52 protein-coding genes (1 of these 52 cut by a window edge) are annotated in these 53,378 nt (G+C 63.2%); 30 read left to right on the top strand and 22 right to left on the bottom strand.

Annotated features, from left to right (window positions below):
• Positions 1-66: 66 nt before the first annotated feature.
• The 8 genes from NKI72_RS01230 to NKI72_RS01195 all read left to right on the top strand — a co-directional run bounded on the left by NKI72_RS01230 (position 67) and on the right by NKI72_RS01195 (position 7,029).
• Positions 67-840: an SDR family NAD(P)-dependent oxidoreductase gene (locus NKI72_RS01230; protein ID WP_352849809.1), complete on the top strand. Its 774-nt coding sequence runs from the start codon at positions 67-69 to the stop codon at positions 838-840.
• The gene (locus tag NKI72_RS01225; protein ID WP_023676834.1) at positions 834-1,304 is read left to right on the top strand and encodes a MarR family winged helix-turn-helix transcriptional regulator; all 471 of its coding nucleotides are present in this window, start codon (positions 834-836) and stop codon (positions 1,302-1,304) included. Before NKI72_RS01230 ends, NKI72_RS01225 begins: the two co-directional genes overlap by 7 nt.
• Positions 1,301-2,113, top strand: coding sequence for an enoyl-CoA hydratase family protein (locus tag NKI72_RS01220; protein WP_352830392.1), 813 nt, complete (start codon positions 1,301-1,303; stop codon positions 2,111-2,113). Before NKI72_RS01225 ends, NKI72_RS01220 begins: the two co-directional genes overlap by 4 nt.
• 224 nt (positions 2,114-2,337) lie before the next feature.
• On the top strand, positions 2,338-3,486 hold the full coding sequence (locus NKI72_RS01215; protein ID WP_352813741.1) for an acyl-CoA dehydrogenase family protein: 1,149 nt from the start codon (positions 2,338-2,340) through the stop codon (positions 3,484-3,486).
• 71 nt (positions 3,487-3,557) lie between these two features.
• A complete protein-coding gene (locus tag NKI72_RS01210) occupies positions 3,558-3,953 on the top strand; it encodes a RidA family protein (protein WP_352813742.1) in 396 nt (131 codons plus the stop codon).
• A 178-nt stretch (positions 3,954-4,131) separates the two neighbouring features.
• Positions 4,132-4,923 (top strand): ABC transporter substrate-binding protein, encoded by a 792-nt coding sequence (locus NKI72_RS01205; protein ID WP_352813744.1) that lies wholly within the window; start codon positions 4,132-4,134, stop codon positions 4,921-4,923.
• Between the two features lie 109 nt (positions 4,924-5,032).
• Complete coding sequence (locus tag NKI72_RS01200) at positions 5,033-5,707, top strand: amino acid ABC transporter permease (RefSeq protein WP_352540469.1); 675 nt, start codon at positions 5,033-5,035, stop codon at positions 5,705-5,707.
• Positions 5,708-5,736: 29 nt separating this feature from the next.
• Positions 5,737-7,029: a cysteine desulfurase-like protein gene (locus NKI72_RS01195; protein WP_352813746.1), complete on the top strand. Its 1,293-nt coding sequence runs from the start codon at positions 5,737-5,739 to the stop codon at positions 7,027-7,029.
• On the opposite strand, the gene NKI72_RS01190 is transcribed toward NKI72_RS01195, so the two are convergent.
• Positions 6,960-7,832, bottom strand: coding sequence for an NAD(P)H-dependent oxidoreductase (locus tag NKI72_RS01190; RefSeq protein ID WP_352540503.1), 873 nt, complete (start codon positions 7,830-7,832; stop codon positions 6,960-6,962). The two genes, NKI72_RS01195 and NKI72_RS01190, sit on opposite strands and share 70 nt — an antisense overlap.
• Before the next feature lie 93 nt (positions 7,833-7,925).
• Between NKI72_RS01190 and NKI72_RS01185 the strand changes: the two genes are divergently transcribed.
• Complete coding sequence (locus NKI72_RS01185) at positions 7,926-8,846, top strand: LysR family transcriptional regulator (protein WP_352849808.1); 921 nt, start codon at positions 7,926-7,928, stop codon at positions 8,844-8,846.
• Positions 8,847-8,868: 22 nt separating this feature from the next.
• On the opposite strand, the gene NKI72_RS01180 is transcribed toward NKI72_RS01185, so the two are convergent.
• The 5 genes from NKI72_RS01180 to NKI72_RS01160 are packed head-to-tail and all read right to left on the bottom strand — an operon-like array spanning position 8,869 to position 14,153.
• Positions 8,869-9,699 carry a dipeptide ABC transporter ATP-binding protein gene (locus NKI72_RS01180; protein ID WP_352448539.1) on the bottom strand — a complete coding sequence of 277 codons (831 nt, stop codon included), beginning with the start codon at positions 9,697-9,699 and terminating at the stop codon, positions 8,869-8,871.
• Complete coding sequence (locus tag NKI72_RS01175; protein ID WP_023676824.1) at positions 9,696-10,571, bottom strand: ABC transporter ATP-binding protein; 876 nt, start codon at positions 10,569-10,571, stop codon at positions 9,696-9,698. The genes NKI72_RS01180 and NKI72_RS01175 overlap by 4 nt, the downstream gene beginning before the upstream one ends.
• 4 nt (positions 10,572-10,575) lie before the next feature.
• On the bottom strand, positions 10,576-11,493 hold the full coding sequence (locus tag NKI72_RS01170; protein WP_352849807.1) for an ABC transporter permease subunit: 918 nt from the start codon (positions 11,491-11,493) through the stop codon (positions 10,576-10,578).
• Between the two features lies 1 nt (position 11,494).
• Positions 11,495-12,502: an ABC transporter permease subunit gene (locus NKI72_RS01165; RefSeq protein ID WP_023676822.1), complete on the bottom strand. Its 1,008-nt coding sequence runs from the start codon at positions 12,500-12,502 to the stop codon at positions 11,495-11,497.
• A gap of 58 nt (positions 12,503-12,560) precedes the next feature.
• Entirely contained in the window at positions 12,561-14,153 is a 1,593-nt protein-coding gene (locus tag NKI72_RS01160) for an ABC transporter substrate-binding protein (protein WP_352448537.1), read from the bottom strand.
• 352 nt (positions 14,154-14,505) lie between these two features.
• Between NKI72_RS01160 and NKI72_RS01155 the strand changes: the two genes are divergently transcribed.
• From NKI72_RS01155 to NKI72_RS01145, 3 genes are all read left to right on the top strand, one after another.
• Positions 14,506-14,784, top strand: coding sequence for a hypothetical protein (locus tag NKI72_RS01155; protein WP_352830383.1), 279 nt, complete (start codon positions 14,506-14,508; stop codon positions 14,782-14,784).
• Positions 14,785-14,845: 61 nt separating this feature from the next.
• Positions 14,846-16,591 (top strand): long-chain fatty acid--CoA ligase, encoded by a 1,746-nt coding sequence (locus NKI72_RS01150; protein ID WP_352813755.1) that lies wholly within the window; start codon positions 14,846-14,848, stop codon positions 16,589-16,591.
• 7 nt (positions 16,592-16,598) lie between these two features.
• A complete protein-coding gene (locus tag NKI72_RS01145; protein WP_352830379.1) occupies positions 16,599-17,333 on the top strand; it encodes a class I SAM-dependent methyltransferase in 735 nt (244 codons plus the stop codon).
• Here NKI72_RS01145 and NKI72_RS01140 read toward each other — a convergent pair.
• Both NKI72_RS01140 and pgi read right to left on the bottom strand, forming a co-directional pair.
• Complete coding sequence (locus NKI72_RS01140) at positions 17,317-18,039, bottom strand: HAD family hydrolase (protein WP_352849805.1); 723 nt, start codon at positions 18,037-18,039, stop codon at positions 17,317-17,319. The two genes, NKI72_RS01145 and NKI72_RS01140, sit on opposite strands and share 17 nt — an antisense overlap.
• Before the next feature lie 5 nt (positions 18,040-18,044).
• Positions 18,045-19,688 carry a glucose-6-phosphate isomerase gene (gene pgi, locus NKI72_RS01135; RefSeq protein WP_352591237.1) on the bottom strand — a complete coding sequence of 548 codons (1,644 nt, stop codon included), beginning with the start codon at positions 19,686-19,688 and terminating at the stop codon, positions 18,045-18,047.
• A gap of 255 nt (positions 19,689-19,943) precedes the next feature.
• Between pgi and pdxR the strand changes: the two genes are divergently transcribed.
• The 3 genes from pdxR to NKI72_RS01120 all read left to right on the top strand — a co-directional run bounded on the left by pdxR (position 19,944) and on the right by NKI72_RS01120 (position 24,563).
• Entirely contained in the window at positions 19,944-21,437 is a 1,494-nt protein-coding gene (gene pdxR / locus NKI72_RS01130) for a MocR-like pyridoxine biosynthesis transcription factor PdxR (protein WP_023676815.1), read from the top strand.
• Between the two features lie 192 nt (positions 21,438-21,629).
• The gene (locus NKI72_RS01125) at positions 21,630-23,219 is read left to right on the top strand and encodes a trimethylamine methyltransferase family protein (RefSeq protein ID WP_352813759.1); all 1,590 of its coding nucleotides are present in this window, start codon (positions 21,630-21,632) and stop codon (positions 23,217-23,219) included.
• Between the two features lie 114 nt (positions 23,220-23,333).
• Positions 23,334-24,563: an aromatic ring-hydroxylating oxygenase subunit alpha gene (locus NKI72_RS01120; RefSeq protein WP_352540459.1), complete on the top strand. Its 1,230-nt coding sequence runs from the start codon at positions 23,334-23,336 to the stop codon at positions 24,561-24,563.
• Positions 24,564-24,609: 46 nt separating this feature from the next.
• Here NKI72_RS01120 and NKI72_RS01115 read toward each other — a convergent pair whose 3' ends face one another.
• The 5 genes from NKI72_RS01115 to NKI72_RS01095 all read right to left on the bottom strand — a co-directional run bounded on the left by NKI72_RS01115 (position 24,610) and on the right by NKI72_RS01095 (position 30,889).
• A complete protein-coding gene (locus NKI72_RS01115) occupies positions 24,610-25,008 on the bottom strand; it encodes a hypothetical protein (protein WP_352469996.1) in 399 nt (132 codons plus the stop codon).
• Positions 25,009-25,124: 116 nt separating this feature from the next.
• Positions 25,125-26,513, bottom strand: a complete 1,389-nt coding sequence (gene chrA, locus NKI72_RS01110; protein ID WP_352813763.1) for a chromate efflux transporter — start codon at positions 26,511-26,513, stop codon at positions 25,125-25,127.
• Positions 26,510-27,343: a chromate resistance protein ChrB domain-containing protein gene (locus NKI72_RS01105; protein ID WP_352849804.1), complete on the bottom strand. Its 834-nt coding sequence runs from the start codon at positions 27,341-27,343 to the stop codon at positions 26,510-26,512. The genes chrA and NKI72_RS01105 overlap by 4 nt, the downstream gene beginning before the upstream one ends.
• Before the next feature lie 318 nt (positions 27,344-27,661).
• Positions 27,662-29,467, bottom strand: a complete 1,806-nt coding sequence (locus tag NKI72_RS01100; RefSeq protein ID WP_352613838.1) for an IlvD/Edd family dehydratase — start codon at positions 29,465-29,467, stop codon at positions 27,662-27,664.
• 237 nt (positions 29,468-29,704) lie between these two features.
• The gene (locus tag NKI72_RS01095; protein ID WP_352469992.1) at positions 29,705-30,889 is read right to left on the bottom strand and encodes an Mrp/NBP35 family ATP-binding protein; all 1,185 of its coding nucleotides are present in this window, start codon (positions 30,887-30,889) and stop codon (positions 29,705-29,707) included.
• A 194-nt stretch (positions 30,890-31,083) separates the two neighbouring features.
• Here NKI72_RS01095 and NKI72_RS01090 point away from each other — a divergent pair, with 194 nt between their 5' ends.
• Positions 31,084-31,461, top strand: coding sequence for a VOC family protein (locus tag NKI72_RS01090; protein WP_352469991.1), 378 nt, complete (start codon positions 31,084-31,086; stop codon positions 31,459-31,461).
• 41 nt (positions 31,462-31,502) lie between these two features.
• On the opposite strand, the gene NKI72_RS01085 is transcribed toward NKI72_RS01090, so the two are convergent.
• Both NKI72_RS01085 and NKI72_RS01080 read right to left on the bottom strand, forming a co-directional pair.
• Complete coding sequence (locus tag NKI72_RS01085) at positions 31,503-32,510, bottom strand: inorganic phosphate transporter (RefSeq protein WP_352849803.1); 1,008 nt, start codon at positions 32,508-32,510, stop codon at positions 31,503-31,505.
• The gene (locus NKI72_RS01080) at positions 32,510-33,151 is read right to left on the bottom strand and encodes a DUF47 family protein (protein WP_352613837.1); all 642 of its coding nucleotides are present in this window, start codon (positions 33,149-33,151) and stop codon (positions 32,510-32,512) included. The genes NKI72_RS01085 and NKI72_RS01080 overlap by 1 nt, the downstream gene beginning before the upstream one ends.
• Positions 33,152-33,345: 194 nt before the next feature.
• Here NKI72_RS01080 and NKI72_RS01075 point away from each other — a divergent pair, with 194 nt between their 5' ends.
• The 10 genes from NKI72_RS01075 to NKI72_RS01030 all read left to right on the top strand — a co-directional run bounded on the left by NKI72_RS01075 (position 33,346) and on the right by NKI72_RS01030 (position 43,487).
• Complete coding sequence (locus tag NKI72_RS01075; protein WP_352470186.1) at positions 33,346-34,245, top strand: LysR family transcriptional regulator; 900 nt, start codon at positions 33,346-33,348, stop codon at positions 34,243-34,245.
• A gap of 133 nt (positions 34,246-34,378) precedes the next feature.
• Positions 34,379-34,858 (top strand): formate dehydrogenase subunit gamma, encoded by a 480-nt coding sequence (locus tag NKI72_RS01070; protein WP_352813773.1) that lies wholly within the window; start codon positions 34,379-34,381, stop codon positions 34,856-34,858.
• Positions 34,855-36,411, top strand: a complete 1,557-nt coding sequence (locus NKI72_RS01065) for a formate dehydrogenase beta subunit (RefSeq protein WP_352613835.1) — start codon at positions 34,855-34,857, stop codon at positions 36,409-36,411. The genes NKI72_RS01070 and NKI72_RS01065 overlap by 4 nt, the downstream gene beginning before the upstream one ends.
• Positions 36,412-36,423: 12 nt before the next feature.
• The gene (gene fdhF / locus NKI72_RS01060) at positions 36,424-39,336 is read left to right on the top strand and encodes a formate dehydrogenase subunit alpha (protein ID WP_352830365.1); all 2,913 of its coding nucleotides are present in this window, start codon (positions 36,424-36,426) and stop codon (positions 39,334-39,336) included.
• 3 nt (positions 39,337-39,339) lie between these two features.
• On the top strand, positions 39,340-40,170 hold the full coding sequence (gene fdhD / locus NKI72_RS01055; protein WP_352540452.1) for a formate dehydrogenase accessory sulfurtransferase FdhD: 831 nt from the start codon (positions 39,340-39,342) through the stop codon (positions 40,168-40,170).
• Complete coding sequence (locus tag NKI72_RS01050; protein WP_352469984.1) at positions 40,160-40,468, top strand: formate dehydrogenase subunit delta; 309 nt, start codon at positions 40,160-40,162, stop codon at positions 40,466-40,468. Before fdhD ends, NKI72_RS01050 begins: the two co-directional genes overlap by 11 nt.
• Before the next feature lie 105 nt (positions 40,469-40,573).
• A complete protein-coding gene (locus NKI72_RS01045) occupies positions 40,574-42,130 on the top strand; it encodes an alpha/beta fold hydrolase (RefSeq protein WP_352813781.1) in 1,557 nt (518 codons plus the stop codon).
• A 111-nt stretch (positions 42,131-42,241) separates the two neighbouring features.
• On the top strand, positions 42,242-42,715 hold the full coding sequence (locus NKI72_RS01040; RefSeq protein ID WP_352830360.1) for a carboxymuconolactone decarboxylase family protein: 474 nt from the start codon (positions 42,242-42,244) through the stop codon (positions 42,713-42,715).
• Positions 42,716-42,800: 85 nt separating this feature from the next.
• Positions 42,801-43,163, top strand: a complete 363-nt coding sequence (locus NKI72_RS01035; protein WP_352448516.1) for a nuclear transport factor 2 family protein — start codon at positions 42,801-42,803, stop codon at positions 43,161-43,163.
• Between the two features lie 24 nt (positions 43,164-43,187).
• A complete protein-coding gene (locus NKI72_RS01030; protein ID WP_352813783.1) occupies positions 43,188-43,487 on the top strand; it encodes a hypothetical protein in 300 nt (99 codons plus the stop codon).
• Positions 43,488-43,576: 89 nt separating this feature from the next.
• Here the strand turns inward: NKI72_RS01030 and NKI72_RS01025 are convergent, their stop codons facing one another.
• Positions 43,577-44,077, bottom strand: a complete 501-nt coding sequence (locus NKI72_RS01025; protein WP_352830602.1) for an MmcB family DNA repair protein — start codon at positions 44,075-44,077, stop codon at positions 43,577-43,579.
• 1,196 nt (positions 44,078-45,273) lie between these two features.
• The gene (locus NKI72_RS01020) at positions 45,274-45,573 is read right to left on the bottom strand and encodes a DUF1330 domain-containing protein (RefSeq protein WP_023676391.1); all 300 of its coding nucleotides are present in this window, start codon (positions 45,571-45,573) and stop codon (positions 45,274-45,276) included.
• A 151-nt stretch (positions 45,574-45,724) separates the two neighbouring features.
• Here NKI72_RS01020 and NKI72_RS01015 point away from each other — a divergent pair, with 151 nt between their 5' ends.
• From NKI72_RS01015 to NKI72_RS01000, 4 genes are all read left to right on the top strand, one after another.
• Positions 45,725-46,051, top strand: a complete 327-nt coding sequence (locus tag NKI72_RS01015) for a GYD domain-containing protein (RefSeq protein WP_023676390.1) — start codon at positions 45,725-45,727, stop codon at positions 46,049-46,051.
• Positions 46,052-46,211: 160 nt separating this feature from the next.
• Positions 46,212-46,340, top strand: coding sequence for a hypothetical protein (locus NKI72_RS01010; RefSeq protein ID WP_352830357.1), 129 nt, complete (start codon positions 46,212-46,214; stop codon positions 46,338-46,340).
• The gene (locus NKI72_RS01005) at positions 46,341-46,466 is read left to right on the top strand and encodes a hypothetical protein (protein ID WP_352448513.1); all 126 of its coding nucleotides are present in this window, start codon (positions 46,341-46,343) and stop codon (positions 46,464-46,466) included. It begins immediately after the preceding gene.
• Between the two features lie 339 nt (positions 46,467-46,805).
• Positions 46,806-47,423, top strand: a complete 618-nt coding sequence (locus tag NKI72_RS01000) for a L,D-transpeptidase (protein ID WP_352448678.1) — start codon at positions 46,806-46,808, stop codon at positions 47,421-47,423.
• Between the two features lie 110 nt (positions 47,424-47,533).
• Here the strand turns inward: NKI72_RS01000 and NKI72_RS00995 are convergent, their stop codons facing one another.
• The 5 genes from NKI72_RS00995 to NKI72_RS00975 form a co-directional block, all read right to left on the bottom strand.
• Positions 47,534-48,103, bottom strand: a complete 570-nt coding sequence (locus NKI72_RS00995) for a NifU family protein (protein WP_352813787.1) — start codon at positions 48,101-48,103, stop codon at positions 47,534-47,536.
• A gap of 138 nt (positions 48,104-48,241) precedes the next feature.
• Positions 48,242-48,733, bottom strand: a complete 492-nt coding sequence (locus NKI72_RS00990; protein WP_023676385.1) for a universal stress protein — start codon at positions 48,731-48,733, stop codon at positions 48,242-48,244.
• 185 nt (positions 48,734-48,918) lie between these two features.
• Entirely contained in the window at positions 48,919-49,995 is a 1,077-nt protein-coding gene (gene trpS, locus NKI72_RS00985; RefSeq protein ID WP_352613827.1) for a tryptophan--tRNA ligase, read from the bottom strand.
• A gap of 281 nt (positions 49,996-50,276) precedes the next feature.
• Complete coding sequence (murJ, locus tag NKI72_RS00980; RefSeq protein ID WP_352849802.1) at positions 50,277-51,875, bottom strand: murein biosynthesis integral membrane protein MurJ; 1,599 nt, start codon at positions 51,873-51,875, stop codon at positions 50,277-50,279.
• 46 nt (positions 51,876-51,921) lie between these two features.
• On the bottom strand, positions 51,922-53,378 hold the 3' portion of the coding sequence (locus tag NKI72_RS00975) for a [protein-PII] uridylyltransferase (RefSeq protein ID WP_352540446.1). 1,342 nt of this gene lie beyond the right edge of the window; the window shows 1,457 of its 2,799 coding nt (coding positions 1,343-2,799); its start codon lies off the right edge, out of view; its stop codon occupies positions 51,922-51,924.

The following is a 53,378-nucleotide window of genomic DNA, read 5'->3' as shown; positions in this document are numbered from 1 at the left end:
CTATCTGCCCGGCCGCGACCCGCTCTACCGGCTTGCCGAAAGCGGAGCGGCAGCGGGCGTGAAAATTTGAGTGCCGCGGGGAAGATTTCGCGGCGTCATGCGCTGGTCACCGGCGGCGGCTCCGGCGTCGGCCGCGCGATCGCGCTGGCGCTGGCCGGCGCGGGCATTGACGTGACCATCTGCGGCCGGCGCGTGGAGCCGCTTGCCGAGGTTGCCGCGGAGAACAAGTCCATCTTCGCCATTGCCGCCGACGTCACCGACGAGACGTCGATGGCGTCGCTCTACGAGGCCGCGGAAGCGGCACGCGGAGCGTTCGACATCGTCGTTGCCAATGCCGGCATGTCCGGCAGTGCCCCGGCGCAGCGGACCTCGCTGGCAGACTGGCAGCGCACGCTCGACGTCAACTTGACCGGTGCGTTCCTGACGGTGAAGCCGGCGTTGGCCGGCATGGCAGTGCGCAAGACTGGCCGTATCATCTTCGTCGCTTCCACCGCCGGACTGAAAGGCTATCCCTATGTCGCAGCGTACGTTGCCGCCAAGCATGGCGTCGTCGGCCTGATGCGGGCACTCGCCGTCGAGACCGCCAAGTCCGGCATAACAGTGAATGCCGTGTGCCCAGGGTTTGTCGAAACCGAGATGCTGGAGAGCACCGTCCAACGCATCGTCCAAACGACCGGCCGCTCGTCCGAGCAGGCACGGACGAGCCTAGCCGCGACCAACCCGCAAGGCCGCTTCATCCAGCCGGAAGAAATTGCGGCCGCGGTACTTTATCTGTGTGGCGACGCCGCCCGGTCGATTACCGGACAGACGATTTCGATCTCCGGAGGTGAGACATGGTAGCCGGTCCCCTGCCCGCCCCGTCCGGACCCGGCAAGGACCGCCTGCGGCTGTGGATACGCCTGCTGCGCGCCTCGCGCACCATCGAGGCCGAGCTGCGCGAACGACTGCGGCAAGAGTTCAACACAACGCTGCCGCGCTTCGACGTGATGGCCGCGCTCTACCGCGCGCCGGAGGGCATGCTGATGAGCGATCTTTCGCGCTTCCTGCTGGTGTCCAACGGCAATGTCACCGGCATCATCGACCGGCTGGTCTCGGAAGGGTTGGTGATGCGGGCCCGACGCAATGGCGACCGCCGCACCTCGATGGTGCGGCTGACGGAAGAGGGATCGAAGATTTTCGCCGTGATCGCCGCCGCGCATGAGAAATGGGTCGGCGAGTTGCTGGGCAATGTGAGCGAGGATGAGGCGCGCCGGCTGACCGGCATGCTGACCTCCTTCCGCAGCAATTGGGAGGGACGGGAATGACGAAGCTGGCCGGCCGCAAGCCGAAGCATTTCCACTGGCAGGTCGAAGGCAAGATCGCAAAGATCCGGCTCGATCGACCGGAGCGCAAGAACCCGCTGACTTTCGACAGTTATGCCGAATTGCGCGACATATTTCGCGACCTTGTCTACGCCGATGATGTCGATGCTGTGGTGGTCCTGCCCAATGGCGGCAATTTCTGCTCGGGCGGCGATGTCCACGAAATCATCGGCCCACTGGTCAAGATGGACATGAAGGCGCTGCTCGCCTTCACCCGCATGACGGGCGATTTCGTCAAGGCGATGCTGAATTGCGGCAAGCCGATTATTGCGGCGGTCGATGGCGTGGCGGTCGGCGCCGGCGCGATTATCGCCATGGCCTCCGATATCCGCATCGCCACGCCCCAGGCCAAGACAGCATTCCTGTTCACCCGCGTCGGCCTTGCCGGCTGCGACATGGGGGCCTGCGCGATCCTGCCGCGCATCATTGGCCAGGGCCGCGCCGCCGAGCTGCTCTATACCGGCCGCACGATGAGTGCCGAGGAAGGCGAGCGCTGGGGCTTCTACAACCGGCTGGTCGATGCCGCAACGCTTGAGGCCGACGCGCTCGACATGGCCGCGCGCATCGTTTCCGGCCCGACCTTCGCCCATGGCATGACCAAGACGCAGCTGAACCAGGAATGGTCGATGGGTCTCGACCAGGCGATCGAAGCGGAAGCACAGGCGCAGGCGATCTGCATGCAGACCCGCGATTTCGAGCGGGCGTACACGGCTTTCGTGGCTAAGGAGAAGCCGGTGTTCGAGGGAAATTGAGATGATCGCTTCCACGCTGGCGGGACAGCACCCCCCTCTGGCCTGCCGGCCATCTCCCCCTCAAGGGGGGAGATTGGATATCAGGCCCGCTTTCGCCAATCTCCAACATCGCAGGGAGAGCCGTGGCAGCGAAGCCGCGAATCTCCCCCCTAGAGGGGGAGATGTCCAGCAGGACAGAGGGGGGCGCCGTGGAGCGCCAGGGCCGGAGAATTGTGGAGGCAGCAATGCCTGACCGTTCCTTCCTCTCCTGGCCGTTCTTCGAGGATCGCCACCGCGATCTGGCGGAGCGGCTGGAGGCATGGTGCGCCAAGAACCTGCCGGTCGCGCATGACGATGTCGACGCCGCCTGCCGCGAGCTGGTGGCCAAGCTCGGTAAGGACGGCTGGCTGAAGCCGACGGCCCTCGACACCGACAACCCTGCAGCACTCGACGTGCGCACGCTCTGCCTCACGCGCGAGACGCTGGCCCGGCATGATGGGCTGGCCGATTTCGCCTTCGCCATGCAAGGGCTCGGCACTGGCGCGCTCAGCCTGTTCGGCTCGCCCGACCAGCAGAGCTGGCTGGCGAAGACACGGGCCGGCAAGGCGATTTCGGCTTTCGCGCTGTCGGAGCCGCGCTCGGGCTCGGACGTCGCCAATATGGAAATGACCGCCGCGCGTGACGGCGACAGCTATCTCCTATCCGGCGAAAAGACCTGGATCTCCAACGGCGGTATCGCTGACTTTTATGTTGTCTTTGCCCGTACCGGCGAGGCGCCCGGCGCCAAGGGGCTTTCCGCCTTTGTCGTGCCTTCCGAAACCGAGAGGCTGATCGTTGCCGAGCGGCTGGAGGTGATTGCGCCGCACCCGCTCGCCCGGCTGTCCTTCGACAATGCACGCATTCCAGCCTCGGCGCTGATCGGCAGACCCGGGGACGGTTTTCGCATCGCCATGTCCGTGCTCGACGTGTTCCGTTCGACCGTCGGCGCAGCGGCGCTCGGCTTTGCCCGGCGCGCGCTGGACGAAAGCATCACAAGAGTGGCCGAGCGCAGGCTGTTCGGTGCGCCGATGGCCGAGCTGCAGATGGTGCAGGGCCACATCGCCGACATGGCGCTGGATGTCGATGCCGCCGCGTTGCTGGTCTATCGTGCCGCCTGGACCAAGGACATGGGCGCGGCTCGGGTTACCCGCGAAGCCGCCATGGCCAAGCTGTTCGCTACCGACAAAGCGCAGGAGGTGATCGACAGGGCTGTGCAGCTGCATGGCGGCGACGGCGTCCGCAAGGGCCATATCGTCGAAAGCCTGTATCGCGAGATCCGGGCGCTGCGCATCTACGAGGGAGCGTCCGATGTGCAGAAGGTGGTGATTGCACGGCAAGTGATGGGAGCGGCCTGAGACGGGAGTTTGCGTGAAATTATTGTCTTCGAGTTTTGAGCGACCGGATTTGAGCATTGGGAGGTTTTGACATGCACACCATCCTGCAGCCGGAAGGCTGGGCGAAACCCGTCGGCTACGCCAATGGCGTCGCCGCGCGTGGGCAGCTTGTCTTCGTCGGCGGGCAGGTCGGCTGGAACGGACAGGGCCTCTTCGAGACCGATGATCTTGTCGGCCAGGTGCGGCAGACGCTGGCCAATATTGTTGCTGTGCTCGCCGAGGCCGACGCCAAGCCGCAACATATCACCTCGATGACCTGGTACTTTACCGACAAGGCGGAATATTTGGCCAATCTCAAGGGGATCGGCGAGGTCTATCGCGAGGTGATCGGCCGGCATTTTCCGGCGATGGCCGCCATGCAGGTGATGGCGCTGGTCGAGGATCGCGCCAAGGTTGAGATCCAGGCCACAGCGGTTATTCCGGAGTGACGGCAACACGCGGCAATTTTTTAAGCTTAAAACTTTCGCCTTGAAAAGCGCGGTACTTTGGATAGCATTCGATGTCTTGCGACTGCCGTGCCGGGAGGGCTTTCCGGCAGTCCCGTCACTTGACGCATCAAAACCGTGCGGGGCCAAACCCGTCCGATCACAACCAGAGGGAACGAAAATGAACTTCACCCGTCGCAACCTGCTGCTTCTTGCTGCTGCCATCGGCATCGCCGGCGGCCCGGCCTACGCCGAAGGCACGCTGAATGTCGGCGCCTATCCGACCAATCCGCCTTTTGAATACAAGAACGAGAGCGGCACGTTCGAGGGTTTCGAAGTCGACATCATCAATGAGGCGGCAAAGCGTATCGGCATGACCACTGATATCGCCGATCTCGGTTTCCAGGCGCTGTTCGCCGCCACCACCTCGAAGCGCATCGACGTCGCCATCTCGTCGATCACCATCACGCCGGAGCGGCTGAAGTCTCAGTCGTTCACGCAGCCCTACTATGATTCCGACATGGGCATCGCCGCGAAGGCCGACAGCCCGATCAAGGCCGAGGCCGACCTCAAGGGCAAGATCGTCGGCGTGCTGTCCGGCTCGACCGGCGAAGCCTGGGTCAAGGCCCACCAGGAAGCGGACGGGTTCAGTGACGTCAAGGGCTACGACACGCAGCAGAACTTGCTGCTCGATCTCAGCTCCGGCCGCGTCGATGCGGCGGTCAGCGATATTCCGGGCCTGGAATATTCTTTCACCAGGATGAAGGATCTCGCCGTAAAAGAGCGCATCAAGACCGGCGAGCAGTACGGTCTGATGATGACCAAGGACCACCCGCTGCTCGGCAAGCTGAACGACGCGCTGACCGCGATGAAGAAGGACGGCACGCTGGCCGCGATCCACAAGAAGTGGTTCGGCAGCGACGCACCTGCCGATTCCTCGACCGTCAAGGAAACTCCTATGCCGAGGGCCTGAGCGGCAGTTCACGCTTAAATGTCGTGCCGGCTTTCGATGCCGGCACGATTTCGGATTTCGGGCTCGGGCTCGAGCGTCGCGGGACGCCAAACGTTTCGGAAATGCTGCGATGTCGCTGCTGGACACCTTCTTCAACGCCGACGTCATGGTCTCCAGCCTGCCGGCGCTGTTGCGCGGCTTCCTGAACACCCTGCTGCTCGGAATCATGAGCATCGGCATCGGTATTCCCGTCGGCCTCGCGATCAGCCTGGTGCGGCTCTATGCGCCAAAGCCGCTTCGGCTGCTGGCTGTCGGCTACATTGACATTTTCCGGGCGATGCCGGTGCTGGTCGTGCTGATCCTGATCTACTATGCGCTGCCGTTCCTCGGCATTCGCCTGTCATCGTGGACGTCCGCGGTGATGGCCTTCGCCATCATCATGGCGGCCTATTCGGCCGAGGTGTTCCGCTCCGGTATAGAGAGCATTCCGCGCGGCCAGTTCGAGGCGGCGCAGGCGCTCGGCCTGCCGTTCTTGCTGACCTTGCGCAAGGTAGTGCTGCCGCAGGCGATCCGCGTCGTCATTCCGCCAATGACCAGCAATTGCGTTTCGATGTTCAAGGATACTTCGCTCGCTTCCACCGTGGCGCTGCCCGAACTGCTGAAAGAAGCGACCAACGCGCAATCGCTCTATGCCAATCCTTCACCGCTGATCGGCGCGGCGCTGGTCTATCTCATCTTTCTCTGGCCGATGGTCCGTTTCGTCAGCCTCCTTGAACGCCGCTTTCAAACCGAAAAGACCCGCTAATCTGTCAGCGCACTTCGCAGGAGACGACCTTGAACCAGCATCAGATTTCGAAAACCGGCGATGCCGCAGCTTTCCCAGTCGAGACGATCCGCGCCATGTTTCCCGCCTTGCAGCAAGCCGGGGACTTCGTCTTCATGGACAATGCAGCCGGCGCGCAGATCCCGCAAAGCGTGCTCGATGCGGTCACCAACCATTTGGTCGCGCATAATGTGCAGCGCGGCGGCCGCTATGGCCGCAGCGTCACCGTCGACCAAGCCGTCGCCGGCGCTCGCGAAAGCGTGGCCTTGCTGATCAACGCCACCAACCCGGCGGAGATCTGTTTCGGCATGAACGCCACTTCGTTCATCCGCCTGGTCAGCCTCGGCATCGGCCAGATGCTTTCCGAGCGCCCAAACGGGGAGCGTGACGAGATCGTCATCACCGACATGGATCACGACGCCAATATCGCGACGTGGCTGGCGCTGGCGCCCGCCGGGGCCAAGTTCAAATGGTGGCGGATGCGCGACGACGGCAATCTGCATGTCGACGATTTGCGCCCGCTGGTCTCAGAGCGCACCCGGCTCGTCGCCTGCACGGTCACGGCCCATTCGATCGGCTCGATTGTCGACGTTGCCTCCGTGGCTGCGATTGCGCATGCGGCAGGCGCCGAAGTGTTCCTCGACTGCGTGCATTACGGGCCGCACGGGCTGATCGATGTGCAGGCCTGGGATTGCGACTATCTGGTCTGCTCCGGCTACAAGAATTTCTCGCCGCATATGGGCTTCCTGTGGGGCCGCTTCGAAACACTGAAGCGCCTGCCGACCTTCCGCGAGGATTTCATCCCCGACGAGCCGCCCCACAAAATCGAAGCCGGCACGTTCATCTACGAGAACGTCTCCGGCATGGATGCCGCGGTGCGCTACCTCGAATCGGTCGGCCGCAATTTCTTGTCCGAGAATAACCGGTCGCGCCGCGACAACATCGTCGCCGGCATGAATGCCATCCGCGACTACGAACAGGTGCTGGCGCGCGAAATGCTGGCGGTGCTCAAAGATTGCGGCGCGACGATCTACGGCGTGGCCGACGAGGCACGCCTCAGCGAGCGCGTGCCGACCTTCTGCTTCAATGTCGACACGCTGTCGCCGCAGAGGATCGTCGAGGAAATGGCCGAGATGCAGATCGGCATTCGCGACGGCCACATGTATGCGCCGCGCCTGATGAAGCGGCTCAACCTCAGCATGGACAGTGGCGCCGTGCGCGCCTCGCTGGTGCATTACAATACGATCGAGGAAGTCCGGCGCTTCGGCGAGGCGCTGCGCACCATCATCGCCCGGCTGTCCTGATCGGAGTGGGCGGCGGCGCCGGCGCGATCCTCGTGAAGCGCAAAGGCGGTCGCACCCGGGTTCTCCAAGCCGGGGCGCAATTGCATGCTTGGGATCAAGTAATCGCCGCCATTCTGCTGCCGATAACGAATGGGCCGGATTGTCTCGAGCGTTCGCATCCTTTCGCGCAGTCGCTCCGCGACAGGCTCGAAATCCGCCTCCCCGAAACGGTCCACCCTGTAAACCACGAACGGCGGAAGCACGTCGTAGCCCGGATAGTATAGAATCCCGTGATTGATCGGGAACAGCAGGTCGTCGATCGGGCCGTTGACGCCGCGGGCGGAGTAATGCTCTTCCCAGCCGCCTGCGGTCACGATCAGCATTGCGCGTTTGCCGGCGAGCGTTCCCTCACCAAAGCGGTCACCCCACCGCTTGTCGCTGTGCTCGCCAACGCCATAGGCGAAGCCGTAGGCGTACACGCGATCGACCCAGCCCTTGAGGATCGCCGGCATGGCGTACCACCACAGCGGGAACTGGAGGATCAGGGTGTCGGCCCATAGCAGTTTGTCGATCTCGGCTTTGACGTCATCGGTCAGAGTGTTGGTCGCAAAAGCCTTTTTGGAGGCGCCGGCCGGCAGGAAGCGTGCTTCGGGCGGCCACGACGGAAAGTCGGCACGGTCCACCTCGGCTTTCCAGCCGTCGGCATAGAGGTCCGACACCCGCACCTCGTGGCCTTGGGCCTCGAGTTCCCTGATGGCGACGTCACGCAGCGCGCCGTTGAGCGAACGCGGTTCAGGATGAGCAAAAACAAGCAGGACTTTCATGGGTCTACTCCGAAGAAGGACGATAGACACCAAAGGTAGCGAGCCGCGGGATGATCCACTATATGTAGGAAATGTATAAGATAATGCCGAATAATGGATAGATCGGACGTCACTCTCGAGCGCATGCGCACCTTCGTTCGCGTCGCCGAGCGCGGCAGCCTCTCGGCGGTGGCGCGCGAGCTCGGAGTTGGGCAGTCGACGGTCACACGGCATTTGCGAGAACTCGAGGAGGCCGTCGGAGTGCCCTTGCTCAGCAGGACCACCCGGCGTGTGACGATGACCGATGAAGGCAGCCGTTACTATGGCGACAGCGTCCAGGTCCTGCGCCTCGTTGAGCAGGCCGGCGATGAGGCGCGGGGCACGCCCGGCGCGTCGGTCGGCACGATCCGGATATCCTGCACGGCGGCGCTCGGGGTCTTGCACGTCAGCCGGCTGATCTTCGCCTTTCAGGATCGCTATCGCGATATCGGCATCGATCTTAGCCTCACCGACGAGCGCATCGACCTTGTGCGGGAGGGCGTCGACATCGCGCTTCGCCTGGGTCCGCTCACCGACAGCTCAATGAAACTGCGGGCGCTCGGGCAATCCCGGCGTCTGCTGGTGGCGGCGCCGGCCTATCTGGCGGCGCGGGGCAGACCGGCTGTCCCGCAGGATCTGCCTGGCCATGAAGGCATCCGGATGTCGAACATCGCGGGAAGCGACACACTCGCCCTGCAGGGGCCGGTCGGCAAACGCTTTGCGGTGCCCTTTGGCGGTCGATTTCGCGTCGACCATGGGCTTGCCGCGCGCGAAGCCATTGTCGCCGGACGCGGTATCGCACCCGCCCACCATTGGCTTGTCGACGATCTCCTGGCGGCCGGCCGCCTGGAAGTGGTCCTGCCGGGCTATTTTCCGCCTCCCGTCCCGCTGAGCATGCTGATCGTTCCGGAGCGTGCGGGCATTGCCCGGGTGCGGCTGCTGGTCGACTTTCTCGCCGAGCAGATCTCCGACATTCCGGGGATCGAGAAGCGGTAGCCGGCCGGCAAACCTCGCCGGATCAGGCGGCCTTCTTCTTCGCCAAACGTGCCTTGATGCTGGCAACGTCGGCACGTGGCGTCGCCGCGAACAGCGTCCTGGTGTAGCTGTGTTTGGGGTCGGCGAAGACCTCGTCGCGCGAGCCGTATTCGACCGCTTCGCCGAAATACATTACCATCACGTCGTCGGCGATGTACCGCACCACCGACAGGTCGTGGCTGATGAAAACATAGGTTAGCTGAAACTCGTCCTGCAGGTCGGCGAGCAGGTTCAGCACCTGCGCCTGCACCGAAAGATCAAGTGCCGAGACCGGCTCGTCCAGCACCAGAAGGCTGGGGTTGAGCATCAGCGCGCGGGCGATGGCGATCCGCTGGCGCTGGCCGCCCGAAAACATATGCGGGTAGCGATTAAAGTGCTCGGGGCCGAGACCGACCTTCTTTAGCATCTTCATGGCAAGATCGCGCCGCTCGTCGGCCGTGCTGTCGGTGTTGATGAGCAGCGGCTCGGCAAGCACGTCGCCGATCTTCTGGCGTGGATTGAGCGAACCATAAGGGTTTTGGAAGACGATCTGGACCTTGCGGCGCATTTCCTTCGACAGGCCGTTCCTGCCGATGTCTACCTTCTTGCCGTCGATGAAAAGCTCGCCGGAGGTCGCCGGGTCGATCAGGGTGATGATGCGGGCGAGTGTTGACTTGCCGCAGCCGCTCTCGCCGACGATGGCCAGCGTCTTGCCCTTGTCGACGCTGAACGAAACACCCTTGACCGCATGAACCGTACGGGAGGGGCGGAAAAGCCCGCCACCGACATGATAGTCGCGCACGATGTTCTTGCCTTCGACTACCGTCACGCTCATGAGGCGGTTCCTCCTGCGGACCGGGCTGCGACTACAGATGGGGCCGGCTCAAACAGCATGTCGGAAACAGTAGGCAACCGGTCGCCGACGGCATTTTCGGGCAGCGCCGACAGGAGCGCGCGCGTGTAGTTGCTCTTGGGGGACTCGAACAGCGACAGCACGTCGGCCTCTTCCATCTTGCGGCCCTTGTACTGGACGATGACACGGTCGGCGGTCTCGGCAACCACCCCCATATTGTGGGTGATCATGATCAGGCCCATGCCATATTTGGCCTGCAGGCCGACCAGCAGATCGAGGATCTGCTTCTGGATGGTGACATCGAGCGCCGTGGTTGGCTCGTCGGCGATCAAAAGCTTGGGATTGCAGGCGATGGCGATGGCGATCATGACGCGCTGACACTGACCACCCGACATCTGGTGCGGGAAGGAGCCCAGCCGTTCCTCGGGGTCGGCGATGCCGACCAACTTCATCAATTCGATGGCACGCGCCCGGCGCTGGGCGCGGTCCATGCCCATATGGAAGCGCAGCACCTCCTCGATCTGGAAGCCGACGGTGAAGCACGGGTTGAGGCTGGCGACCGGCTCCTGGAAGATCATCGAAATGTCCTTGCCGACGATCTTGCGCCGCTCGGATGGGCCGAGCTTGAGCAGGTCGATGCCGTCGAAGGCCATGCGGTCGGCCCTCACCGTCGCGGTGTTGGGCAAAAGCCCCATCACCGCCAGCATCGCCACCGACTTGCCCGAACCGGATTCGCCGACGATCGCCAGCACCTCGCGCGGTTCGACCGACAGGTCGATGCCTTGTACCGCCATGAATGGTCCAGCGGCGGTGTCGAAGGAAACGGTCAGGTTCTTGATCTCGAGAAGAGGCATTGGATTATGACCTCTTCAGCTTGGGATCGAAGGCATCGCGCAAGCCGTCGCCGATCAGATTGATGGCAAGCACAGTGATCAGGATGGCAAGGCCGGGGAAGGTCACCACCCAAGGCGCGCGCAGGATGAACTCGCGCGCCGAGGCGAGCATCGTGCCCCATTCCGGCGTCGGCGGCTGCGCACCGACACCGAGGAAGCCGAGCGCCGCAGCCTCGAGAATAGCGTTGGAGAAGGACAACGTCGCCTGCACGATCAGCGGTGCCAGGCAGTTCGGCAGGATCGTCCTCACCATCAAGCGAAGATGACCGGCACCAGCCACCTTGGCGGAGATGACATATTCGCGGTTCTTTTCGGCCATCACGGCGGCGCGGGTGAGGCGCGCGAAATGCGGCTGCAGCACCAGCGCGATCGCCAGCATGGCATTGAACAGGCCCGGGCCGAGGATCGCCACCAGCACCAGCGCCAGAAGCAGCGACGGGAAGGCCAGGATGATATCCATGATGCGCATGATCAGAGTGTCGACCCAGCCACGGAAATAGCCGGCGAGCACGCCAAGCACGATGCCGCTGGTGAGCGAGAAGACAACGACCACCAGACCGATGAACAGCGAGAAACGCGCCCCGAAGATCAACCGTGAAAGCATGTCGCGGCCGACCGCGTCGGTGCCGAGCAGGAACATCGATTTGCCGCCTTCCTGCCAGGCAGGGGGTGCCAGCAGCGCATCGCGAAACTGCTCGTCGGGCGAATGTGGGGCGACGAACGGCGCAAAGATCGCCACCAGCACCAGCGCCGAAAACGCGACAAGGCCGATGACCGCGCCGGTGTTCATCGCGAAGTAGTGCCAGAACTCGGCGAAAGCCCGTTGCCTGCCGCCTGTCGGGATGGAGGCGGCGGTAGCTTCGGCGGCGGATTCGTCGGTCATCTCACTGCACCCGGATGCGCGGATTGATGACGGCGTAGAGCACGTCGACGATCAGGTTCACCGCCATGACGATCAGCGCGATGATCAGCAATCCGCTCTGGACGACGACATAGTCGCGCTTGCCGATGGCATCGATCATCCATTTGCCGATGCCCGGCCAGGAAAAAATGGTCTCGGTCAGAATGGCGCCCGCCATCAAGGTGCCGACCTGCAGTCCAATGGTGGTGACTACCGGGATCAGCGCGTTGCGAAAAGCGTGCAGACCGATGACGCGGCGAGGCGCCAGGCCCTTAGCGCGCGCGGTGCGGACATAGTCCTCGCCCAGCACCTCGAGCATCGCCGAGCGCGTCTGGCGCGCTATGACGGCAAGCGGGATCGTCGCCAGCACGATCGACGGCAGGATCAAATGGCTGACGGCAGATTTGAAAGCCCCGCTCCTGCCGGAGATCAGGCTGTCGATGAGCATGAACCCGGTCGTCGGCCTGAAGAAATACTGCAGGCCGATGCGGCCGGAAACCGGCGTCCAGCCGAGATAGCCGGAGAAGAAGATAATGAGCAGCAACCCCCACCAGAAGATCGGCATCGAATATCCGGTCAGCGCGACACCCATCGTAGCCTGGTCGAACCACGAGCCGCGCTTGACCGCGGCGAAGATACCGGCAGGAATGCCGAGCAGGACGGCGATGATCAACGCCACTGTCGCCAGTTCCAGCGTGGCTGGAAACAGCGCCTGGAATTCGCCGAGCACTGGCCGCTTGGTGGCAATAGATATGCCGAAATCGCCGGTCAGGACCCTGCCGATATATTCCAGGTATTGGATGACATAGGGCCGGTTGTAGCCAAACTGCTCGATGAGCTGGGCGTAGCGCTCGGGGCTGACGCCGCGCTCGCCCGCCAGGGCCAGGATAGGATCGCCGGGCAGAAGCCGGACGAAAGCAAACGCCGCCAGCGATATGCCGAACACGGTCGGGATGATCAAAGCGAGCTTGTGGAGGAGATAACGGAGCATCTTGCTTCATAGAACGGCGGCGCGGGAAGTCCAGCGCCGCCGTTCAATTTCTCAGGACTTATTCGGTGACGTCGACGCCGTCAAACCGATGAATGCCGAGCGGGTCCATAACGAAGCCCGACACCTTCTTGTTCATCGGCATGAAGACCTTGGAGTGGGCGATGGTCAGCCACGGAGCCTCACGCTTGAACACCACCTGAGCTTCCTCGTAGATCTTGGTGCGCTCGGCGACGTCCGTCGTCGCCTTGCCTTTTTTCAGCAGGGCTTCGAATTCCTGGTTGCACCAGATCGCATAATTGGACTGGCCGATGGCATCGCAACCGAGCAGGAAAAAGAAGTTGTCCGGATCGCCATTGTCACCGGTCCAGCCCAGTTGGAAGGCGCCGTCGCGATCCTTAGCCTTGCCGCGCTGGCGATACTCGGTCCATTCGTAACTGACGATCTCCGCCTTGACGCCGACGGCGGCATAGTCGGCCTGGATCAACTCGGCGACGCGCTGGGCGTTCGGGTTGTAGGGGCGGCTGACCGGCATAGCCCAGATCTTCATCGACAGATCCTTGACGCCTGCATCGGCCAGCATCTTCTTGGCCGCCTCCGGATCATAGGGATCGTCCTTGATGTCCTTGTTATAGGACCACATGGTCGGCGGGATCGGGTTGATGGCCGGCGCGCCGGCGCCCTGATAGACCGCGTCGATGATCGCCTTCTTGTTTACCGCCATGTTGAGGGCCTTGCGGACCTCGACCTTGTCGAAGGGCGGCTGCGTCGTGTTGTAAGCCATGTAGCCGATGTTCAGGCCTTCCTGCTCGTCGACCTTGAGGTTCGCGTCAGCCTGCAGTCCGGCAATGTCGGCCGGCGCCGGGTATGACATGATATCGCACTCGCCCGCCTTCAGCTTCTGCGCGCGTACGGCCGGATCGGGCGTGATGGCGAAGATCAGATCGTCGATCTTCTGTCGCCCGCCATAGTAGCCGTCCCATGCTGCATAGCGCACGACCGCATCGACCTGATAGTCGACGAACTGGAACGGACCAGTGCCGACCGGCTTCTGGGTGAACTGCTGCCTGGTGCCGGCCTTGTCGAGTTGGTCGGCATATTCCTTGGAGACGATCGAGGCGAAATCCATGCCGAGGTCCGGCAGGAACGCGACTTCAGGCTTGTTCAGCACGAATTTCACCGTCAGGTCGTCGACCTTGACGATTTCCTTCAGGAGATCGGGAAAGCCCATGCCGGTGAAATATTCCCAGCCGGTGCCTTCCAGATAGCTGTACCACGGGCTTTCTTTCTTCCACTGGCGTTCGAAGGAAAAGATCACGTCGTCTGCGTTGAGGTCGCGCGTCGGCGTGAAATAATCGGTCGTCTGGAATTTCACACCCGGGCGAAGCTTGAAGGTGTATTCGAGACCGTCGTCGGAAACCGTCCAGCTCTCGGCCAGGCCGGGCGAGATGGTGGTCTTGCCATGCTCGAACTCGACCAGGCGCGAATAGATGGTGCGCGACGAGGCGTCGAAGTCGTTGCCGCCGCTCCATGGCGACGGGTCGAAGCCGGCCGGCGAAGCCTCCGAGCAATAGACCAGTTGTTTTGCATTGGCCATGCCGCCGAGGACGCTTGCAGCCAGCAACGCGGCTGCAAAAGTCAGTTTCTTTTTCATTGAGCACTCCCTGATGTTCTTCCAAGCCCCTCTATCAGGCTCGCGAAGGCCGCATATAAGCACCGTTTTTCTAGCTTTGGAACTGCTTGTTTGCCTAACCCACGGGAAGCAGAAAAAAATTCCGGCACGCGGCAAATTGTGGAAAAAACGAGCCGAATCCGCAGATCACGACATTATTAGCGACTTCAATTTTTTGTTGATCGGCGATGCCGCCAACTGTGGGAATCGAGCCGTTCGGTTCAAGAGATGCGCATCCGAAAACCGGTCGCGGCCGAGAGGTTTGACGGCAAGTCTTACCGCACTCCAGGTGGCGAGGCTTGCACGGCCGTCGCTTGTGGCAATACATAGATAGGTGGGCAGCGTGCCGGATTTTCCCACGTTCCGGACATTGCGGCAAGCGTGGGATATCGTTGTGATCAGGGCGGTGGTGGCGCGCAAGCATGCCGAAACAATAAGAACGATTGAGGGAGCGACAGGTGGCAAAACCGGCAAAGACAACCAACGCGGCGAAAGCAAAGGCCGAGGCAACATCGAAAGCAGTCAAGTCAAAAGCGGCCGCCGCCAAGCCGACGGCTACCGCGAAGGCAACCGCGAAGCCGGCGGCGAAGACCACGGCTGGAGCGGCTGCTAAACCGGCACCCGGCAAGACGGCGCCTGCTGCAAAGTCTGCCGCCAAGCCGGCGGCGAAGGCAGTGCCGACAGCGCGCCGACCGCCGGCAGGTCCGGCCAAGAGATTACCAAAGGCGATCACGTCGCTGGCCGCCGGCCTGCCGGAAAAACCCTGGCTCCAGAGTTACCCAAAGATCGTGCCGGCCGAGATCGGCGCCCTGCCCTCCAGCTCGATCGGCGACTTTCTCGTCGCCGTGTGCAAGCAGTTTGCAAGCCGGCCGGCCTTCGTCTGCATGGGTAAATCGATCACCTATGCCGATCTCGAGCGACAGTCGGCCGCCTTCGGCGCCTATCTGCAATCAACGGGGCTGCAGAAGGGCGCGCGCGTCGCCCTGATGATGCCGAATGTGCTGCAATATCCGGTGGCGATGATGGCAGTGCTTCGCGCCGGCTATGTCGTGGTAAACATCAATCCGCTCTACACGCCGCGCGAGCTGGAGCACCAGCTCAAGGATTCCGGCGCTCAAGCCATTGTCATCCTCGAAAATTTTGCCTGCACCCTGCAAGCGGTGATCGCCAGGACCGCGGTCAAGCATGTCGTGGTCGCCTCGATGGGCGACATGCTCGGCGGGCTCAAGGGAACGATCGTCAACTTCGTTGTACGCCGCGTCAAGAAGATGGTGCCGGCATGGTCGCTGCCCGGCCATGTCAAGTTCAACGCCGCGCTGAAGGCGGGCACCGGCAAGGCCTTCAGGCCCGCAAGGGTCACGGCCGACGACATCGCCTTCCTGCAATACACGGGCGGCACGACCGGCATCTCCAAGGGCGCGATGCTTTTGCACAGCAACATTTTGGCGAACGTCGCGCAGAACGCGCTGTGGGCCGAAGACGCTTTTACCGTCAAGCCGAAGCCGGCGCATCTGAACTTCCTCTGCGCGCTGCCGCTCTATCACATTTTTGCGCTGACGGCGAACGTGCTGGTAGGCATGCAGCAAGGCGCGCAGAATGTCCTCATCCCCAATCCGCGCGACATTCCCGGCTTCGTCAAGGAGCTGCAGAAATACCCGATCCACATCTTTCCGGGCCTCAACACGCTGTTCAATGCGCTGCTCAATAATGAGGATTTTCGCAAGCTCGATTTCAAGCCGCTGATCCTGACGCTGGGTGGCGGCATGCCGGTGCAGAGGGCCATCGCCGAACGCTGGAAGGTGCTGACCGGCTGCCCGATCAGCGAGGCCTACGGGCTCACCGAGACCTCGCCGGGAGCAACGATCAACAAATTCAGCGACGGCGTTTACACCGGCACGATCGGCCTGCCGCTGCCCTCGACCGAGATCGCGATCCGCGACGACGACGGCAACAATTTGCCGCTCGGCGAAGTCGGCGAAATCTGCATCCGCGGACCGCAGGTGATGGCCGGCTACTGGAACCGGCCGGACGAGACCGCCAAGGTGATGACCGAGGACGGCTTCTTCAAATCGGGCGACATGGGCTTCATGGACGAGCTTGGCTACACCAAGATCGTCGACCGCAAGAAGGACATGATCCTGGTTTCCGGCTTCAACGTCTATCCGAACGAACTCGAGGAAGTGGTGGCGCAGCATCCAGGCGTACTCGAAGTTGCCGCGATCGGCGTGCCGGACGAGCATTCGGGTGAAGTGCCGAAGCTGTTCGTCGTCAAGAAGGACCCGGCACTGACCGCCGACATGCTGACGGCTTATTGCCGTGAGAACCTGACCGGCTACAAGCGTCCCAGGTATATTGAGTTCCGCACCGAGCTGCCGAAGACACCGGTCGGCAAGATCCTGCGCCGGGCGTTGCGGGGCTAGGCGCAGCTTGAGCGATTGCATCGCCGGCGCCAACGCCGTGAGCATAGGTTCGCGCCCGGACCCGGCACAGTTCATCCGGGCGAACATGCGGATCGCCCCCGTGCCCGCGCTTCCCGAAATTCGGCTTTACACCGCCCATCCGGGAAGCGGGCTCAGGCGGCTTCTCGAATGGAACCAACATGCGACCGAAGAAGACGGACCTGAACCGGAGCCACCGTACTGGGCCTATGTCTGGGCCGGCGGCGCGGTGCTCGCCCGCTACATATTCGACCGGCCGGAGACCGTGGCCGGCCGTCGCGTGCTCGACCTCGGCGCCGGTTCGGGTCTCGTCGGCATTGCAGCGGCAAAAGCCGGGGCAAGCGCGGTCGTCGCGGCCGAGATCGATCGCAACGGTGTGGTTGCACTCGGCCTCAACGCGACTGCGAACGGCGTCGCTATCATGATCATTGGCGAAGACATCACCAGCGGTCCGCCGCCACCGGTGGATGTCGTGGTGGTCGGCGACCTGTTCTACGCCCATGATCTCGCCGGCCGGGTCGTCCCCTTCCTCGACCGCTGCCTTGCAGCCGGCATCGCCGTGCTGATCGGCGATCCGGGCCGCGCCTATCTGCCCCGCTCGCGGCTTCGCCTGCTGGCCGAATACGAGGTGCCGGATGTCGGCGAAGGCAGGAATGCGGCGATGAAACCGAGCGGCGTGTTCTCGTTCGGACCAGCTAGCTGCGAGTCTAGACTGTCTCGCTGACCCGCGCCGAAAGAAAATTAGGCAGGTCGGCCACCGAATCCAGAATGACGTCGGCTATCTGGGACAGCGATTCACGTGTGCCGGTGCCGGACAGCACGCCGACCGCCAGACCGCAGCCGCCCGCCCGCGCCATTTCAAGATCGTGACGGTTGTCGCCGACCATGGCGATTGCCGAGGGCCTGAGCCCCGTCAGATCAGAGAAGGCAAGGATCGTATCCGGCGCCGGTTTTGGATTGGCCACCGCGTCGTAACCATAGGCGGCGTCGAAAAGCTGCGCGACGCCCAGCGTGACCAGGGTCTTTTCCGCGCCGCTGGTCGAATCGTTGGTGGCGACACCAAGCCGGTAGGATTTTCTGTGAAGCAGGCCAAGCGTCTCGACCACGCCCGGCAGCGCCACCGCCATTGCCGATCCTTGCGCCGAGGTGATGGCGTTGAAGCGGGCGACGGCAAGCATCTGGTCCTCGTCGGACAGCCGTGGAAACCACAGCTCGACGACGTCCATGTTGGTGCCGGAGGCAAAAATCGAATCCGGCTTGAAGCGCTTGGTGGCGAAGTCGAAGCCCGCCGCCGCAAGCAGCCTGTCTGCTTTCCAGCGATCGCCTTCGGCCGCATCCATCGCCATGAAGTCGGCGATGCCCAGCCATGTCGCGTTGAAATCTACGAGCGTGCCGTCCTTGTCGAACAATATTCCCTTGATGTCCGCCAAGCTTTTCACTCCGGGCCGCGCAAGCGGTGGATGTATTCCACCAGTCCAGCAGTCGAGGCATCCCGCTTTGCGGCGTTCTCCTTGCCTTCAACGACGGGCAGCAGCCCGGTCGCCAGTTCCTTGCCGAGCTCGACGCCCCACTGGTCGAAGGAGTTGATGTTGAACAGCGTGCCTTCGACGAAGACGCGGTGTTCGTAAAGCGCAATCAGCCGTCCGAACGTGTGGGGGTCGAGTTTCCTGTAGAGGATCGTCACTGAGGGGCGGTCGCCGGAGAAGACGCGGTGCGGAGCAATCCTGTCGACATCGGCCGGCTTCATGCCTTTCGCCAGCATCTGCGCTCGGGCTTCCTCAAGCGTGCGGCCCTTCATGAAGGCTTCCGACTGCGCCAGGCAATTGGCAAGCAGAAGGTCGTGGTGATGCTTCAGTTCCGGCTCGTGGCCGACGGCAGCGGCGAGGAATTCGACCGGAATGAAATCGGTGCCCTGATGCAGAAGTTGGAAGAAGGCATGCTGGCCATTGGTGCCGGGCTCGCCCCAGACCAGCGGGCCGGTCGGCGTCGTTACAGCGCCGCCGTCCAGGGTGACGCTCTTGCCGTTCGATTCCATGTCGAGCTGCTGCAGATAGGCCGGCAGCCTGGACAGACGCTGATCGTAGGGGATGACGGCGCGAGCGGGGTATTTGCAGATCACGCGGTGCCACCAGCCAATCAGCCCCATCAGCGCCGGCAGGTTCTTCGCCAGCGGGGCGGTGCGGAAATGCTCGTCCATCTCATGGGCGCCGTCGAGAAAGGCGCGAAAATCCTTCGGGCCGATGGCGATCATCACCGGGAGACCGATCGCACCCCAGACGGAATAGCGCCCGCCGACCCAGTCCCAGAAGCCGAAGACGCGATCGGGCGCGATGCCGAATTTGGCGACCAGGTCGAGCGCCGTCGAGACGGCGGCGAAATGCTTGCCGACCGCTTCCTTGCCGAGCGCCTTCTCGACCCATCTGCGCGCGGTTTCGGCATTGGTCATCGTCTCGACCGTGGTGAAGGTCTTGGAGGCGATGATGAACAGGGTGGTTTCGGCGGAAAGACCCTTCAGCGTGTCGTGGATATGGGCACCGTCGATATTGGATACGTAATGCGCGCGCGGCCCGTCATGATAGGGCGCCAGCGCCAGCGTCGCCATGGCCGGGCCGAGATCGGAGCCGCCGATGCCGATGTTGACGATGTCGGTGATCTTCTTGCCGGTCGCGCCGGCCGCCTTGCCGGAACGCACCGCGTCGGCGAAGGCACCCATCGCGTCGAGTACGGCAAGGACTTCCGCCTTCACGTCCTGGCCGTCGAGCACGATGCCCTTGCCGGTCAGGTTGCGCAGCGCCGTGTGCAGCACGGCGCGGCCTTCAGTGACGTTGATCTTCTTGCCGGCAAACATCGCGTCGCGCCGGCCTTCGAGGTCAGCGGCCTCAGCCAGTTTCTCCAGCAACTCCATAGTCCGCGCATCGACCGCGCATTTCGACCAGTCGAGCAGCAGGTCGCCGTCACTGGCGGAGAATTTCTCGAAGCGCTGCGGATCGGCAGCGAAAGCCTCGCGCATCGAGCCCGATTTGGCCGCACGGTGATCGCGCAATGCGTCGAGCTGCTTTTGAAAGGACGATTGATCCACTGCTTCGCTCCGGTCTCTTGAGATGCATCTTATCAGGCCGGATGTTTCCGGCGCGTGTCGTCGCGGCAAACTATCGGGTCGAATTCCATCTGTTTCAATGCGCAGCGATGCCGCAGCGCAGCGTGGGCCGGCTCAAAGGATCACTGGCATAAATCCCAGCGATCAGAAAAATTGATTGGCGCAACACCTTGTGCCACCGGTACATTCGACTGGTCCAGCCACGTGAAAAAAGCTGGCCATCGAGGAACATCTCCCATGCCACAGCGAAACGACACGGCCATATGGTCCGGCCTGTTCCGGATTTCGGCGGAATCCGGTCAGACCCTGCAGGCGCAGATCCGCCAGGCGATCGTCGCCGCCATCCTCGACCGGCAGATCGCGGCTTCCATGCCGCTTCCGTCCTGCCGGATTCTTGCCGAAAAACTCGGCGTGGCGCGCGGCACCGTGGTGCTGGCCTTCCAGCAGCTGGTCGACCAGGGCTTCCTGGTGGCGCGCGAGCGCCGCGGCCATTTCGTCAATCCCGAAGTGCTGGCGACGCCGGCCAAGCCGCATCAGAAGGCGCCCGACCAGGCCAACGAGATCGACTGGAAGGCGCGTCGGCAGATCGCGGCGAGCGACATGCCGCCGCCGGCCAAGCACGACAACTGGATCAAGTCGTCATACCCCTTCGTCTATGGCCAATTCGACCCGGCGCTGTTCCCGACCGCCGAATGGCGCGAGTGCAACCGCATGGCGTTGGCGGTGCTCGAAATCCGCAACTGGGCATCCGACATGGTCGACCGCGACGATCCGCTCCTGATCGAGCAGATCCAGGCACGGCTGCTGCCGCGACGCGGCATCTTCGCCAATCCGGACGAGATCATCGTGACGTTGGGCGCGCAGAACGCGCTTTACATGCTGGCGACGCTGTTGATGACCAAGGGCTCCAAGGTGGCGATGGAGGACCCGGGCTATCCCGATGCACGTTCGATCTTCCGGCTGGCCGGCGCCGAGATCCAGCCGGTTCCGGTCGACCACTCCGGCATCGTAACCTCGGCCATTCCCAATGATTCCGGCTTCGTCTTCGTCACGCCCAGCCACCATTGCCCGACCATGGTGCCGCTGTCGGCAGAGCGGCGGCAGGAGCTTTTGGCGCGCGCCAACCGGCACAACCAGATCATCATCGAGGACGGATATGACAGCCAGCTCCTGGACGAGGCGCCGCAGCAGGCGCTGAAGAGCCTCGATCGCTCCGGCCGCGTCGTCTATGTCGGCTCGATGTCGAAGACGCTGGCTCCCGGCCTGAGGCTTGGCTACATCGTCGCCTCGGCCGGGCTGATCTCCGAGCTTCGGGCGCTACGCCGCTTCATGCTGCGCCATCCGCCGGCGAACAACCAGCGCGCCGTGGCGCTCTTCCTGTCGCTCGGCCATCACGAGGCGCTGGTGCGGCGGCTGTCGAGCGCCTTCGACGAGAGGCGCAAGCGTCTGGTCCATGCGATTTCCGCCTTCCTACCGGAGTGGCGCTCGACCGATTCGGCCGGCGGCACGTCGCTCTGGCTCGAGGGGCCGCGCGGCACCGATTCGCGCGGGCTGGCGGAGGCCGCGGCCTCGCGCAGCGTCATCATCGAGCCTGGCGACCGCTTCTTCGACCGCACCGAAAAGCCATCGCGTTTCATGCGCTTGGGCATTTCCTCGATCGCGTTGCAGCACATCGAACCCGGCATCCGCGAACTGGCGACGGCAGCTGGACGCAGGCCGGCAGCGGCCTGATCTCCCTTCCCCGACCGGAGCCTGGCGCATGTGGTGCGGCTCCGGTTCTTTAGCTCCTTGGCATATTCGACGGGACCGGCTGGCACATAGGCTGTGCCAATGCCGGCGGCATAGTCGCTGTGTAGAAGGACGAAGCAGGCCGATGGTGGACCAACCGCCGCGCGTTCCTGCCGATGAAGGTGGAGTGCTTCCATGCCAGTGGCTGTCGAACAGCAGGACACGCCGGCGAACCGTCGTCCACAGCGCTCCGGTCTTCGCGAAACAGGACATGCCATGCGATCAGCTCCTCTGATGGAGGACACCGGACCACGACACCAGGCCATCGAGGGCGGCAGCTACGGGCCGCTGCGCGGGGATGACTGCGAGCGCATCCACGAGGGCGTGCTGACGCTCCTGGAGACGGTGGGTTTCGCCAATGCCATCCCTTCCTGCATAAAGGTGCTGACCAAGGCGGGGGCGGTCCGTGGCGACGACGACCGTGTGCGCTTTCCACGCGCGCTAGTGCTCGACACCATCCAGCGGGCGGCACGACATTTCACACTTCATGGCCAGGACGCCAGGCACGACATGGTGGTCCAGGGCAAGCGCGTGCACTACGGCACGGCAGGTATCGCCGTGCACCTGGTGGATCTGGAGAAGCGCGAGTACCGCGAATCCAAGCTGCAGGACATTTATGATGCTGCCCGCATCGTCGATGGGCTGGACAACATCCATTTCTTCCAGCGGCCGATGGTGGCGCGCGACATCGCCGATCCGCTCGAGATGGATTTCAACACGCTCTATGCCTGTGTGATGGGGACATCGAAGCACGTCGGAACATCCTTCACCGTGCGTGAGAACGTGAAGCCGGCGCTTGAAATGCTGTACGCCATCGCCGGCGGCGAGGAGAATTTCCGCGCCCGGCCATTCGTTTCTAACTCTAACTCATTCGTCGTGCCGCCGATGAAGTTCGCCGAGGATGCCTGCGGCGTGCTCGAGGCTTGCGTTGAAGGCGGCATCCCGATCCTGCTGCTCTCGACCGGCCAGTCCGGCACCACAGCACCTGCGGCGATGGCCGGCGCCGTCGTGCAAGCGGTGGCCGAGGTACTGGCCGGCCTGGTCTATGTCAACGCGCTCAAGCCGGGCCATCCGGCGATCTTCGGCGCCTGGCCGTTCATGTCGGACCTGCGCACCGGCGCCATGGCCGGCGGGTCGGCCGAGCAGTCGGTGGCAACGGCGGCCTGCGCCCAGATGGCGCAATTCTACGATCTGCCCGGCGGCTCGGCCGCTGGCATGACGGATTCGAAACTGCCCGACATTCAATCCGGCTACGAAAAGGGCATCACCAATGTGATGGCCGGCCTCTCCGGCCTCAACCTCGTCTACGAGGCGGCCGGCATGCATGCCTCGCTGCTCGGCTTCTGCCTGGAGAGCCTGGTCATCGACAACGACATGCTCGGTCATTGCCTGGGCTGCGCACGTGGCATCGACGTGACTGACGAGGCCCTGTCGATCGACAGCATCGCCGAGGTCTGCCTCAAAGGCCCAGGCCACTATCTCGACAACGAACAAACGCTCAAGCTGATGCAGACCGATCATCTCTATCCCGCCTTCGCCGATCGTTCCTCACCGAAGGAATGGAACGAAAAAGGCCGACCTGATATATTGCTGCGTGCGATCACCGAGAAGAAACGCGTTCTTGCCGAACGATTTCCGCGCCACGTGCCAAAACAGGTCGACGACAGATTGCGTGCCCGCTTCGGCAGCCTGATCCACCTGCCGCGTACGCATATGGGCGGCTGACCGGAGACGCGTTCGTGCAGCCATACAGCCACCACCCAGAGCCAATTCCGGACGAAAACCGCTTCACAGCTTTCCTGGAATTGCCCCAGGACCAACCATCGGGCAGAACGACAAATGAGTGCGCATCCTATCCTGCAAGCCCACACCGACGGCGACGCGATCGATCGGCTGGTGGCGTCTCACCGGCCCGGCCACGGCCTGGTGCGTGCCTTCTATCATGACCCGGCGATCTTCGAGCGTGACATGGAACGTGTCTTTCGCCGCCACTGGCATTGCCTGGCCCATGCCAGCGTTATCCCGAACCCCGGCGATTTCGAGCTGTTCAAACTGGGCGACGAGGCGGTCATCCTGACGCGCGGCATGGATGGCACGGTGCATGCCATGCTCAATGTCTGCCGCCACCGCGGCGCCGAGGTCTGCACCAAGGAGAAGGGCAACGCGAAGATGTTCGTGTGTCCCTACCACGCCTGGACCTATTCCAATGACGGGTCGTTGCGCGCTGCCCGCCTGATGCCGAAGGATTTCGACCGCACGGCGCACGGGCTGAAGAAGCTTCATGTCCGCGTTGCCTCCGGGCTGGTTTTCATTTCCTTCGCGGAGACGCCGCTCGATTTCGATCCAATCGAACAGTCGCTGCGCACAAGCTGCGGCCAGTATGGCTGGGGCGACGCCAAGGTGGCGTATCGCCAGTCCTATCCGCTCGACGCCAACTGGAAGCTCGCCGTCGAGAACTATGTCGAATGCTACCATTGCGGGCCGGCGCATCCGGAATATTCGCAGACGCATGCGCTGGAAAAGCCGGCCGAGATGATCGAGCAGCTCAACGCGGCGATGGAGCAGCGCACCTGCGCGCTTGGCATCGAGATCGGCAGCGCCAACCGCTGGCAGAACTCGGCGGCCGGTCAGGAAGCAATCCATACCTTCCGCTATGCGCTCTATGATGGCGTTTCGAGCGGCAGCCAGGATGGCTCGCCGGTGGCCCCGCTGATGGGCCGCTTCACCGACTATGACGGTGGCGTCACCTCCATCCATCTCGGCGGCACGACCTTCCTCGTGTGCTATCCCGATCACGGCATGATCTACCGCTTCATCCCGAAAACCGCGGGCACCTGCGAGATGGAGCTGATCTGGCTGGTGCGCGGCGACGCGGTCGAGGGCCAGGACTACGATCTGGAGAAGCTGACCTGGCTGTGGAAGGTCACCACCCAAGAGGACAAGAAGATCATCGAGCACACAGCGCGTGGCGTGCGCTCGCACTATTTCGTGCCGGGGCCGATCGCGCCGATGGAATACAACGAACTGCGCTACATCGGCTGGTATCTTGAGGAGATCAGCCGGGCTTGATCGACTCGGCTGCCGCGGGGGGATCCGGCAGATCTTGCCTGTCGCGTCATTCCGCGCTGAGCCCGTATCGGTCGACGACTTCGGCGTTGATCAGCTTGGCATGCAGCGTCATCAGCACGATCTGTGCGTCGAAGCTGTCGCCGGCCTCAAGTGCCGCCTCGATGCGGCGCTCGGCTTCCAGCGTCCGTTGATGGCCATTGGCTTGCTCGAAGGTTTCGGGACCCGCGATGCAATAGCTGCACAATTGTGCCACCGACGCATAGATGCCCGGCGGCGGCTCGTCGGGCCAGTGATCCTTCATCAGATTGACGATCGTGAGTTTTACCCCCTCCGGCACAAGGGCGGGATGCAGATCGGCGCCGCGCAATGCATCGTCGAGCTGCCTCAAGTCGCCCGAGCGACCGAACATTCCAAGGAAGCCGAGGGAAGAACGCCGTTGCGCCATAATGGTCCAACCGTTCCCAACCAGTTAGGTGGTTCACAAGCGGAATACAAAGGCAGCGGCATCCAAGCGTCGCGTTTAAGTAGATTCAGGCGATGCGCTTCAAGTCCTTGCAGGCATCAGCTACTTACCGCCAGCAACAAGACACCGGCCAGCGCCGATCCGGCAAGCGTCGGCAGCATACCGATCTTCAGCTTCAGAATGGCGATCATCGAGGCACAGGAAAGCAGCGCCGCGCGCCAGTCTATCGATGAAAGCACCGGCACGTCCATTCCAAGCCCGACATTGCGCACTTCGCCGAAGATGACGTGCAAGCCGAACCATAGAGCGAGATTCATGATGACGCCGACGACGGCGGCGGTGATCGCACCGAGCGCCGCCGACAGCGCCTTGTTGCCGCGCAGCGCTTCGATGTAAGGCGCGCCAAGGAATATCCATAGGAAACATGGGGTAAACGTCGCCCACAGCGTGAACAGCCCGCCAAACAGTCCGGCAACCAGCGGCGCCAGCAAGCCCGGCTGGCGGAACGCGGCAACGAAGCCGACGAACTGCAAGACCAGGATGAGCGGACCCGGCGTGGTTTCGGCAAGTCCAAGGCCGTCGACCATTTCACCGGGTGCCAGCCAGCCGAAGTACTCGACCGCTGCCTGCGCGACATAGGCAAGGGCTGCGTAGGCGCCGCCGAAGGTGACGACCGCCATGACACTGAAGAAGCCACCGATTTGCGTCCAGACGCTGGCAGGGCCGGTGAAAGCCCAGACCAGCAGAACAGGCCCCAGCCAGATCGGCAGCCAGATCGCCAAAGTGCGCGGCGCGTGCCATCGTGTCGGCCTGACGTGGGTCAGTTCGCCGCGCTCGAACATCAGATCGACCACGCCCTTTATGTCGGGAACATCGCCCTTGCCATGCGAGGCGCCGGAAAAAAATGCCGGCGCACTACGGTTGCCGATCCAGCCTGCCAGCCCGGCAAGCAGCACGATCAGCGGAAACGGCACGTTCAACGCGTAGATGGCGATGAAGGCAGCGAGTGCGATCGACACCATGACCGGGTTTTTCAGCGCGCGTTTGCCGATCCGGATCACCGCCTCGATGACAATGGCGAGCACGGTCGCCTTGACCCCGAAAAACAGCGCCGAGACGAGTGGTACATCGCCATAGAGCGCATAAAGGCTGCTCAGGACGAGCATGACAAGCGCGCCCGGCACGACGAAGAGAATGCCGGCAACAAGGCCGCCGGCCGTTTTGTGCAGCAACCAGCCGATATAGATGGCGAGCTGCTGGGCCTCAGGGCCAGGCAGCAGCATGCAGTAGTTCAACGCATGCAGGAAGCGCTGTTCGCCGATCCAGCGCCGTTCCTCGACCAGTTCCTTGTGCATGAGCGCGATCTGCCCGGCCGGGCCGCCAAAGCTGAGCACGCCGATTTTTGCCCAGACCTTCACGGCCTGCCGGAAGCTCGGCACAGCGGGCTCCTGAATCTCCGCCGGCTTTTTCGATAGGACGGCGCTCACGATGGCTTGCCCGCGCTGACTGTGCCGGCGGCCGGCCAGTTATGCGTCTCCTCGGTGGCATCGCGGCACCAGCGGAAGAACATATCATAGAGCAGCATGCCGGCCTCGAGCTGCTCCAGATCGTTGCGAAACATCCGTGACAGGCCAAGCGAGGCGGCCAGGAACCCGGCCGCCTGTGGAACAAGATCGAGGCTCGCAGTATCGGCAGCGCGTATGATCGTGGCCAAGCGATCGAGTGCTTCGGATTTAAGCCCGAACTCCTCGATCATGGTGTCGAAGGTGCAGCGTTCGCCGCGATGGCTCCAGAACACGTTCTCAATGTCGAAAGGCACGGCCTGAAAGCGATCGGCGACGGCCGACACTTCGGCCGGCTCGACGAAGAGAAAGACCGCGTGAGGATCGATGAAGCGCCGAATCAGCCAGGGGCAGGCGATGCGGTCGACCTTCGGGCGCGTACGCGTCACCCAAACGGTGCGGCCCTTGTCATCGCGGGGCGGTATCTTGCGGGCGTCAACGAGAAGCCCCTTGGCGTCGCGCCAGTCTTCAAACCCGCCGTCGAGCGATTCGGCGGCAATGCCCTCGTGGCGCAGCCATGCGGCCACGCCTTGCGAGTGCTTTTTTCCCTGTTGGCAGACGACTGTCACTTGCCAGCCGGCGAAGTCGGCAGCCCAGTTCGAGACAGTCCTGAAATCACGCCGATCCGACGCCGGCAGCAGTCGCGGGTCGGCGTTGTAGTCATCGTCGATGCGGACATCGATGATCGCGGGTGCACCCGGCAGACCAATCAGACGGGATAGTTGCGGTACGGTGATGGTTGTTGTCGACGGCATGGCGTCCACCTCCTGGAAAGAGAAGCTTGGACGCGAACATTGGGCTGACGCCTCACGGGGTCGTCGCGATTAACCCCTTGCGATGATCGTGGATTTGTCGCGCTCGCTTGTCAAGCATTGCCGTTCTCGCGGGAGCAATCGCTGTTGACAAATGACCGCGTCCAACCCTGTGCCGGGCATTTCTGCCCATTAGCGGCAGGCTATCGCAGGTGGAAAGCCGAGGCTTTCGCTCTGCGATGTGACCCCACCCCTACCCCTCCTGGCGCTGACCTCGGCAAATTGCCTGCACCGGCGGCTGGCTCATGCGACGGACCCTGGTCAGTGATTGTCCCTCGGCACCCCGCTTGTATGAGCCACATCCTGGTATTTTACCGCCGGCTTCAGCACCATGCCTTCGGAAAACTGGTCGACCATGCCGCGCTGGATCTCCTGCCACGGCGTCTGGTGCTTGGGATAGTGATAGCCGCCATTGTTCTGCAGTTCGGTGCGCCGCCGCGTGATCTCGTCGTCGCTGACGAGGATATCGGCGGTGCCCTTGCGCAGATCGACGCGGACGCGGTCACCGGTCTTCAGCAGCGCCAGCCCGCCGCCGATGGCGGCTTCCGGCGAGGCGTTGAGGATCGAGGGCGAACCCGACGTGCCCGACTGGCGGCCGTCGCCGATACAGGCCAGCGCGTGGATGCCCTTTTTGATCAGATAGGCCGGCGGCTGCATGTTGACGACTTCGGCGCCGCCCGGATAGCCGATCGGGCCGGCGCCGCGCATGAACAGGATGGTGTGCTCGTCGATGCCTTGTGCCGGATCGTCGATGCGGGCGTGGTAATCCTCGGGCCCGTCGAACACCATGGCGTTGCCCTCGAAGGCTTCGGGGTCCTTCGGGTTCGACAGATAGCGCTCGCGGAACTCGGGCGAGATGCCACTGGTCTTCATGATCGCCGAATCGAACAGATTGCCCTTGAGATTGATGAAGCCGGCATTGGCTTTCAGCGGCTCGGCAACCGTGCGGATGACGTCGAGGTTCTCGTTGACGGCGCCCCTGCAATTGTCACCGATGGTCTTGCCATTAGCTGTCATGGCTTCCGGATAGGGCAGCAGGCCGCCCTTCATCAGTTCGGCGACCACGGCCGGCACGCCGCCGGCATGGTGATAGTCCTCGCCGAGATATTCGCCCGTCGGCTGCAGATTGACGATGAGCGGTATGTTGAGGCCGACCTTCTGCCAATCGTCATTGTCGAGCGGCACGCCGAGATGGCGGGCGATGGCGTTGAGGTGGATCGGCGCGTTGGTCGAGCCGCCGATCGCCGAGTTGACGACGATGGCGTTCTCGAAGGCCTTACGGGTCATAATGTCGGACGGCTTCAGATCCTCATGCACCATGTCGACGATGCGCTTTCCGGTCTCGTAGGCGATCTGGCCGCGCTCGCGATAGGGGGCGGGGATAGCGGCCGAGCCCGGCAATTGCATGCCGAGCGCCTCGGCCAGCGAATTCATCGTGGTGGCGGTACCCATCGTGTTGCAATAGCCGGTCGACGGCGCCGAGGAGGCAACGATATCCATGAACTCGTCATAGCCAATCTCGCCGGCCGACAGGCGCTGGCGCGATTCCCAGACGATGGTGCCGGAGCCGGTGCGCTTGCCCTTGTGCCAGCCGTTGAGCATCGGGCCGACCGAAAGCGCGATAGCCGGAATGTTGACGGTGGCCGCGGCCATCAGCATGGCTGGCGTCGTCTTGTCGCAGCCGATGGTGAGCACTACGCCGTCGAGCGGATAGCCGTAGAGCACCTCTACCAGGCTGAGATAGGCAAGGTTGCGGTCAAGTGCAGCAGTCGGCCGCTTGCCGGTCTCCTGGATCGGGTGGCAAGGGAACTCGAAAGGGATGCCACCCATCGAGACGATGCCTTCGCGCACGCGCTTGGCCAGTTCGATGTGATGGCGGTTGCAGGGCGACAGGTCCGAGCCGGTCTGGGCGATGCCGATCAGCGGCTTGCCGGACATCAGTTCGGCCCGCGTCAGCCCGTAATTCAGGTAGCGCTCCAGATAGAGTGCCGTCATGCCCGGATTGTCGGGATTGTCGAACCACTCCTGCGAGCGAAATTTCTTCTTGTGGGTGGGGGCGCCTGCCATCGTGGTCTCCGTATTTGTATGACAAATCGATATGACAACGCGCGGGAGCAGGCAAGGGGCACGCGCCATCCGAATCCGCTCTTTGGTACGAAAGACATACATCTGCCTCCGCGCCAGACGGGATCGTGGTTTGTCAGCCCGCTATCCCGGAGAGTTGGAGCGCGTCGCCGCGGACCCTACCTGACCCTTCCGGCCACCCTCCCCCTCAAGGGGCCCACTTGGGGAGGGACATCCGCATCACTCGAACACGATGCTCGGCACCGCAGCCTCGGCCGCGCCGCGCTCTTCATTGACGCGGTCCCAGACCTTGGCGGCGATGTCGCGATAGATTTTCGCCTCAGCGCCATCCGGCTTGGAGACCACCACCGGCGTGCCGGCATCGGAGCTTTCGCGGATGCCCATCTCGAGCGGCACTTCGCCAAGGAAGGTGACGCCGAGACGCTCGGCCTCGCGGCGGGCGCCGCCATGGCCGAAGATGTCGTAGCGTTTTCCCGTATCGGGGGCGAGAAAATAGCTCATGTTTTCGACGATACCCAATAGCGGCACGTCGACCTTTCTGAACATGTTGAGGCCTTTGCGCGCATCGATCAGGGCCAGGTCCTGTGGCGTCGAGACGATGACGGCGCCGGCCAGCGGCACCTGTTGGGCCATGGTCAGCTGGGCGTCACCGGTGCCGGGCGGCATGTCGACGACGAGCACATCAAGCGGTCCCCATTCGACCTCGCGCAGCATCTGCGTCAATGCCGACATCACCATCGGCCCGCGCCAGATCATCGGCGTCTCCTCATCGACGAGGAAGCCCATCGACATGACCTTGAGGCCATAATTCTGCATCGGCTTCAGGATCTTGCCGTCGACGGTCTGCGGCCTGCCACGAATGTTGAGCAGACGCGGCATGGAAGGGCCATAAATGTCGGCATCGAGCACCCCGACCCGCAGCCCGTTGGCGGCAAGCCCAAGGGCGATATTGACGGCGGTGGTCGACTTGCCGACGCCGCCCTTGCCGGAAGCGACGGCGATGATCGCTTCGATGCCGGGTACGCCGCGCTTGCCCTGGCTGTGCGAGGCGGGCGCCTGCGGCGTGGGACGCGCAGGTGCGGCCGGCGGAGCGGGCCTCTGAGCCGGTCTTTGCGGAACCGGCGCCTCCATGCCGCCGCCCTTCTTTTCCGCCGTCAGCGCGACCACGGCGCCGGCAACACCGGGGATCGCCTTGACGACACGTTCGGCCGCCGCACGCAGCGGTTCCATCTCCTGGGCACGGGCAGCGGGAACGGTTATCGAAAAGAACACCTTGGCATCGGCAATGAAAATCTCGGAAACCAGGCCGAGGTCGACGATATTGCCGGTGAAATCCGGCCCATTGACCGTCTTCAGGCGCTCGATAACGATTTCCTTGGTCACGTTTTCATTGGCGGCGGGCATGAGTTTTTCCTCTACTTTTCCGCTCCAGATAATGCAGTTCCGGAACAGAACCAAGCGATGGACCACCAATTGCAGCGGCGTATCGGGGAGGCAGCGAGCATATGACGGCATTTCCAGTGGGAGCAGCCGTCGCCAAATCGTCAGCGCAGCCTATTTCATGAGCATGGAATGACAGCCAGGGAAGGAGACGAATCATGCTCGCAAACAGCAACGCGACGGCCAATCTCGCCGTGAAGGACCTGGCCAAGGCCAGGGCATTCTACGAAGGGGTCCTTGGCCTGAAAGAGGTGCACAATGAAGGTGGCGAACTGATCGTCTATAAAAGCGGCGACACCAGCATCAACGTCTACCGTTCGAACTTCGCTGGGACCAACAAGGCGACGGCTGTGACATGGACGGTCGGCGACGAACTCGGCAAGATCGTTGAGGCATTGAAATCGAAGGGCGTGACCTTCGAGCATTACGACATGCCCGGGCTGACGCTTGAGGGTGACATCCATGTCGGTCACGGCATGAAGGTCGCATGGTTCAGGGATCCGGACGGCAACATCCTGAATCTTGTGGACCGGTAGTCGCCGCGCCAGAGGCGGCTCCAGGCGCCATGATGCTCACATCACCTTGCCAGACCGACCGCGAAGTAGGTGAGAGCCGCGATCGCCGCGGTTGCCGGCAAGGTGACGATCCATGCGACCACGATGTTGCCGGCAATGCCCCAGCGAACGGCGGAGACGCGGCGGGCGGCGCCGACGCCGATGATAGCGCCGGTGATCGTGTGCGTGGTCGATACCGGAATACCGAGCCAGGTGGCGGCGAACAGGGTGATCGCTCCGCCGGTCTCGGCGCAGAAACCCTGCATCGGGTTCAGCCGGGTGATCTTCGAGCCCATGGTGTGGACGATGCGCCAGCCGCCGAGCAACGTGCCCAGCGCCAGCGCCGACTGACAGGTGATGACGACCCACAGCGGCACGTAAAAATTCGCGCCGAGCATGCCTTGCGAATAGAGCAGCACGGCGATGATGCCCATGGTCTTCTGCGCGTCGTTGCCGCCATGGCCGAGCGAATAGAGCGAGGCGGAAAAGAACTGCATGACGCGGAAGGCGCTGTCGACGGCGAACGGCGTCTGCCGCACGAACAGCCACGAGACCGCGAGGATCAAGACAAGCGCCAGCAGAAAGCCTGCCGACGGCGACAGCACGATGGCCGCCGTCGTCTTGCCCAACCCGGCCCAGACGATGGCACCGGTGCCTGCCTTGGCAACGCCGGCGCCGACCAAACCGCCGATCAGAGCGTGCGAGCTACTGGACGGGATTCCGACGAGCCAGGTGACGACATTCCAGACGATGGCGCCGACAAGTGCTGCGAAGATTACTGCCGGCGTGACGATGCTGGCGTCGATGATGCCGGTTCCGAGCGTCTCCGCTACGTGAAGACCGAAGAACATGAAGGCGATGAAATTGAAGAAGGCCGCCCAGAACACCGCATAGTGCGGCCGCAGCACCCGGGTGGAGACGATGGTGGCGATGGAGTTGGCGGCATCGTGCAGGCCGTTGAGGAAATCGAAGAACAGCGCGACGACGACAAGGCCGACCAGCACGGGAAAGGCTATTGCGGCTTCTGACACTATACGTTCTCGATGACGATGCCGCTGATTTCGTTGGCGACGTCCTCGAAGCGATCGACCACCTTTTCCAGCTGGCCGTAAATCTCGCTGCCGATCAGATAGGCCATCGGATCGCTGCGGCCGTGCCGCTTGAACAGGTCCTTCAGGCCCTGCTCGTGCAGGTCGTCGGCCCGGCCTTCGGCGCGCATGACCTCCTCGGCGATGGCGTTGAGGCGCACCGTATGCGCCCCGACCTTGCCGAGCAGCGGGATCGCCTCGGCCACCAACTTGGCGGCCTCGACGATGACACCTCCCATTTCCTGCATCAGCGGGTCGAATTCCTTCTTCTCGAACAGCCTTACCGTCTTGACGGTTTTGTGCATCATATCGATGGCATCATCCATCGACTGGATCAGGTCCTTGATGTCGCCGCGGTCGAAGGGCGTGATGAAGGAGCGGCGCACGGCCAGCAGCACTTCCGCGGTGATCTGATCGGCTTCGTTCTCGAGATCGATGATCGTCTGACACCAGCGGTCGATGTCGTTGCCCTGCAAAAGCTGCTGCAGTGCCTCGGCGCCACCGACCACGGTGCGGGAATGCCGCTCGAACAGGTCGAAGAAGCGATCTTCGCGCGGCAAAAGCTTGCGGAACCAGCCCAGCATGTTCGGTACTCCCGTCGTGTCCAGTCCACGACCCCGTCTCATCCACATAGCGCCGCATTCCATCGCCGGAAACAGTAAGCCGGCTGAAAGATGTGGATGCGGACGATTTACACACGCGGCTTGCGGCCGAAGACGATTTCCACGACGTTGCGCGCTACAATCGGACACAGCGTCCGTGACAGGCTCCCGACGGCATGATCGATAAGCTGGAATTCTTCATAGCACTTGCCAGGGAAGAACATTTCGGCCGGGCGGCGGAGGTGTGCGGCGTCACCCAACCGACGCTTTCGGCCGGCATCAAGCAGCTGGAAGGCCAGCTCGGCGTGATGCTGGTGCTGCGCGGCTCGCGCTTCCAGGGATTGACGCCGGAAGGCAAGCAGGTGTTGGTGTGGGCGCGCCGCATCGTCGGCGATAGCAGGACCATGCGCGAGGAGATGCGGGCGGCGCGCCACGGCCTGTCGGGGCGCATCCGCATCGCCGCGATCCCGACGGCGCTGGCCATGGTGGCGCGACTGACGACGCCGTTTCGGGCAAAGCATCCCGGCGTCACCTTCTCGGTGCTGTCGCGCACCTCGATCGAGGTGCTATCGCTGCTCGGCAATTTCGACATCGACGCCGGCATCACCTATCTCGACAACGAGCCGCTCGGACGCGTCACTAGCGTGCCGCTCTATGACGAGCGCTATCAGCTGATCACCGCGGTCGGGAACCCCTATTTCGACCGCGACAAAGTGACATGGGCGGAACTCAGCCAGCTGCCGCTCTGCCTGCTGACGCCGGACATGCAGAACCGCCGCATCATCGACCAGCATCTGGCCGAAGCCGGCGTGCAGGTGCGGCCGACATTGGAATCCAACTCGATGATCGTGCTGTTTTCGCATATCCGCACCGGCAAATGGTCGTCGATCATGCCGCTTAACCTTGCGGAAACCTTCGGTTTTTCCGAGCCGATCCGGGCGATCCCGATCGTCGAGCCGGATGCCAGCCACACGGTCGGGCTGGTGGCGGCGCGGCGCGAACCGCACACGCCGCTGGTCTCGGCGCTGTTGGACGAGGCAATGGCGCTGGCGGACGATTTCCACGGCCGCCGCTAGGCTAGACAATGCTGGTGAACGCGAACGATAGAAAATTTCTATCGAGCAACGGATCGGCTTTATTGATTTAGCGGGTTTCCTCTGATTTCCTAACCACTTAGCGGAATACCGCCACGACCAGGGAGGGCGCTGCATGACGATGCAGCTAGCAAGTACCGAGATCGCATCGCGCACGGCGGCGATCATCCACGAGCTGAAAGGCCTCGAAGGCCCGCTGTTGCCGATCCTGCACGGCATACAGGAAGAGTTCGGTTATGTGCCGCAGGACGCACTGCCGATCATCGCCGAGGTGCTGAACATCTCCAGGGCCGAGGTTCATGGCGTCGTCACCTTCTATCACGATTACCGCAGCCAGCCCGCCGGCCGCCATGTGCTGAAGCTCTGCCAGGCGGAAGCCTGCCAGTCGTTGGGCTCGGATGCGATTGCCGCCAAGCTCAAATCATTGCTGGGCATCGGTTTCCACGAGACAACCCGCGACGGTTCGGTGACACTGGAGCCGGTCTATTGCCTCGGCCTTTGCGCCTGCTCGCCGTCGGCAATGCTGGACGGGGAGGTGATCGGGCGGCTCGACGACGAAAAGCTCAACGAGATCGTTGCCGAGGTGCGCTCATGATCCCGCGTATCTATATTCCCGGCGATTCCGGCGCGCTGGCGCTCGGTGCGGAAAAGGTTGCCAAGGCGGTTCGTGCGGAATTGGCCGAGCGCGGCATCGAGGCCAAGATCGTGCGCAACGGCTCGCGCGGCGCCTATTTCCTCGAGCCTATGGTCGAGGTTGCGACAGCCACTGGCCGCGTCGCCTACGGGCCGGTGAAGCCATCCGACGTCAAAAGCCTGTTCGACTGCGGCTTCCTCACCGGGGGCCACCACAAGCGCTGGCTGGGCGCACCGGACAAGATCCCGTTCCTAGCAAGGCAGACACGGCTGACCTTTGCGCGCTGCGGCGTCACCGATCCGCTGTCGCTCGACCACTACAAGGCGCATGGCGGGCTGAAGGGCCTGCAGAATGCAGTGGCGATGACGCCGGCCGAGGTCGTCAAGCAGGTGACCGAGTCCGGGCTGCGCGGTCGCGGCGGCGCCGGCTTCCCGACCGGCATCAAATGGAAAACTGTGCTCGATACGTCGGCCGACCGCAAATACATCGTCTGCAATGCCGATGAAGGCGATTCCGGCACGTTCGCCGACCGCATGATCATGGAAGGCGACCCCTTCGTGCTGATCGAAGGCATGGCGATCGCCGGCATCGCCACCGGCGCGACCAAGGGCTTCATCTATATCCGCTCGGAATATCCGCATGCGGTGGCGGTGATGCAGAAGGCCGTCGAGATCGCCCGCAAGGCCGGCGTGCTCGGCGTCAATGTGCTCGGCTCGGCCAATTCATTCGACATGGAAGTGCGGGTCGGCGCCGGCGCCTATGTCTGCGGCGAGGAGACCGCGCTGCTCGACAGCCTCGAAGGCAAGCGCGGGCAGGTGCGGGCCAAGCCGCCGCTGCCGGCGCACAAGGGCCTGTTCGGCAAGCCGACGGTGATCAACAACGTCATCTCGCTGGCCTCGGTGCCGGTGATCATGGACAAGGGCGCTGCCTTCTACAAGGATTTCGGCATGGGCCGTTCACGCGGCACCATCCCGATCCAGATTGCCGGCAACGTCAAGTATCCCGGTCTCTACGAGGCGGCGTTCGGCATGACGCTGGGCGAGATCGTCGACGATATCGGCGGCGGCACGGCGACGGGACGCCCGGTCAAAGCGGTGCAGGTGGGTGGCCCGCTCGGCGCCTACTTCCCGCGCGCGCTGTTCGACACGCCGTTCGACTACGAAGCGTTTGCCGCCAAGGACGGGCTGATCGGCCATGCCGGCATCGTCGTTTTCGACGACAGCGCCGACATGCTGAAGCAGGCACGCTTTGCCATGGAATTCTGCGCCATCGAGAGCTGCGGCAAGTGCACGCCGTGCCGCATCGGCTCGACTCGCGGTGTCGAGGTGCTGGACAGGCTCGCCCAGAACGTCGAACCGGAAAAGCAGATCGCGCTGGTCACCGACCTTTGCAACACAATGAAGTTCGGCTCGCTTTGCGCTCTCGGCGGCTTCACCCCATATCCAGTGATGAGTGCACTCAACCATTTCCCGGACGACTTTCGGCCGACGCCGGTCGCCGAAGCAGCGGAATAGGAGCGGACAGCCATGAACGCGGCATTCGACATCAAATCGCTGGTCCAGGAAATCGACTACGGCACACCTGCCTCTGAAGCCGAGCAGCAAGTGACGCTGACGGTCGACGGCAAGTCGATAACAGTGCCGGCGGGGACCTCGATCATGCGCGCATCGATGGAAGCCGGCGTCGAAATCCCGAAACTCTGCGCCACCGACATGCTGGACTCGTTCGGCTCCTGCCGGGTCTGCCTCGTCGAGATCGACGGGCGCGGCGGCACGCCGGCTTCATGCACTACGCCGGTCGGCGAAGGCATGGTCGTGCATACGCAGACCGATCGGCTGAACGCCATTCGCCGCGGCGTGATGGAACTCTACGTCTCCGACCACCCGGCGGCGTGGGGCGAGAAGGCCGGCACCGGCGCCAGCGAGTTCGACAAGGTCGTCACGACGGTCGGCCTGACCGAGAACCGCTATGGCGTGGACGGCCGCAACCACGTCAAGCAGCAAAACGGCGTGGCGCCCGGCCATGGCTCGCTGACCATCGATTACATCGCCCGCGACGAATCGAACCCGTATTTCACCTATGATCCGACGCAGTGCATCGTCTGCTCGCGCTGCGTGCGGGCCTGCGAGGAGGTGCAGGGCACGTTCGCGCTGACCATCGAGGGCCGCGGCTTCGAATCCAGGGTCTCGGCCGGCATGCACGAGGCGTTCGTCGATTCCGAATGCGTGTCGTGCGGGGCCTGCGTGCAGGCCTGCCCGACCGATGCGCTGAGGGAAAAGACCGTGCTGGCGAAAGGCCTACCCGAGCGCTCGACCGTCACCACCTGCGCCTATTGCGGCGTCGGCTGCTCGTTCAAGGCCGAGGTCAAGGGCGACGAGGTCATCCGCATGATGCCCTACAAGGCAGGCAAGGCCAACCACGGCCACTCCTGCGTCAAGGGCCGCTTCGCCTATGGCTATGCGACGCACAAGGACCGGATCCTGAAGCCAATGATCCGCGAGAAGGTCAGTGATCCCTGGCGCGAAGTGTCGTGGGAAGAGGCGCTCACCCATACCGCCAACGAATTCCGCCGCATCCAGTACCAGTACGGCCGCACCTCGATCGGCGGCATCACCTCGTCGCGCTGCACCAACGAGGAGACCTACCTCGTCCAGAAGCTGGTCCGGCAGGGCTTCCGCAACAACAATGTCGATACCTGCGCCCGTGTCTGCCATTCGCCGACCGGCTATGGCCTCGGCCAGACCTTCGGCACCTCCGCCGGCACGCAGGACTTCGATTCGATCGAGCAGACGGACGTGATCCTGCTGATCGGCGCCAATCCGACCGATGCGCATCCGGTGTTCGCCTCGCGCATGAAGAAGCGCATGCGCGAGGGCGCCAAGCTGATCGTGCTCGATCCGCGCCGCACCGACATCGTGCGCTCGGCCCACGTCGAGGCGCAGTTCCATCTGCCGCTGAAGCCGGGCACCAACGTCGCCATGCTGACCGCACTTGCCCATGTCATCGTCACCGAGGGCCTGTTCGACGAGGCCTTCATCCGCGAGCGCTGCGACTGGGACGAGTTCCAGGACTGGGCATCGTTCGTGGCGCTGCCGGAAAACAGCCCGGAAGTGGTCGGCCAGCTTGCAAATGTCGATCCCGACGACATACGCGGCGCGGCGCGGCTCTATGCTCGCGGCGGCAACGGCGCGATCTATTACGGCCTCGGCGTGACCGAGCACAGCCAGGGCTCGACCACCGTCATCGCCATTGCCAACCTCGCCATGGCGACCGGCAATATCGGCCGGCCGGGCGTCGGCGTGAACCCGCTGCGCGGCCAGAACAATGTGCAGGGCTCCTGCGACATGGGCTCGTTCCCGCACGAGCTTCCCGGCTATCGCCACATTTCAGGCGACGCGGTGCGCGCCATCTATGAGAGCCTGTGGGGCGTCAAGCTCGACGACGAGCCCGGCCTGCGCATCCCCAATATGCTGGATGCGGCCGTCGACGGCTCGTTCAAGGGGCTCTATGTGCAGGGCGAGGACATCCTGCAGTCGGACCCCGACACCAAGCATGTCGCCGCCGGTCTCGCCGCGATGGAATGCGTCGTCGTGCACGACCTCTTCCTCAACGAGACGGCCAACTACGCGCATGTGTTCCTGCCCGGCTCGACGTTCCTCGAGAAGGACGGCACCTTCACCAATGCCGAGCGCCGCATCAACATGGTGCGCAAGGTAATGGAGCCGAAATGCGGCTATGCCGACTGGGAAGCGACGCAGGAGCTCGCCAAGGCGCTCGGCCTCGGCTGGAACTACACGCATCCGTCCCAGATCATGGACGAGATCGCCAAGACAACACCAAGTTTCGCCGGCGTTTCCTTCGACCTTCTCGACCGGGTGGGCTCGGTGCAGTGGCCCTGCAACGAGAAGTCGCCGGAAGGCACGCCGATCATGCATATCGGCGGCTTCGTGCGCGGCAAGGGCAAGTTCATCCGCACCGAATATGTCGCGACCGACGAAAGGACCGGACCGCGCTTCCCGCTGCTGCTGACCACCGGCCGCATCCTGTCGCAATACAATGTCGGCGCGCAGACCCGGCGCACCGACAACGTGGTCTGGCATAGCGAGGACCGGCTGGAGATCCATCCGCACGATGCCGAAAATCGCGGCCTGCGCGATGGCGACTGGGTGCGGCTGACCAGCCGCTCGGGCGAGACGACGCTGCGCGCGCTGATCACCGAGCGGGTGTCGCCGGGCGTCGTCTATACGACCTTCCACCATCCCGACACCCAGGCTAACGTCATCACCACCGACTTCTCCGACTGGGCGACCAACTGCCCGGAATACAAGGTGACCGCGGTGCAGGTGGGTGCATCCAACGGCCCGTCGGAATGGCAGCGCGACTATGACGAGCAGGCAAAGCAAAGCCGCCGCATCGCGAAGTTGGAAGCGGCGGAGTAGTCCTTGACCGCGCGCCGCAAAGCCATTGCGCAGATCTCGCGTCTCGCGCGCCGCGCCGGCGGCACTGCGGCCGCCAACCGCATGGTGCCGGAAGAGACGCCGGTGGCGTTCTCCTTTGCCGGCACCACGCATGCGGTGATGATGGCAAGCCCGGCTGATTTCGAGGATTTCGCGCTCGGCTTCTCGCTGACCGAAGGCATCATTGCCTCGCCGGACGAAATCGAAGCGATCGAGGTCGAGGATCACGGCGCCGGCATCGATATCCAGATCCGGCTGAAGGACCAGGCCAACACCCGCTTCGAAGCGCGTCGCAGACGCCTGGCCGGCCCGGTCGGCTGCGGGCTGTGCGGCATCGAATCGATCGAGGAGGCGATGCGCTCGGTAAACCCGGTCGGTGCGTCGCAACTTACACTTCAGGCCAATGACATCGTCCGCTCGGTCAAGCTTTTGTCGAAGCTGCAGCCGCTGCACGCCGAGACCGGTGCCGTCCACGCCGCCGGTTTTTACCTTCCCGGCAAGGGCATCGTCATGGCGCGCGAGGATGTCGGCCGCCATAACGCGCTGGACAAGCTGGCTGGCGCGCTGGCCAAAGCCGGTATCGACGGCAGGTCGGGGGCCGTCGTCGTCACGTCGCGCGTTTCGGTCGAGATGGTGCAGAAGACCGCGGCGATCGGCTCGGCCGTCATCATTGCCGTCTCGGCGCCGACCGCACTTGCCATCCGCACCGCGGACGATTCCGGCATGACGCTGGTGGCGCTGGTGCGCGGCGACGATTTCGATATTTTCACCCATCCTGACCGCGTGGTTTCCGGAGTTGCCAAGCATGTCGCATGACGAAGGCCACCTCATGAGCACCAGCGAAAAGCTGGTTCGCATGGCCAACCAGATTGCCGCCTTTTTCCACTCAAAGCCGCGCGAGCAAGGCATTGCCGGCGTCGCCGAGCACATCAACAAATTCTGGGAGCCGAGGATGCGCCGGCAATTGTTCGAGATGCTGGACAGCGGTGGCGAGGGGTTCAACGAGCTTGTCGTCGCGGCCGCGCCACACATCAAGCGGCCGGGCGCGCCGGAGGGCGCAGGTTTCAGCGTCGGCGGAGCGAACACCGAGACTGCCGCCGCGTCACAGAAGTAGGCGCCGCGGGCCCACATTCACACTCTCTGAAGTTTCATCTGCCGCAGGCCGCGCGCCTCTGCTATGATCCGGCGATAAGAAATCGTCGGGTCGGGCGGACAACTCGTGAGGCCGATCGAAACTCGATACGCGCTCAGTGGCGACGTGCGGATCGCCTATCAGGTGGTCGGCCAGGGATCGCTCGACCTCGTCTTCGTGCCGGGTTTCATTTCCAATCTCGACCTGCACTGGGAAGACGAGGGCTACACCCGGCTGTTGAAGCGGCTTTCCGCGTTCTCACGGCTGATCCTGTTCGACAAGCGCGGCACCGGCCTGTCCGACCGCGTCGATGTCCACCACCTGCCCAGCCTCGAAACCCGCATGGACGATGTACGCGCGGTGATGGATGCGACCGGCAGCGGCCGCGCCGCCTTGCTCGGCGCTTCGGAAGGCGCGCCGATGGCAATGCTGTTCGCCGCCACCTACCCGGAGCGGACGCGGGCGCTGGCGCTTTATGGCGGCTATGCGCATTTCCACAAATGGGTGATGCCGCCGGAACGCCTTGAGGCGTTCATCGCGACGGCGGAGACCGCATGGGGCACCGGCGCCACCCTGCCGCATTTCGCGCCCGGCCGTGTCGACGATCCGCGTTTCGCCACATGGTGGGCGCGCTTCGAGCGGCTGTCGGCGAGCCCGACCGCGGCAATCGCCCTAGCCCGCATGAATGCGGCTATCGACGTGCGCGGCGTGCTGGCGGCGATCAGCGCACCGACGCTGCTCATCCATCGCCGCAACGATGCGCGCGTCGACCCGGAGGCCAGCCGCTTCCTGGCAAGGAAGATCCCGAATTCGCGGCTGGTCGAGGTGGCCGGGCGCGACCACCCGATCTGGACCGGCGATATCGACCGGGTGGCCGATCTGATCGAGGAATTCCTGACCGGAGCGCGCGCCGTTGCCGAGGCCGAGCGCGTGCTGGCTGCACTGCTGGTCACCCGGATCTACGACACGGCGCGGCTTGGCGACCGCATGTGGAGCGAGCGCAGCCAGCGTTTTCAGGAAACATGGCGGCTTACGGTCGGGCGCCATGGCGGCCGCCCGGCCGGCACGCATGGCGAGCTGATGATGGCGCGTTTCGACGGCCCGGCGCGGGCCGTACGCTGCGCGGCGACGCTGCGCGACGCGGCGCAGGAGATCGGCGTCGCCAGCGCGCAGGGCGTGCATGTCGGCGAGGTCGAGTTGCGTGGGCCGCCGACGGGGTTGACGGCGCGCGTGACGATGCAGCTTGCCGCGCATGCCGGGCGCGGCGACATCCTCGCTTCGCGGCTGGTCGCCGACCTCGCCGCCGGTTCAGGCCTTCATTTCAATGACGCCGGGCGCATCGCGCTTGACGAGCTGGATGAACCGCTGGCGCTGGTGCAGGCGACCTCGGAACAGCATCTGGAGCCAGCCTGCCGGCCGAAGGCCAAGGCTGCTGCCGAGCCGGCCGCACTGACGGCGCGCGAAAGCGAGGTGGTGAACCTCATCGCCGATGGCAAGAGCAATGCCGCGATCGCCGCCGAACTCGGGCTGAGCGAACACACCGTCAAGCGTCACGTCGCCAATATTCTGCTCAAGCTGGACCTGCCGTCGCGGGCGGCGGCGGCGGCGTTCTCGGCCCGGCATGCTGGCCCGCACGGGCCATAGCAGCCATGGCGCTTTCGGGCGAAGCGGCCGGGCATGCGTAAGCGCTATCACTTCGTCCCATGCAGGCCAGGCGGATATCGCCGGGAAAGGCGCTGCGAAGGGAGGAATAAAATGCTGAAGTCGACACTCAAATCACTGGTGCTGGCGGCAGGCGTTGGCGCGCTGTTGGCGATCGTTCCTGCCAAGGCCGAAGACGCCTCGGCGACGGCTGCCTACAAGGACATCCAGGCAACGCTCGGCTCGGTACCGGACATGTTCAAGACGCTGCCGGATGTCGCCGTTGCCGGCGCCTGGGCCGAGATCAAGGGCGTGCAGCTCAACCCGAACACCGCGCTCGACGGCAAGACCAAGGAATTGATGGGCCTCGCCGTCGCCTCGCAGATCCCCTGCCAGTACTGCATCTATTTCCACACGCAGGCGACCAAGCTCAATGGCGCCAGCGACGAGGAGATCAAGGAGGCGGTGGCGATGGCGGCGATCGTGCGCCACTGGTCGACGATGCTCAACGGCAGCCAGGTCGATCTCGCCACTTTCAAGAAGCAGTCCGACGAGGTGTTCTCGGCCGTCAAGGCGAAGTCACAGTGAAGAAGCCACTGCCCGGCGGCGAGCGCCGGGCAGTGGCTGATCAAGCAACCACCCGATCCGAGAAAACGGGCCTATGGAGGAAAAAATGCTGACCAAGACACAGACGATAGACGGCGCTGCGATCAAGAAGGCGATTGAGGGCCGTGATGGAAAATTGCTGGCGAGCTTCTATGCCGACGACGCATTGGTGCGGGTGATCGACCGCAACAACCCGCCGAGCAAGCCGCGCGAAATCCGCGGGCGCGCTGCGATCACTACATTCTGGGACGACATTTGCAGTCGGGCGATGACCCACAAGGTCGACACCACCATTGCCGACGGCAACAACCTCGCCTTCACCCAGGCCTGCTCCTATCCGGACGGGACCAAGGTATTCTGCGCGGCGATGCTGGAGCTGAAGAACGGCCAGATCGCACGGCAGACCGTCGTGCAGGCCTGGGACGAATAAGGAGGCGGCGATGTTCAGTGCCAGATGGCAGATCGACGCCAAGTTCGGCCACAAGCAGACCGTGCTCGAACTGTTAAAGAATGGGAACGCGAGATCGGCTCGCTGGTCGGTGTCGACGACCTCAAGTTCCAGATCATGACCGGATCGATCGGCGCGCGGGAAGCGACGATCAAGTCCCACCAGCAGGTCGAAAGCCTCGCCCAATTGGAGGCCTTCTTCGCCAACATTGGCAAGATCGATGCGCACGCTAAATGGCGCAAGGAGATGGAGCCCTACCTCGTGTGGGGCACCAGCCTGTGGAACATCTACCGCATCGTGGAATAGCAGTCCGGCTTACTCCCTTCTCCCCGTCACTTACGGGGAGAAGGTGGCGGCAGCCGGATGAGGGGCAGCGCGACGTCTGCAGGAGAGCTCTACTCGCTCTCGCCTTCCAGCGCCGGCACCGACACGCCGGCAAGCTCGGCCGCGAGCAGCCGCGACGCACCGGCGCGTGCGATCCGCAGCATCAGCGCCTTGCGCGTCGCCGCTGCCATGCGGTGCTCGGGCGCATCGCGCAAAATCTCGGCACCGTAGCCGTCGGAGAGAATGAACCCGCACTCCTGCGGAAAAATTTCCGAAGGCACGCCGGGATGGGTGGCGAAGAAGAAGCGGTCGGAATGCAGCCGGTAGTCAGGCCATTTGCGGTCGACCCTGAAATCCTCGATCGAGGATTTGATTTCGATGATCCAGATGTCGCCCTGGCGGGTCAGCGCGACGAGATCGGCGCGCCGGCCGGTGGCCAGCGACAGTTCGGGCAAGACATGCGCGCCCATCTGCCTGAGCAGCCGCTGCACGCCACGCCTGACCAACATGGCGCGCTCCGACTGGCGGCCGTCGATGAGCGGATTGAGGGGTAGAGGTGAGATGATCGGCATGGCGGCACCATGCCAGATTTTGTTCACGGTTTGAACCCTGGTTTTGATGGGCGATTACCCACTTTACAAACACGGCGATGTGCATGATACCTTGAATCCACAGTAGGAATCCGGGTTATGAGTGTCCTTTTCGAGCCACACTTCCACAACGAAGCTGCTTTCGAACGGCTGGAGACGGGCAAGAAGGCCCGTTAGGCAAGGCTGAGTCACAATGAGCGTCGTGAGCGGCGTGGCGCTTGTACGTCTTCTGCTGAAGATCTATCGAGCCCGAACGGCCTGCCCATTCTCTTCGAGAGCATACAGGAATGGCTGGCAGAGCGCGCCCCCTTCCAACAACTTAACAGCGTCGAGGATAGCTTTGGCGGCAGCAAGCACCCGCAAATGTTTGTAGCCGGTGGTGGCTTCAACCATTTCCCTGAAGACGATTTTGCGGCCTACGTGATGTTGTTGCCTTGGCAAAACCCAGAAAACGTTGTGCTGGTGATCAAGCCCGAAGAAGGGCCTACCCGCGTCTTCAGGCCTTCCTGTTTGTAAAGTGCATAATTGCCTTTTGAGAAACGATAAAGGCCACAAGGCGGGCCGCTCGCGTTATGAATGCGTTTCCTACTGGTGAGGGGAGCTATGTTTTCGCGAGGCGTCGCGGTTGATCTAATATTCACCGCTGCAGGCCCGATAGTGGTCGCAGCATAATCAACAAGGTGGCGAAGCATGGTTACTGAGAATGCAAGTTTGACGGTCGAGCAGACCAGGCTCAACAGGATGCTCACGCGGGGCGTCGTATTTTCTGTTATTTGGCTAGCCGGTTTCGGGTCTTCTTATGCACTCTACCAAGGGCTTCTGGCGCGACGGATGATAAAAATGAATCCCGTGCTTCGGGGAAATGGCCGCGCCTGGTGGTGCATCATTGTGGGAGGGCTTGGGGCCGCAGCCTTATGTGCGATAGTTGGCGCCGGCATTTTCAACGCCATGACACAACCCTAGGTCACGCTGTAACACCGCCTGCCGATCGGGTGTTGGGTCATATTGATTTGCAGGTCCCGTTCAATGAGTGCTTCCGGCGTCATCCTCCCATCATTGGCCGTCATTTCCCGCCCGCAAGTCTAAAGCTTGCTGATTCATATCAGAATGCTCCTGTCCCGTCGCCGGGCCGCACCAGATATGGCAACTCAGACTTGCCATTGTCATCGACCCGGCCCTCAGCTAACCGGCATCATGCCCTCCAGGGCAATGATTCTCGTCTTTGCGCAGCGTTCGCGGATGGTTTTGAGGCGGCCGTATTCTGGAGAGTCGTACCATGCCAGGAGGGACGCCATGTCCGGGAATTCGACAATGACGAGGCGATGAGGTTCCCAATCGCCCTCCAGAACTTTGGTGGCTCCGCCGCGAGCGATATACCTCCCCCCGTAGCGGGCTTCGGTTGCCGGCACGTCCCGGCGGTATTCCTCGAAAACGGCGGCGTCGGTTATGTCGACATCAGCAATGAGATATGCGGCCATTGACCTTACTCCCGGAAAAAAAACATTGAAACAGGTCTATTAGCGGCCCCGCAACTAAGCCAGCGGTACTACGCCTCGGAAACGACTCGCGTTCTCCCGGATTGGGGCGCTTAACTGTCTTGGTGGGGGCAGCTCTGGGAGGAGACGAACCATGCCGATGTATCTCACGCGATTCAGCTACAGGCCCGAAACCTGGGCGCGCTTGATGGATAATCCCGAGGATAGACGCGAGGCTGCCCGTTCCTACATCGAGTCGGTCGGCGGAAAGCTGCACGGGTTCTGGTATGCCTTCGGAGAGTACGATGGCTGGAACCTATGGGAGGCGCCGGACAACGTGTCGATGGCATCCGTCATGCTGGCCATCGGTGCGGGAGGCGCGCTCAGCTCGTACCAGACCACCGTCCTGTTAAGTGTCGAAGAGACGATGGACGCGCTTGGCAAAGCGAAGTCGATCCGGTACCGCCCGCCGGGATCGTGACCGCCGCCCGCGCTTTGCGGAGTGTCGAAGGCTGGGGAACGCTTGCTCTCGGACGGCGCACGTTCCTAAACTTTTGCGCAAAAGAGTCCACTGCGGCTCTTGGCAGCGCCGGCAGCTTGCGCTTTCAATGTCGGCTACGGTGTTTTACGAGGAGCATTAGATGACGGAAGATGACGACCGGAAATCGGCGACGCCGGAGGAAATCCGCTCGGCCATCAGAGGCTGGGCGGTGCTTGGGGCAATTATCGTTGCCGTGTTTGGTGCGCCCTACGTCATGATCGATAGTTGAATGGCCAACGATCCTGGTCGCCCCGATGGATTGCCTGAAAAGATCGGTACGGTCCTTGGTGCATTGGTGGTGATCGGCACGTTCGGGCTTCTGGCCTGGACCGTGCTTCGCGGCGTCCTTTATTAAACCCGGCCTGTCTGGACTTTCCCTTGCGGCGGCCGCGTCTCAGGCCGATCTCCTCGTTGCGACGGATGATCTTGGCCGCAGGCCAGAGCGCCGGGCAGCGTCACCGACATCCATGAGTGATTTCCTCGGCTCGGGGTTCTTGTTCCTGGCCCCATTGATTTTGCAACATAATCCTGCGGGGGCTGTTGCCGAAATGCCATAGTCGCAGGTTTACCAGCATGCAAGCGCAAGGATATAGGCATCGCCCGCTTGGCAAGCAAAGCAAATGCCAGCATGAATGAAGATGAAAAAAGCGGCCGACTCGAGCCGCTGTTGTTTGGGCAGGCATCGGACCTTTTCATGCGCATGAAGTCACTTGCAATCGTCGCGGCCCTGGCGCTGTCGACGGCTGTCGCCGGTTGCAGCACCATCGGCTCGCAGATCTTCACCAACAACTACGGCGCGGTGACCGACGCCGGCTATCACCTGCCGCGCGTTCCGATCGAAAAGGTGCCGTTCAAATACCGCCGGCAGATCGTCGACTACGACACCAGGGAAAAGCCGGGCACCATCATCGTCGATACGCAGAACAAGTTCCTCTACTTCGTCATGGGCGACGGCGAAGCGATGCGCTACGGCATCGGCGTCGGCCGTGAGGGTTTCGAATGGCACGGCACCGCCCATATCGCGCTGAAGCGCGAATGGCCGACCTGGACACCGCCTTCGCAGATGATCAAGCGGCAGCCGGAGTTGGCCAAGTTTGCCGGTGGCATGGAGCCGGGGTTGAAGAACCCGCTCGGCGCGCGCGCCATGTACCTGTTCAACAAGGGCGGCGACATGGGTTATCGCCTGCATGGCAGCCCGGAATGGAATTCGATCGGCAAGGCGATGTCGTCGGGCTGCATCCGGCTGATGAACCAGGACATTATCGACCTCTACGACCGCACCTCGGTCGGCGCCAAGGTCATTGTGATATAAAACCCTTATACGCGGACCGTCTAGGCAACAACACAGACGTCGCAAACAGAAAACCGGGCACTTTGGCCCGGTTTTTTGTTGTCTATCGACGTTGACGATGGAACGTCGCGTCAGGAGACCTGTTCGACGTGCTGCACTTCCGGCACAAAGTGCCGGAGTAGGTTCTGGATGCCGTGCTTCAGCGTCGCGGTCGACGACGGGCAGCCGGCGCAGGCGCCCTTCATGTGCAGGAACACGGTGCCGTTCTCGAAGCCGCGGAAGGTGATGTCGCCGCCGTCCTGGGCCACCGCCGGGCGCACCCGCGTGTCGAGCAGCTCCTTGATGGTGACGACCAGCTCCTCGTCGGCCTTGTCGTAGAATTCGCCGGTCTGGCTGGTCTCGGCGGCGGGGCCGGCCTTGGCCATCACCGGCGCGCCGGACATGAAATGCTCCATGATGGCGCCGAGGATAGCCGGCTTCAGATGCTGCCAGTCGGGGCCGTCCTTGGTCACGGTGATGAAATCATAGCCGAAGAAGACGCCGGTGACGCCGGGGATTTCGAACAGCCGGCCGGCGAGCGGCGAAGCCGTCGCGGCGCTATCGGCATCGCGGAAATCGGCGGTGCCTTCATGCAGCACTTCCTTGCCGGGCAGGAATTTCAGCGTCGCCGGGTTTGGCGTCGACTCGGTCTGGATGAACATGGCCGTCTCCGTGCCCGTTTCGGGCAGCTAGTTTGGAATAATTCTAATTAGGCTTTATCCGCCCGACATTCAAGCGAAAGGCATCGCCGGCGGTAGCGGCAGGCGGAATGTTTTACCCCTGCCTTGCGCGAGGCGCGCTCAGGCGAGGCTGTCGATCTCCTCGTCCGACAGGTTCTGCGGCACCACCGTGACGGGAATCGGAAAGGCGGCGCCCTTGCCGGCGACCGCGCCGACCAGCGGCCCTGGGCCTTCCTTGCCGGCGCCTGCCGCCAGCACCAGAATGGCGATGTCCTGGTCTTCCTCGATCAGCTTGTGGATCTCTTCGGTAGGCTTGCCCTCGCGGACCACCAGTTCCGGCTCGATGCCGAGCTTCTGGCGCACCTTGTTGGCGTAGCTGTCCAGTGCGGCACGCGCCGTGGCGGTCGCCTCCTCGCGCATGATCTTCTCGACGCCCAGCCAGTGCTGGAAATCATCCGGCTCGATGACATAGAGCAGCACCAGCACGCCGCCCGTGCTTTGCGCCCGCTTCGAGGCGTAGGCGACGGCGCGCTCGCATTCGGGCGTATCGTCGATGATCGCCAGGAACTTGCGGCGATGACCGACTTCGCGGCTGAGGCGTTTGGAGACCATATTCACCCTGTTCGATGGTTTCGGCCGCAATCTGCCACCGCCACAGCCCGCCCGCAAGCGACCGGCGGCTGTGGCAATGCTGGTGCAGCTTAAAGCGCGATGCGTTCGACCAGCGACGCGCTTCAGGTTCCTGTTTTATGCATGTCGTTATCGCAAAACCGCTGCACACTTTTGCGCGACATGCATTAGCCTTGCAGCAGGCCGATAATGTCGCGCACGGTCTTCATGGTCGCTTCGGCCAATGTGCCGGCACGCTCGCCGCCATCGCGCAGCACCGCGTCGACATAGGCGCGGTCGCCGGAGATGCGGCGCATCTCGCCGGCGATCGGCGCCAGCTTTTCCACCGCAAGGTCGGCCAGCGCCGGCTTGAACACCGAAAACTGCTGGCCGCCATATTCCTTCAGCACCGCCTCTTTCGAGATTTCGGCGAGGCCGGCATAGATGCCGACGAGGTTTTCCGCTTCCGGCCGGCCGGCAAGCCCGTCCAGTTCGCCGGGCAAAGCCTCCGGGTCGGTCTTGGCCTTGCGGATTTTCTTCGAGATGGCGTCGGCATCGTCGGTCAGGTTGATGCGCGACAGGTCCGACGGATCGGATTTCGACATCTTCTTCGAACCGTCGCGCAGCGACATGATGCGCGCTGCCGGGCCGCCGATGACCGGCTCGGTCAGCGGGAAATAGCCGTTCACCGTCTCTTCGCCGACCTCCATTTCGACGCCGACGCCAAGCGCTGCGATGCGGTCCGAAAAGTCGTTGTTGAATTTCTGCGCGATGTCGCGGGTCAGCTCCAGATGCTGCTTCTGGTCGTCGCCGACCGGCACGTGGGTGGCGCGGTAGACGAGGATGTCGGCGGCCATCAGGGAGGGATAGGCGAGCAGGCCGAGCGAGGCGTTCTCGCGGTCCTTGCCGGCCTTGTCCTTGAACTGCGTCATGCGGTTCATCCAACCGATGCGCGCCACGCAGTTGAAGATCCAGGCAAGCTCGGCGTGCTGCATCACCCGCGACTGGTTGAAGACGATGTGTTTTTTCGGGTCGATGCCCGAGGCGAGAAACGCCGCGGTGATCGAACGCGTCTGGTCCTGAAGATCCTCATAGACGAGCTGTGCGGTCAGCGAATGCAGATCGACGACGCAATAGATACAGTCGGAGGTGTCCTGCAGGGCGACGAATTTCTTGATGGCGCCGAGATAATTGCCGAGATGCAGATTGCCGGTTGGCTGGACGCCGGAAAAAACGAGCGGTTTGAAGGGGGGCTGATCGGTCATGGTGTTTCCCTGGCTTGTGGAGGGCCGTTTCGCGCGCGGCGAAAGTCTTGCGACGGCGCGCTTATGGACGAGAGCGAGGAGACGATCAAGAGGGGCGTTGGCCAGGGCGCGCAGGCTTTGACGTCGGCCGAACAGAAGGCTGTTTGAGGGATGGCGCCGACCAGAAACAAAAACCCGCCTCGGTGGGCGGGTCGTTGGAGCCAATTAGCACCATACCGAAATTAATAGCATAGCTGCCGGCACAAAGCAAGAACAAAATTGGCGCTGATGAATTTTCCCCCTCACGGATCCGGAGATTGCTCCTTGACCGGCTGGGAGCCCTTGCGCCCGATATTGCGGCGGATCATGCCGAAATCGTCACCGCCGGTGGCGACGGCGGTGACGAAGTAAAGCAGCGCCCCGCCGGCGACGAGCGCTAGCAGCGTTACCGCCTTGATCACCAGCGGCGAGCCGGAGGCGAGCCTTGCGGCGAACCAGTGTTCGGCAAAATAGAGCGCCGCGGCCATCACCGCCGCCGACAGCACCAGCCGCGGGATCCGTTTCATGAGCGGCACGTCGCGGCCCCAATGGCCGCGTCGGATCAGCACGGCGAGCAGCATCGCCGCATTGACCCAGCCGGCGACAGCGGAGGCAACGGCAATGCCGGGCGCGCCCATCGTCGGAAACAGCGTCAGTGCCGTCGTAATGTTAACCGCCACCGAGATGGCGGCGAAAATCATCGGCGTGCGCGTGTCCTCGCGAGCGAAATAGCCTGGGGTGAACGCCTTGATCAGCACGAAGGCCGGCAGGCCGAGCCCGAAGATCGCCAGGATTGCCGCGACCGTCGGCGTCGAATTGTTGGCGGCAAAGGCGCCGCGCTCATAGACCAGCCGCACGATCGGCTCGGACATGACCAGCAGCGCGGCCGCCGCAGGCAAGGTCATGAAAAGGGTAAACTCGACCGAGCGGTTCTGCAGATTGGCGGCCTCGACCAGATTGCCCGATTTCAGCGCCCGCGACAGTTCCGGCAACAGCACGATGGCGACAGCGACGCCGACGACGCCCAGCGGCAGCTGGTAGACGCGGTCGGCATAGGCCAGCGACGACACCGCACTGTCCTGCGCCGATGCGATCGCCGTGCCGATCAGCTGGTTGATCTGGGTGATGCCGCCGGTGATCGCCGCCGGCAGCGCCAGGATCAGCAGCCGCTTGACGTTCGGCGTCATCTTCGGCCGCCGGAAGCCGATCGAAATGCCGGCATGGCGCACCGCCGCCCAGACGATCGCCAGCTGCACCAGGCCGGCCGCCAGCACGCCCCAAGCCAGGCCGAAACCAACGGTGCGGGCGTCCGAACCCTTGTACCAGGCATAGGCAAGCACGGCGATAAGGATGACGTTGAGGAACACCGGCGCCACCGCAGCGGCGAAATAGCGGCGCAGCGAATTCAGCATGCCGGCCATCATGGCGCCGAGCGACATGCAGATCAGGTAGGGGAACATGACGGTCGCCAGCGCCACCGTCGTCTCGAATTTTCCCGGCGTGTCGGCAAAGCCCGGCGCCACCAGATAGCGCACGATCAGCGGCATCGCCAGTTCCATGGCGATGGTCAGCGCCAGAAGCGCCGTGAACAAGACGCCGAACACCTCTTCGGAAAAGCGCTTGGCGCCGTCGGTGCCGTGTGTCTCGATCTCCTTGGCGAACAGCGGCACGAAGGCGGCATTGAAGGCGCCTTCGGCGAACAGCCGGCGAAAGGTGTTGGGAAACTGGAAGGCGGCGTTGAAGGCGTCGGCGATCGGCCCGGTGCCGAGTGCGGCAGCCATCAGCATCTCGCGGCCGAAACCGAGGGCGCGGCTCATCAGCGTGCCGGAAGCGACCGTGGCGAATTTCTTGACAAGGCTCATGCGCTTGAAGACTGCCTGTGCGATTGGGGCAAATGGAAGGTAACCGTCACTCGGCGGCCGTTTTGGTCTTGCCGCGCTCGGACGCCGTGCCCTCGAGCACCGCGATCAGCCTGTTGCGGATGGTCGCCGTACGCGACGGGCTGTCGATCTTCTGGCCGGTGAGATCGGTGACGTAGAACGTGTCGATGACTTTTTCGCCGAATGTGGTGATGTGGGCCGAGGCGATGTCGAGCGACAGGTCCGACAACATGCCGGTGATCTCCGACAGAAGGCCCGGCCTGTCCAGCCCCTCGACCTCGATCACCGAGAAACGGTTCGACAGCGTGTTGCGGATCTCGGCGCGTGGCGGAATACGGAAAACCTTGGCGCCGCGCCGCGGCTTGGTGCGCTTCTCGATCATTTCGGGCAGCCAGCTCTTGCCCGACAGCACGTCCTCGATCAGCCGGCCGACGCGCTCGGCACGGCGGCGCTCGTCCTCGTCGCGGTCGAACTCCCTCGAGATCAGGATGGTGTCGAGCGCGCGGCCGTCCGAGGTGGTGAAGATCTGCGCGTCGACGATGTTGCCGCCGGCCGCGGCACAGGCGCCGGCAATCACCGAGAGCAGGCGCGGATGGTCCTGCGCCAGCACGGTGATCTCGGTCACCGCCTCGAACTGGTGGGTTTTGACCATGGTGGCGAGCTTCTTGCCGGCGTGATCGGCCTCGCGGATGAATTCGGCATGGCGGAGCTGGTCGGGAAGATCGACCGCCAGCAGATAGTTCTCGTAGTGCTGGCCGACATAACGCTTGCGGGCCTTTTCCGGCCAGTCGGCAAGCGCCTCGGCCAGTTGTTCGCGCGCCGCCGCCGTCCGTTTGGCGCGCGACACCTCCGAAAACCCGCCGGTCAACAAAAGCTCGGTCTCGTAGTAGAGCGTACGCAGCAACTGGCCCTTCCAACCGTTCCAGACCCCAGGCCCGACGCCGCGGATATCGCAGACGGTAAGCACAAGCAGCATCTTCAGCCGTTCGACCGACTGCACGATGGCGGCAAAATCTTCGATCGTCTTGCGGTCGTTGAGATCGCGGGTCTGCGCCGTCATCGACATGACGAGGTGGTTCTCGACCAGCCAGGCGACCGTTTCGGTGTCGGCCGGCGACAGCCCCATATGCGGGCAGATGCGCCGGGCGATCCTGGCGCCGGCTTGCGAATGGTCCTCCGGCCTGCCCTTGGCGATGTCGTGCAGCAGCACGGCGACATAGAGCGCCTCGCGGCTCTTCTTCAGCCCCGGCATCAGCGAGTGGGCGAGTGGATGGATCTTTTCCCCGTCGCCGCGCTCGATCTCGGCCAGCACGCCGATGCAGCGGATGAGGTGCTCGTCCACCGTGTAGTGGTGGTACATCGAGAACTGCATCATGGCGACGATCTTGCCGAAGTCCGGGATCAGCTTGGCAAGCAGTCCGGCCTCGTTCATGCGCCGCAGATTGAGCTCGGCGTTGCGGTCCGAGGTCAACACATCGAGGAACA

Source organism: Mesorhizobium sp. M0437, assembly GCF_040321335.1.
In the GTDB taxonomy this organism is placed as follows: Bacteria; Pseudomonadota; Alphaproteobacteria; order Rhizobiales; family Rhizobiaceae; genus Mesorhizobium.
This window is presented reverse-complemented; position numbering and strand designations above follow the sequence as displayed.

Excerpts from the sequence above, each read along its gene's own strand:
- NKI72_RS01075 (WP_352470186.1), top strand. The coding sequence starts at position 33,346 with ATGATCGATAAGCTGGAATTCTTCATAGCACTTGCCAGGGAAGAACAT.
- fdhF (WP_352830365.1), top strand. The coding sequence starts at position 36,424 with ATGAACGCGGCATTCGACATCAAATCGCTGGTCCAGGAAATCGACTAC.
- murJ (WP_352849802.1), bottom strand. The coding sequence starts at position 51,875 with ATGAGCCTTGTCAAGAAATTCGCCACGGTCGCTTCCGGCACGCTGATG.
- NKI72_RS01080 (WP_352613837.1), bottom strand. The coding sequence starts at position 33,151 with ATGCTGGGCTGGTTCCGCAAGCTTTTGCCGCGCGAAGATCGCTTCTTC.
- NKI72_RS01020 (WP_023676391.1), bottom strand. The coding sequence starts at position 45,573 with ATGGCCGCATATCTCATTGCTGATGTCGACATAACCGACGCCGCCGTT.
- NKI72_RS01210 (WP_352813742.1), top strand. The coding sequence starts at position 3,558 with ATGCACACCATCCTGCAGCCGGAAGGCTGGGCGAAACCCGTCGGCTAC.
- NKI72_RS01180 (WP_352448539.1), bottom strand. The coding sequence starts at position 9,699 with ATGAGCGTGACGGTAGTCGAAGGCAAGAACATCGTGCGCGACTATCAT.
- NKI72_RS01215 (WP_352813741.1), top strand. The coding sequence starts at position 2,338 with ATGCCTGACCGTTCCTTCCTCTCCTGGCCGTTCTTCGAGGATCGCCAC.
- NKI72_RS00995 (WP_352813787.1), bottom strand. The coding sequence starts at position 48,103 with ATGTTCATCCAGACCGAGTCGACGCCAAACCCGGCGACGCTGAAATTC.
- NKI72_RS01095 (WP_352469992.1), bottom strand. The coding sequence starts at position 30,889 with ATGCCCGCCGCCAATGAAAACGTGACCAAGGAAATCGTTATCGAGCGC.
- trpS (WP_352613827.1), bottom strand. The coding sequence starts at position 49,995 with ATGACCGATCAGCCCCCCTTCAAACCGCTCGTTTTTTCCGGCGTCCAG.
- NKI72_RS01105 (WP_352849804.1), bottom strand. The coding sequence starts at position 27,343 with ATGCCGTCGACAACAACCATCACCGTACCGCAACTATCCCGTCTGATT.
- NKI72_RS00990 (WP_023676385.1), bottom strand. The coding sequence starts at position 48,733 with ATGGTCTCCAAACGCCTCAGCCGCGAAGTCGGTCATCGCCGCAAGTTC.
- NKI72_RS01120 (WP_352540459.1), top strand. The coding sequence starts at position 23,334 with ATGAGTGCGCATCCTATCCTGCAAGCCCACACCGACGGCGACGCGATC.
- NKI72_RS01225 (WP_023676834.1), top strand. The coding sequence starts at position 834 with ATGGTAGCCGGTCCCCTGCCCGCCCCGTCCGGACCCGGCAAGGACCGC.
- NKI72_RS01050 (WP_352469984.1), top strand. The coding sequence starts at position 40,160 with ATGTCGCATGACGAAGGCCACCTCATGAGCACCAGCGAAAAGCTGGTT.
- NKI72_RS01205 (WP_352813744.1), top strand. The coding sequence starts at position 4,132 with ATGAACTTCACCCGTCGCAACCTGCTGCTTCTTGCTGCTGCCATCGGC.
- NKI72_RS01065 (WP_352613835.1), top strand. The coding sequence starts at position 34,855 with ATGATCCCGCGTATCTATATTCCCGGCGATTCCGGCGCGCTGGCGCTC.
- NKI72_RS01030 (WP_352813783.1), top strand. The coding sequence starts at position 43,188 with ATGGCAGATCGACGCCAAGTTCGGCCACAAGCAGACCGTGCTCGAACT.
- NKI72_RS01125 (WP_352813759.1), top strand. The coding sequence starts at position 21,630 with ATGCCAGTGGCTGTCGAACAGCAGGACACGCCGGCGAACCGTCGTCCA.
- NKI72_RS01000 (WP_352448678.1), top strand. The coding sequence starts at position 46,806 with ATGCGCATGAAGTCACTTGCAATCGTCGCGGCCCTGGCGCTGTCGACG.
- NKI72_RS01040 (WP_352830360.1), top strand. The coding sequence starts at position 42,242 with ATGCTGAAGTCGACACTCAAATCACTGGTGCTGGCGGCAGGCGTTGGC.
- NKI72_RS01200 (WP_352540469.1), top strand. The coding sequence starts at position 5,033 with ATGTCGCTGCTGGACACCTTCTTCAACGCCGACGTCATGGTCTCCAGC.
- NKI72_RS01035 (WP_352448516.1), top strand. The coding sequence starts at position 42,801 with ATGCTGACCAAGACACAGACGATAGACGGCGCTGCGATCAAGAAGGCG.
- NKI72_RS01025 (WP_352830602.1), bottom strand. The coding sequence starts at position 44,077 with ATGCCGATCATCTCACCTCTACCCCTCAATCCGCTCATCGACGGCCGC.
- NKI72_RS01220 (WP_352830392.1), top strand. The coding sequence starts at position 1,301 with ATGACGAAGCTGGCCGGCCGCAAGCCGAAGCATTTCCACTGGCAGGTC.
- NKI72_RS01185 (WP_352849808.1), top strand. The coding sequence starts at position 7,926 with ATGGATAGATCGGACGTCACTCTCGAGCGCATGCGCACCTTCGTTCGC.
- NKI72_RS01170 (WP_352849807.1), bottom strand. The coding sequence starts at position 11,493 with ATGACCGACGAATCCGCCGCCGAAGCTACCGCCGCCTCCATCCCGACA.
- NKI72_RS01015 (WP_023676390.1), top strand. The coding sequence starts at position 45,725 with ATGCCGATGTATCTCACGCGATTCAGCTACAGGCCCGAAACCTGGGCG.
- pdxR (WP_023676815.1), top strand. The coding sequence starts at position 19,944 with ATGCCACAGCGAAACGACACGGCCATATGGTCCGGCCTGTTCCGGATT.
- NKI72_RS01005 (WP_352448513.1), top strand. The coding sequence starts at position 46,341 with ATGGCCAACGATCCTGGTCGCCCCGATGGATTGCCTGAAAAGATCGGT.
- NKI72_RS01115 (WP_352469996.1), bottom strand. The coding sequence starts at position 25,008 with ATGGCGCAACGGCGTTCTTCCCTCGGCTTCCTTGGAATGTTCGGTCGC.
- NKI72_RS01090 (WP_352469991.1), top strand. The coding sequence starts at position 31,084 with ATGCTCGCAAACAGCAACGCGACGGCCAATCTCGCCGTGAAGGACCTG.
- NKI72_RS01165 (WP_023676822.1), bottom strand. The coding sequence starts at position 12,502 with ATGCTCCGTTATCTCCTCCACAAGCTCGCTTTGATCATCCCGACCGTG.
- NKI72_RS01190 (WP_352540503.1), bottom strand. The coding sequence starts at position 7,832 with ATGAAAGTCCTGCTTGTTTTTGCTCATCCTGAACCGCGTTCGCTCAAC.
- NKI72_RS01160 (WP_352448537.1), bottom strand. The coding sequence starts at position 14,153 with ATGAAAAAGAAACTGACTTTTGCAGCCGCGTTGCTGGCTGCAAGCGTC.
- NKI72_RS01100 (WP_352613838.1), bottom strand. The coding sequence starts at position 29,467 with ATGGCAGGCGCCCCCACCCACAAGAAGAAATTTCGCTCGCAGGAGTGG.
- NKI72_RS01070 (WP_352813773.1), top strand. The coding sequence starts at position 34,379 with ATGACGATGCAGCTAGCAAGTACCGAGATCGCATCGCGCACGGCGGCG.
- NKI72_RS01010 (WP_352830357.1), top strand. The coding sequence starts at position 46,212 with ATGACGGAAGATGACGACCGGAAATCGGCGACGCCGGAGGAAATCCGC.
- NKI72_RS01175 (WP_023676824.1), bottom strand. The coding sequence starts at position 10,571 with ATGCCTCTTCTCGAGATCAAGAACCTGACCGTTTCCTTCGACACCGCC.